We start from the raw sequence: 57,671 nt of genomic DNA on the forward strand, positions 1-57,671 counted from the left end.
AAAGGGTAAGACAACTCGAACCAACCCGCATGGAGGAAATAGTGTCTTACCTACAATTTGGATGGATTCAATGATAAAAATTGAAAATCCTCGTTTTATATCGAGTGGCGTAAGTCGCACTCGATTCGCAGACTCACGATTGAGTAACGAGGGATAGGGCGCACTGAATGGTGCGCCTTTTGTCGTTTAGAGAGAGTTGATATTTGATATGCGTTTTAGCACGCCTTCTAACTCATCCCATGGCAATAATTGGCTATCAATGACCTCTAGTCGGCTTTCAAACCCTTCAAGAGACATTTGATTCACCGAAACCACGCCATTGCTAACATTGAATGCAAAACAGCCGTTGTTCGTATTGAGAACACCTTTTACGCGTTCAGCGGTAAGGTCAGATAAAACTGAGAAAAGGTCATCAAAGTCGAACTCGACTTCAGCACCAAATATCCAGCCACAGCTAAAGTAACCCTGTCCTTTGTTTTCTTTACGGACAAAGGTTTGGTTTGGCGGCAACTGAAATTGCGGCTCTTGTTCGGCATGCTCGTGGTGATGCGACTCAACCTCATTCGACTCAGTAGGGTTTCGGCGCGGACTATCAAGTAACTCGATTGGGAAATTACCTTGCTTTACCAGCTGGCTAAAGATTTTCGGCGGGGATTGATCGGTAACCCAATCGTTAAATGCGTCAACATCACCCACATGACATTCATCCACCTTATTACCGATTACAATGTCGGAGATGGCTAATTGATCATTAAAGTTCTGATTCTCAAGATATTTTGGATTTGAAAGGTTACGTGGATCTACCAAGCCGATTGTGGCTCTTAGGTCGATGTAATCTTTAAACTGACTTGACGTCAACGTAGCAAGAACTTTATGTGCGTGGCCAAGGCCTGTAGGTTCAACGATTAGACGATCTGGGTTGGTACGTAGCAGGGCGGTGATAGCGACAGACATAGGCACACCAGCGGCGCAACACATACAACCACCAGGTACTTCTTTAATCAAAGCGCCTTGCTCGGTCATTAACGCGCCGTCGATACCAATCTCACCAAACTCATTGACTAGCACTGCCCAATTTTCACTTTCGGGCTTGTTCTTGAGTAGATTCAAAATGGCTGTTGTTTTCCCCGTGCCAAGAAAACCGGTGATGATGTTGGTTGGAATTCTCATAGAAAACTTCTCATTGTTTGTTTTGTTACACTATAACAAAAACTCAATCTTTGTGATCAAAAAAGGGCAGTGATGTGCTGCCCTGTTTAAGTCTTCTAGCGCTTGTTTCTGAGGTAGCGTTTGCGACGTTCCTCTTTCTTCTTCGCTTTTTCTTCTGCTTTGCGTGCTGCTTCAATCTCAACTTCAATCAGCTCTTGAGTGATCATTTCTGGTCGCTCTAGCGTGATTTGTCCAAGCGTCCCGCCTCTTAATTCATGAAGGAGAATCTCAGAGCACTTGTGAAGATCCACTCGACCTCCGGCGCGCAGTGCACCCCGTTTGCGACCAATCTCTTCCATTAGCTCAATATCTGACTCAGGTAAGTCTTCAATTTGATAACGCTCCTGTAATCGCTCAGGGTAGGCCTGGGCCAGATATTCGACTGTGTAAAAAGCAACTTCGTCATATTCCATGGCAGTGTCTTTCACTGCGCCAGTCGCGGCCAAACGAAAACCGCTGTGTGGGTTTTCGACTTTTGGCCACAAAATACCCGGGGTATCAGATAAAACGATGCCGTTTTGCAAGTTGATACGTTGTTGACGTCTAGTCACCGCAGGTTGGTTGCCAGTGACTGCGATGGTTCGACCTGCAAGGGCATTAATGATGGTGGACTTGCCCACATTCGGGATCCCCATAATCATGGTGCGAATGTTTTTACCAATCTCTTCGCGGTGGGGAGCAAGCTTACGAACAAGCTCCATGATTTTATTCACTTCGGCTTGCTGTGACGTAGTGATCGCGATCGCTTTTACATTGTGTTCTTTCTCAAAATGATCAATCCAAAGCTGTGTTAGCTCTGGATCGGCAAGGTCTCGCTTGTTCAGCACTTTGACAACAGGTTTATCACCTTTGAGCTCGGCGATCATCGGGTTTTCACTACTAAAAGGAATGCGAGCGTCGAGTACTTCAATAATGACGTCTATTTGAGGAATCGCTTCTGCAATCTCTTTTTGAGCCTTATGCATATGGCCCGGAAACCATTGAATGGACATGGGTGTAACCTTGGTATTCTTAATTTGGCTCAATTGTAAGGGTTATAGTGCTAGAGTAAAGCGCAACTTAACCTCCAATGCGTTTGGGTCTCTCGCTCGGAGGCGTCGATTCTGACTCAAGAAATGCCAACCATTTGTCTACGGCGAGTGGTTTCGAGAAATAGAACCCTTGTGCAAGATCGCAACCAATACCTCGTAGGGTATTCGCGTGTTCACGTGTTTCCACGCCTTCAGCCACCACAGCTAAATCTAACACTTGTGCGAGTTTCATGACCGCGCAGGTGATTTCGAGATCGACATTCGAATGGCTAATGTCCTTGATAAAACTTCGATCCAGTTTGAGGCAGTCGGCGGACAAGTTTTTTAGAACAGACAGTGATGAGTACCCAGTACCAAAGTCATCAATGGCTATTTTGAATCCCTTTTGGTGGAGTTTATTTATCGTGTCGGCACAGGTATCCACGTCTCGCATCATATCGCGCTCGGTAATTTCAAGCATAAAGTCGCTCGCTGAGCCGCCTGTCTCGTCGAGTATTGCCTGAAGCTGATCCGCAAGGTCTGACATGTAAAACATCCTGGCTGAGAAATTGATGGAAACGAGCATCTCAGGCAAAGGAACATGATGAGTTTTCCAGTTGGCAAGCAAACTTGCCACTTTGCGAAACACCCATTTATCGATCTCAATGATAAGGTCTGACTTTTCGGCGACTTCAAGAAAGCTCACCGGAGGCAAAAGGCCAAGTGATGGATGTTGCCAGCGGACTAAGGCTTCTGCACCAACGGTGGCACCGGTATCGAGATTAATCTTCGGTTGGAAGTGTACGACCAGTTCATCATTCTTAATCGCGCGATGTAAACCGATATTGGTATCGATGAGGTCATTCACCTCTAGGGTCATTTCATCGGTGTAAATGCGGAACTGGTCTCGACCGTTTCGTTTCGCGCAGTACATGGCGGTATCCGCGTTTCTAACCAGTGTTTCGCCATTGTGTCCATGTGTTGGATACTCACAGATACCAATACTTGCAGAGACAAATATGGTTCTCTCCTCGATGTGATAAGGCATACGCAACGCGAGATTAAGTTTGTGAGCAATGGTTTTCCCTTGGTTCAGGTCTGCGTTATCGATAACGATCATAAATTCATCGCCACCCATTCGTGCGACAAAGCCGTGCCCCTCAATTTCCTCTCTAAGAATATCGGCGATCTTCACCAACAAATTGTCGCCGGCAGCATGTCCCAAGGAATCATTTACGGTTTTGAACTCATCGATATCGAGGTAGAGCAAAAGGAACTTCTGCCCGTTTTGCTCAGAACCTTCAATTTGCTCAGCCAGTTTTTTGGTCGCGAGTAGGCGATTGGCTAAATGGGTGAGTGGATCATGGTGCGCGAGAAAGTCGAAGTTCTTTTTTTCTTCGTTAAGGTCGCTATAGGCTTCGGCAAGACGCGACGCCATGTTGTTATAGGCGTTTTCTATGTGGCTCCATTCATCACTGCGCCCAAGGTCAATTGGGTTATCGGCACCTTCGGTAACCAAGTGGTCAAAGCCTTTTTTCAAATCTTCGAGCGGTTTTCTGATGTGGCGATTCACAACGAGGTTAACCAGCAAAACCGAGAAAAGAAACGCCGAGATACTGATGACAATAGCATTGAAGCGAGACTCTTCCATCTCCTGTTCTAGTTGGTTGGTTAACGCAAGGGCTTGATTTTGCACTCTTGATTCGGTGCGTTCGACGGCTTGCAGCAACTCAGTTTGTGCATTAATCAAGGCTTCCATTACCACCCAACGTTGCTCAAGGTTGGCTTTGATTCGTCGCAACGCCGAATTATAGCGTTTAACTGTTTTGGAGATCGCCGCTTTTTCCTCGATGACAGTAGGGCTGTCAGAGTCAACATTTTCAAGGTGGAGCAAGAAAATATCGAGCTCTTTCTCGACTTCGATCAGGAGGACTTTCTCGGTCTCCGGTGTTATTCGACTATGAATATCACTGATCATTTTGCCAACGGTCAGGAAGGATTCTCTGAGCATATTGACCAGATCAAGTTCGTTGTTGTAGCGCTTAAAATCAACTGACCCCATGCTTTGGAGTTTGCTGCTCGCAATTGCCAATTCTAGCGAATCCAATTGCTGGGCGAGCTTCGTGTCGATCTTATCTGTTTGCTTTAAGATACGGTTAAGGGCTAGAGAACTGCCTAAAAACCGATGGAAGTTGTCGATAAAGGCATCAATGCTTAAAGAAAACTCCTGATTAGTCGATAGATCTCGAAGTCGCTGCAGCTGAAAATCAATGTTAAACGCCTCTTCAGACAAGGTTGTTTCGCTAAAGAGAAAGGTTTGTTCTAACAGTTTTACCCGAGAGGTGAGCTCGAATACGTGACGACTGATCTCAGAGTTAACAATCAACTCCGACACGTGAGTAGAGGTTTCCTTTTTGAGTGTTGACTCAACAAAGTAAAGGGAGCGAATCACTACAAAAACCGCAATGCTCACCACTAACAAAGAGAGCATGCTAGAGATGATCAGTCGTTGGGTGATGTTGATATGTTTGAACATCATTCTGGCTTCCAAATCTTCAAGTAGGCCTCTCTGTAACCATTTTCAGGGTCATAAACACCTCTTCCACGTGCGCTAATAAGGGCGGAGACGTTTTCTGGAGTAACAAGGTGGACGGGGGCTGAATAACCACTTGGCGGCAAATTGCTAAAGGCTCGATTGAGCTCGTCAATGATCTGCCACCCTTGGAGATAAAGCGGTTCGGGTACGGTTGCCAACTGAAATCTATCGCTGTCTATTCGCTTGTAAGCGGCTTTACTGCCATCACCCGCAGAGATGTTGTTAGGGACGGTAGAATGTTTTTGCTGATAAGTTTCTAAAGACGGGATGGCGTAATCAATGTAAAGGTCATTAATTGCTAAAATATGAGTGATTCGCTGACCATATTTACTCCACATTGATTCCATTGTGTCGGGCATTTGCTCAGCGATTTTGTCGAGATGAAGGGGTTTAACTTCAAGCAGTTCACAGCTTTTACAGCGCTTGATGGTCTCTGCCATCGCGTCTGATTTGAGGGTGGCGATTTTGTAGTTGGGATCGGTAAAAATAAGCGCGTTCGCTTTACCATCGGAATCAACAATCGCTAATAGAGCTGCGACTTCAGCAACATCGTGAGGGTCGGTGGTGATGTTAGTGTACAAGCCATTTTCAATACTCACACCGGCCGCTTCAGTGGCATGCCAGCCAACGATAATGATGCCTTTGCTCTGCGCCAGTAAAAGAACGTCTTTGTGCCTGCTGGCATCAATCCCTCCAAGTACAATGGCATCTGGCTCGAACCCGATCGCTTTACGGATCGCGGCTCCTTGGCGAACTTCTGACCCTAATCCATCAATAAATCTTAAATGCCAATCGAGATGAGAGTTTGCCTCAGACATGCCCTTAGCTACGCCGTAAACCCCGCCGTTACGTAGGTCAGAGGCGACGAAAATGACATTTTTATCGTAAACCGCTTTTGGCCCTTTCACTGGACCGTCCCAAATAGCGCTGTCCGAAATGGCTTTCTCTACTTGGGTTCGTGCGTACGTAAGAAACGAGTCTTCTTCGATCGAGTCAAACTCTTGAGCGAAGACAACCACAGGTAAACACATTAGCAAGCGCAATAAATAGTTAATCATCAAAATTATAATTGGCAATCTATATTATATTTGTCATGTATATTTATAATAATGTTATTACACAATCAAACAATTGGTAACATTCATGACGATAAACCGACGAAAGTGGCTAGTGAGTGGTGTTTTTTCCCTGTTAAGTGTTGCAACAATCATTCTAGTCCCGACTGCGCAGTCTGCAGATGAACAGGTAAAACAAAATTTTCAAGCCACGGTAAGTGCCGATCCCATTGAGCTTAGCTCGCCAGCAAAAGAAGCGGTAAGGATCGCGGTCATTTACCCCAGTGCTGACATTTCCGATTTTTGGGTAAAAAACTATACCGCATTAACCAAACGCCTTTTTGCTCTGAATGTTCCTTTTCATATTGATGAGTTTTCATCAAAGCAAATCGAGCACTCCCTTCAAACCGAGTACACCAAACAAGTACTCAACGCCGAGAAACCTTATGACTTTGTCATTTTTGGTCCCTCTGAACTGGCGTTGCAAGCCGACAACATCCAAGCCTTATCTAAATCTGACAGGTTTAAAACCTTTATATGGGCATTTCATACGCCCGTTGCTGAGTGGGAGCATCAGCCGGATGCTTGGTTCGATTTTTCCAGCGAAATGGGTGCGGAAGTGCTGTGTGACCATGTAATTAACCACCTTGGGACGGACGTTGAATTTGCGGCGAACCGAGGCATTCCGGGCATTACTGATACGCAACGCTCTCAAGGCTTTATCGACTGTGTTACTGAAAAAGGTGAGTGGCTCACCGCCTACGAGCATTTTGGTCAGTACCAGAAACTGGGAGGCGCTGATGGAGTAAGACTTGTCCTTGATAACTTCCCTGAAGTATCGGTGATTCATAATGCAAATACCGCAATGACAATGGGCGCGATCGACGCGCTACGCGAAGCCAACCGCTTAGATGATATCTATGTGACTGGTTGGGGTGGCACCGCGAAAGAAATCGAAAAAATTCGTACCGGAGAGTTAGATGCAACGCCGATGCGAATGAGCGATGATCTTGGCGTCGCGACAGCAGAAGCGATTAAGGCTCATCTCGAAGGGCGGGCAAACCAAGTGCCACGGATTTACTTAGGGCGGATTACAGTGGTGCATAACGAAATGGCTGAGCGAGAGTTGAACATGCTCACCCGTGAAGCATTTCGCTATTCTGGCGCTCAATAGCGTCGCTCAACTTTTGATTGTAATGTGTGCAAGGGACCGTGCCTGGCTAGCACGAGGAATCAAATTTTAGTCACTTAACACGCTTAAGTGCTTAAAGTGTGATATTCATATTTTGTCATATATTGAAAAATGTTTATATTCCCGTGCTACAAATAATTACAACTAAAGTTGAGAAAAATGAGCGCTGCCCAAGAACGTGAAACATCATTGAGAGACGATGAACAACTCGTTTCTACTACCGACACAAAAGGCGTGATTACCTACAGTAATGACGCCTTTTGCCGTATTGCTGAATATCATCGCGACGAACTCATTGGCCAAAACCATAACATTGTTCGACATGCCGATATGCCCAAAGCAGCATTCGCTGATATGTGGGCAAACCTAAAACAAGGTAAAGCGTGGCGAGGCATTGTAAAAAATCGTACCAAGTCGGGCGGATATTATTGGGTCGATGCCTATGTAACGCCAATTTATGACAACGGTACAATCAGCGGTTACCAATCCGTGCGCGTTAAACCTAAGCCAGAATGGGTTCGTATTGCCTCTGCTGCGTATCAAGGCTTACTCAACGCAGAGAAAAATGGCCGCACTTGGTCACTAAAAATTTCAGATTCGGTGAGATACGCGGTGCTACTAGGCTCATTGCTTGCACCGTTAGCCTCTAATGCGTTGGAACTAGAAGGCGCAATGCAGTGGTTAGCTGGGTTGTTGCCGGCTTCAGTACTTGCGCTGCTGTTTAGACAAGAACTCATTGACACGCCAAGAGAGCTCAAAAAGCTTCAAAACAAGTTTGATAGCGTCAGTCGTTTAGTTTATTCGGGGAATACACCTTTTTCGGTTGCAGATTTCCACTTAAAAATGATGTCTGCGCGCATCCGCACCGTGCTAGGGCGCATGACTGATTCTGTCAAACCTTTGCAATCACTCTCTGAAAACCTCAACTCAACAGCGGTTGAAGTATCACAAGCATTAGACCAGCAAACCACCAACATTCGCCAAGTTCGGATTGCGACGGAAGAAGTCGAAGTGGCGGCTAATGATGTATCCAATAGTACCTCCGAAGCGCACCAACTTATTGGAATTACGCTAGAAAACTGCACAAAAGCAAAAGCCAGCATCGAACAGACGCATCACAACTTGGAAAACCTAGGTGTTCAAGCTGAAAAAGCGACCGCAACGACCTACGAACTTAGTGAACAAGCGCAAAAAGTCAGCGACATGATGGAAGAAATTGGTGGCATCGCGGCACAAACTAATTTGCTCGCACTTAATGCGGCGATTGAAGCGGCTCGCGCAGGTGAGCAAGGTCGAGGATTTGCGGTGGTTGCTGATGAAGTTCGAGCGCTTTCTGGAAGAACCTCGAATGCAACGGTACAAATTAAAGAGAGTATTGACGTCATGCTGAGTACCATTGGCGCTTGGCAACAAGAAATCATTGCCAACCAAGAGCAGACAATGGAATGTGGGCATGCTGCGCAAACCAGTTCCAAACAGCTATTGGAGGTAGAGAGCATGATGCAGTCAATGGGGCAGCTAATGAACAGCGTTGAACAAGCCGCCCAATCGCAACGCAAACTCTCTTCAGAAGTGAGTGCACATATCCAGTCCATTGCTGCGACGGCTGAGCAAAACTTGGCAGCGACTTACTCAGTGAATGAGCATTCAAAAGCGCTCAACCTTCAAGTGCAAGAGTTCCATTTGCTCGCGAAGCGTTTCGAAGAGAAGTAAACGGTTGGCAGGCTCCCTCTAATTGGTTAATTTAGAGGGAGTTTTACCTTTAAGAGCGCAAATACGAATGCACGATCTTAACGCTTTGCATGTGTTGGTTACTCTACTTAACACACGCTCCACCCAGCGTGCGGCTAAAAAGCTTGGCCGTTCGCAATCCTACGTTTCTAAGGTGTTAGCCCAACTAAGGGAAGAGCTCGATGATCCTCTGTTTGTTCGGGACTCTTCAGGGCTTATGCCTACCGATTACGCATTATCGATTGAACCAAGAATCAAAAACGCCCTTGAGCAGCTTGATCTTGCATTGACTCCTGAAGAGTTCGATCCAAGTAAGTTGAGCAGAGTAACACTGCACATTGTTGAGCCTTACTTGGTCGAAATAGGCAAGGATTTAATTCAGGCGATACGCGCTCAAACCAACGCTGTTATTGAGCTGCGTCAGTGGAGCGAGCATAGCGAATCACAAATTCTTGATGATCAGGTCGATCTGGGTTTACATGTGCTTAATGATAAGCCGCAAAGTTTCTATCAAAAGAAAATCCACTCGGGAAGTGGCATCTTTGAGGGCAATCAAGAGGGCGAGTACGTCAAATTTATCATTTCTGGTATCAATGAGCATCATGACCACTTTAAGGCGCTCGACCCTAATCTGGAAGCGAGTATCGTGGTCGACAGTGTCCATCTAATCAACCAATTGATGGACGATTGCTTCACGCTACGTTACGAGCCTTACTACGATGACAAGAATTTATCACCACTCAATTTGGATATGGCTTTGATATGCAAAGCGTCGTTAAGATCTGCGCCAAAACAACAGTGGTTGATGGATTTGATCATCCCCATTGTTGATACTCACGTTGCCGCACGGAAAAAGACAAGAAACCAATAAGCACCCCGAAAGGTGCTTCTTGAGATTTACGCTTCCTACAATGCCGATAGGTAGGACTTGTATGCTTTTAAGCGCACGGTTGCGGCACCAATAATATCCATAAAGCCGAGCGCTTCATGCGGTTTTTTCGCCGATACCCATCCAGAGCCGGTCGCACCAATAGGCACGTTGTAGCCAGCAGGTTCTTCAAATTCAATCACAATCGTACGGCCGTGACTTCCTGCATTATTGCCGACATGTTGACGTACATGCTGTGAGCCATTAACCACTGATACTCTTGCTTCCCCCGTGCCTGCGGTTAAGCTGTGCACACGGCCGCGGAATATTTCCCCCGGATAGGCATCGACGTAGAACTCAGCAAACTGACCAACTTCGATATTACGGTAAGTTTGGTCGGCAATGCGCATCTCAACGAACTTCTTATTGGTGTTGTAGAGGTGCATGTTACCTAAGCGCGTACCTTCGACGATGTTAGCGATAGAGACTTGCCCATCAAAAGGCGCTCGAATTTCACGACGTTCGTTCTGCCAATTCGCCGTTGCCATTTGCGCTTCGACACTTAGGATTTGAGCATTCACCGCAGCGATCTTTGCCTCAGTCGATTCGATGCGTGTTCTCAAGTCGTCTCGTTGTGACTCTTGTGCGAAATCGTTGAGCTTAGTCAGACGATCGAGTTGCTTTTTGTCATTGTTGACTTGGTGCGTCAGCGCGAGAATCTCAGCTTGCGCTGCGTCTTTTTGTGCCTTTAATCCATCGAGCTGCGCTGCGGTGTCTTCAGTTCTAAGCGTGTATATCAGATCGCCTTCTTTAACCATTTGGTTGTGCTCAACAAATACTTGTTCGACCTCTTGGCCAACCAGCGGGCTGAGTACCGCATGGGGCGCTTTCACGGTGGTGCTATCAGTTAAATCAGCAGGTGACCAAAAGCGATGAGCGGTAAACAGTGAAAATGCAATTAGGCCGCCTATACCAACGATGATGACAGCGTTCTTTAGTGTCCAACGAACGACGCCAGTTTTTACAAGCAACCAGCAGATAAATACATACGGTAACATGATCTCTTTCATGACTTATTCCTCTGTTGCTTTGTTTGATTGGCGACCGTTGCGGATTATGTTCGACAGTTCGGCGGCGAGTACATCCCAACGAGCGAATGCAATGATGATGGCGAGTACCCACCATGTTTTATCAATAAACAAGCCACATAGAGAAAGTGCGAATACGATTTGAGTGTGCGCGCTCGACATTTTTGCAGCGCGATGGACCGCGACTTCATGCAATTGCCACATCAAATAAACCACGTAGACGAGAATGGCGACGGTGACAAAAAATATGAACCCCATAAACACTTCTGAATCGAGCAACGTCAGAATCGCGGGGTAGCCGTTTGAAAAGTACTCCTCTGGTAACTCTTTACCATGAATCGTGCCCAGTTTTGATAACAGTACAGAGGCACTCAAAAGAATGGCAATGGCGCCGATGAGCTTGATTGAATAAGAGAAAACGGTTTTGGCTATCCTTGTCAGTTTACTATCTATTCCATTAGAGCGTAGGGTCTTAGAAGGTGTGGATGACATAGTTTCGCCTTATTTATTGCTATGCCATGAGAATAACGGATGAGCGGTGTAATTTTGGAATAATCGAAATTCCAGAGCGCAGATTATGGTTTGTGCCAAGAAACAAAAAGCCCCACTCGCGTGGAGTGGGGCTTTACAAGCTATATGAGCTTTGAAGCGATTAAGCGAGAAGCTCTTTCGCTGTGTTCACTACGTTTTCAGTAGTGAAACCGAACATCTTGAACAGTTCGCCTGCTGGAGCAGATTCACCGAACGTTGTCATACCGATGATCTTGCCGCCGAAGCCAACGTACTTGTACCAGAAGTCAGCAATACCCGCTTCGATAGCGATACGCGCCGTTACGTCTGATGGCAGTACTGCTTCACGGTAAGCCGCATCTTGCTTGTCGAATGCATCTGTTGATGGCATTGACACAACGCGTACTTGTTTACCTTCAGCTGTTAGCTGTGCTGCTGCTTCTACCGCTAGCTCAACTTCAGAGCCTGTTGCGATAAGGATAAGCTCTGGCTTGCCTTCGCAATCTTTTAGGATGTACGCACCTTTAGCGATGTTTGCTAGTTGCTCTGCATCACGCTCTTGCTGCGCAAGGTTTTGACGAGAGAAGATTAGCGATGTTGGACCGTCTTTACGCTCGATAGCCAGTTTCCAAGCGACTGCAGATTCCACTTGGTCACATGGACGCCATGTGCTCATGTTTGGTGTTAGACGTAGCGATGCCATTTGCTCTACTGGTTGGTGAGTTGGACCATCTTCGCCTAGACCGATAGAGTCATGCGTGTACACTTGGATATTCTGAACTTTCATCAGAGCAGCCATGCGCATTGCGTTACGTGCGTATTCCATGAACATTAGGAAAGTTGCACCGTATGGTACGAAACCACCGTGTAGTGCAATACCGTTCATGATAGCTGTCATACCGAATTCACGTACACCGTAGTGGATGTAGTTACCCGCTGCATCTTCAGCAGAAACAGACTTAGAACCAGACCACATAGTTAGGTTAGAAGGTGCTAGGTCAGCAGAGCCGCCTAGGAATTCTGGTAGCATAGCACCGAATGCTTCTAGCGCGTTTTGAGACGCTTTACGTGATGCGATGTTTGCAGGATTTGCTTGAAGGTCAGCAATGATTGCGTTTGCTTTCTCTTCCCACTGCGCTGGTAGTTCACCGTTTACGCGGCGTTTGAACTCTGCTGCAAGCTCTGGATATGCTGCTTCATAAGCTGCAAGTTTCTCGTTCCACGCTGCTTCCTTAGCTGCGCCTGCTTCTTTCGCGTCCCACTGCGCGTAGACATCTTGCGGAATTTCAAAAGGACCGTGCTCCCAACCTAGCTCTTTACGTGTTGCTGCGATTTCTTCAGCGCCTAGTGGTGCACCGTGACAGTCGTGTGAACCAGACTTGTTAGGTGAACCAAAACCGATGATAGTTTTAGTACAGATTAGAGTAGGGCGAGGGTCTGCTTTAGCCGCGATGATAGCCGCGTTGATCGCTTCAGGATCGTGACCGTCTACCGCTGGGATTACATGCCAACCGTAAGCTTCAAAACGCTTAGGTGTATCGTCAGAGAACCAGCCTTCAACGTGACCATCGATAGAAATACCGTTGTCATCCCAGAACGCGATCAGCTTACCAAGACCTAGCGTACCTGCTAGAGAGCATGCTTCGTGAGAGATACCTTCCATCAGACAGCCATCACCCATAAATGCATAAGTGAAGTGGTCAACGATGTCGTGACCAGGCTTGTTGAATTGTGCCGCTAGAGTTTTCTCAGCCAGCGCCATACCGACAGCGTTAGTGATACCTTGACCTAGTGGACCTGTAGTTGTCTCGATACCTGGTGCGTAACCGTACTCTGGGTGACCAGGAGTCTTAGAGTGTAGTTGACGGAAGTTTTTCAGATCGTCGATTGATAGCTCGTAACCAGCAAGGTGTAGCAAAGAGTAAATCAGCATAGAGCCGTGGCCGTTTGAAAGCACGAAACGGTCGCGGTCAGCCCACTCTGGGTTTGAAGGGTTGTGGTTTAGGTGAGAGCGCCAAAGAACTTCAGCGATGTCAGCCATACCCATAGGTGCACCAGGGTGACCAGAGTTAGCTTGTTGAACACCGTCCATGCTTAGAGCACGAATTGCATTTGCTAGATGTTTGCGATCCATAATAAATACCGATTATTAGATTGTTTCTTAGAAAGGATGTTAAGAGGGGAACGCAAACGTTCCCCTTTTTAAATTCTGCTGATTAAAGTTTTGCTTCAATCATTGCTTCAAGTTTGCCTTGGTCAACTGCGAAGTTGCGGATACCTTCTGCAAGCTTCTCAACCGCCATTGGGTCTTGGTTGTGATCCCATAGGAACTCAGCGTGAGTCATTGGTGCTGGACGCTCTGCCGCACCTTTAGAGTCAACTAGCTTCTCTACGACTTCACCTTCAGCAGCTTCTAGCTCAGCAAGAAGTGCAGGCGCGATAGTGAGACGGTCACAACCAGCTAGCTCTAGGATTTCGCCGATGTTACGGAAGCTTGCGCCCATAACGACAGTGTTGTAGCCGTACTCTTTGTAGTAGTTGTAGATCTTAGTTACAGATAGAACACCTGGATCTTCTTGAGCTTCGAAGTCACGGCCTTCTTTCGCCTTGTACCAGTCCATGATACGACCAACGAATGGTGAGATTAGGAATACGCCAGCTTCAGCACAAGCACGAGCCTGAGCGAAAGAGAAGAGTAGAGTAAGGTTACAGTTGATGCCTTCTTTCTCTAGGATTTCTGCTGCGCGGATACCTTCCCAAGTAGAAGCCAGTTTGATCAGGATGCGATCGTTAGTGATGCCCGCATCGTTGTACATTTTCACTAGTTGACGTGCTTTCGCTACGCTGCCTTCCATATCGTAAGATAGACGAGCGTCTACTTCAGTAGAGATACGGCCTGGGATAGTTTTTAGGATTTCTTTACCGATGTTTACCGCTAGCATGTCACAAGTGTCTTGTACTTGTTGCGCTTTATCAGAGCTTTGAGCTTTAGCGTATTCGATTGAAGCATCGATTAGAGGAGCATACTCTGCGATTTGAGCTGCTTTTAGAATCAGAGAAGGGTTAGTTGTTGCATCTTCTGGTTGGTACTTTTTGATTGCGTCAATTTCACCAGTGTCTGCTACTACAGTCGTTAGTTTACGAAGTTGCTCTAATTTGTTGCTCATTCCGATCATCCTATTTCATGGGTCTCATATATAGATGGCTATATATGGAGAGTGCATTTGCAAGCGAGTTAACCAATAGTATTGAACAAAAACCACCAGTTAACTTTAAACTTTTTCGCGTCAGAACAATTGTTGTGAACATTTGCTCTGTGCTTGAGTAAATGATGGGTTCATAATTATCTTAACCACGCAGAAAGTCAATCATCTAAACAGGGTTAAAGTGACATCCATCAACTATTTTTTGCATTCGTTGATGCGCAAAATCGTGATAAACGTTTGCCCTTTATTTCCAGGGCTTGTGCGAGAAATGACGTGCCCATTTTGTGAGCTGAGAATATGTCACGTAGATGAGCAAATGTTGGCATTTTGATTGCTTATGACATATGCTACAGCACTGAGCATATGTCATGTAAAAATTGCGCTTTGGAATCGAATCTATGAGTAAATCTGCCAACGAGTTGACTGACGACAACACAGACCTACTAACGGAAATCTCCGTTGCCTACTATCAAGATGGGGCAACGCAAGAGGAAATATCGAAAAAATTCTCAGTTTCCCGAGCCAAAGTCGGCCGGATGCTTAAGCAAGCACGCGATGAAGGCATTGTCGAGATCACCGTAAAATACCACCCAGTATTTAGCGCCAAAATTGAACAACGACTTATTGAACGCTTTGGTGTGAGGCGGGCGCTGATTGCTTTAGACCAACCTGTCGAAGATCAACAGCGCCAACAAGTGGCTGGCTTGGTTTCGAAATACATGGCGAGCTCAATACAAAATGGGGCGGTAGTCACCGTTGGACAAGGAAGAAACGTGTCAGCGGTGGCGCATCATGTTGGGGTTATTCCGCAACGCGATGTTAAGTTTGTTTGTGGGATTGGGGGGATTCACCCAAGAGGCGGTATGTTCAACGCAGACCACATTTGTCGCCAATTTGCCAAAAGCTATGGAGGGTCATCAGAAACGCTTTATGCACCGGCTTACGCTGAAAATCGGGAGCAAAAAATGGCATTCATGCAAAATGCAACAGTAAAGCAGACTCTCGATCTTGCACGAAAGGCTGACGTGGCGCTTGTCGGCATTGGGGATATGAGCGAAAACAGCTACATGGTAGACCTAGGTTGGTTTACCGCTGATGAGGTCGTTCAGTCACGGATGCAACAAGGTGTTGTTGGTGATTTTGCCGGTTATGACTTTTTCGATATTCACGGACAATCTGCAAGAACAGTGATGAGCGACCGCGTAATCGGCTTGAGTATTGATGAATTTCGACCGATCTCTGAAGTGATCGCCATCGCAGCGGAAAACAGTAAACCGCTCGCCCTGCTTGGCGCACTTAGAACGGGCGTGATTGATGTCATTGCCACAAGTGTAAGCAACGCATTGACAGTGCTCAACCTTGATGAACAGATGAAGTAGAGTGTAATTCAATACATTGCTCTGCAACTTGTGAAATAGGGATGCTAAAGACATTAAATCACTCGCATCCCTATTTTGTTCAGACGCAAAAATAAATCTTCCTTGATTAATTGGTAATCAGATTAACAAGGAGAATACAATGAAAAAGACAATCGCTGCTGCCGCCTTGGCAAGTGTGATGAGCTTATCAGCTTACGCACAAGATAAAGTTGTCGCGGGCTACTTTGCTGATTGGCAATACAGTAACCCCGATAATCCTTACCAAGTCAAAGATATCCCCGCAGATAACCTTACCCATGTCATTTACGCATTTCTGAGTATGTGTGGTCCTCACACTGGCGCGAGTGAAGCGATTCAAAAACAAGTCGAAGAACACTGTAAAGGCAAAGCACCATTTACCGCGATTGTTGTCGATCAACAGGCCGCGTTAAAAGAAGACTTTGGTGCGGTGTCAGTAGAGGTTGACTACAAGGGCCACTTCGCCCAGCTCGCGCAATTAAAACAAACTCATCCAGATCTGGTAATTTTGCCTTCATTCGGTGGTTGGACAATGTCAGAACCGTTCCATGCCATGGCAAAAGATCCGAAAGCGATCGAACACTTTTCAAAAACTGCGGTCGAGCTTATTGCAAAGTATGACTTTTTTGACGGAATAGACTTGGATTGGGAATACCCTGGCGGCGGTGGTCTTACAACCTCACCGTGGAATCCGGCAACCAAGTTATCTGACGAGCAAAAAGCCAGTGAAAGAGAGGCGTTTAACCATCTTGTCAAAGCTTTGCGTGGTGAGTTAGACAAACTCGCGAGCCAAACCAAGCGCGAATATGAGCTCTCAACCGCTGTGGGCGTTGGCGCTAAAGCGCAACAAATTGATTGGAAAGCCGCGAGCCCGTATTTGACCAATATGTTTGCCATGACTTACGACTTCCTAGGTGGTTGGGGGCAGCAAACTGGCCACACGACCAATCTTCACGCCACTGAACGCAGTTGGTGGGGAATGGGCGCCGATGTTTTCATCAATCAAATGATTGAGCAGGGCATACCGAGTGAGAAACTGGTTATTGGCGCGGCTTTCTACGGTAGAGGCTGGCAAGGCACTCAAGCGTACAATGGTGAGTTGCCAAATGGAGAACTTGTTTCAGATAGCGGTGCGCAGTTCGGCACTGGAGAAAACGGCTACTTTATGTTTTGGGATCTGGTGAACAATTATGGTGCGAAGCAGGGCTACCAATACAAATACGATGAGCAAGCGCAAGCGCCGTATCTGTGGAATCCAGAAAAGAAAGTGTTTATTTCATTTGAAGACCAGCGCTCTATCAAGGCCAAAGCGAAGTGGGCGAAAGAGTCTAAACTAGGCGGTATATTTACTTGGGAGCTGTCTGGAGACCCTAGTGGTACCTTGGTCGAAGTGATGAACAAAGAAATTCAGTAGAAACACAAGCCCCAGCGAAATGCTGGGGCTTATTCTTTTATTCGATTGGCAACTCTTCTCTTTGTCCCCATTCAGTCCAAGAACCGTCATAAACGGATAATTTTTCATAACCGCACAAGTGCGCCGCCAGTAACACAATTGCAGCCGTCACGCCCGAACCACAGCTGAATATGGTGGCTTCTTTATCGTCGCTCAATGATAAAGAGAGTATTTCTCGCAACTCGTTAACTGGTTTTAGCTTGTGTCCGTCCATCAGTTCGGTAAAAGGTTGGCACACTGAATTTGGAATGTGTCCACTACGAACGCCAGCACGAGGTTCGGGCACTTCTTTGTTGAAGCGCTGCCTTGAGCGTGCGTCGACGGTAAGGGATGCAGGGTTATCGATTTGGTTAAGAACGTAAGTCGAATCGACAAAGTAATCCGGGTTAAGTGTTCCTGTGAAGTTACCGAGTTTATGCGGCTGGTCGTACTGCTGTACGGTGTCGAATCCTTGTTTCTTCCATTCTGTTAGGCCGCCATCAAGGACATAAACATGCTCATGCCCCATCGCTTTGAGCATCCACCATGCTCGAGGCGATGCGAACGTTCCGCTATTGTCATACACCACAATCACTGATTCGTTGTTTAGACCGAGCTCTTGAGCTAAGCCAATAAATCGTTCTTGAGATGGCATCATATGGGGAAGATCGCAGTCGATGTCGCAAAACTCTTTGTCATAATCAAACCTCAGCGTGTTTGGAATGAGGTTCTCGGTGTCTTTTTCGACTTCTCCGGGGATTTGAAAATTGATGCTGGCATCAAGAAGCACCAAGTTAGGATTGTCGAGTTGCTGAACAACCCATTGCGGTGTAACGAGTGGTGACATAGAGATTCCTTTTCTACTATTGCTTGCACTTTATAACGGCGTAGGAAACGACGTTGGAAAAGAGGCCCGTTTGTTGTTTCAGCGTAACAGTCGAACCTTCGGGGCAGTCGATTTTTGCGTCAGATTGGACAAGTAGGTTTTGAGCATCTTCCGTTTCCACGTTGAGGTAACGCCGATGCCCATCTAATGATTGGGTGAGAGTCTGTGAAATGACAGTTGCTTGAATGGTTTCGCTATTAAATTGGGGCTTTAGCCAGAGCGTGATCACAAGCACCAGCGAACAAAACAATAAGGCGACAAGATAGATTTTAGGGTTATTCATCAATACATTACCGCCTTATCGTTAGCAAAACTGCGTTTAGTTACATACTGAACAAGTTGGCATTTTCATCAACTTCATTTCACGCCAAGACATGGTCATCGCATCAAGCATTAGTATCTTCCCTTGTTTAGGGGTACCGTAGTTTGCGATGACCTTGATGGCTTCCATTGCTTGCACCGCGCCAACAATGCCAACAACCGGCGCCATGACTCCGGCTTCAACACAGCTTAACGCGCCATCACCAAACAACGCACTGAGACATTCATAACACGGCTGGCCCGCATCTTGATAAGTAAAGACGCTGATTTGACCTTCCATTCGAATGGCTGCGCCGGAAACAAGAGGCACTTTAGCCGCGTAGCAAAGTCGGTTGAGTTGGTTGCGTGTGTCGACATTGTCTGAGGCATCGAGCACCAAGGTGTGTTGCTCGATCATCGTTTTCAGGTCAGTGTCGCTCAGCCGCTTATCAACCGTCGCAACGTTGAGGTGCGGGTTGAGTTCCTTTAGTGCATCGGCCGCGGAGTCAACCTTTTTTCTACCAATGTCTGAGTCATGGTGAAGTACTTGGCGCTGTAAATTAGACAGCTCTACCACGTCATCATCCACTAGGGTCAATTTGCCAACGCCAGCGGTTGCAAGATATTGGCTTGACGCGCAGCCTAATCCGCCAGCGCCTAAAACCAACACAGAGCTTTGTTTGAGCGCCTCTTGCCCTTCAAAATCAAACTGCTTGAGTATGATCTGACGGTTGTATCGCAGCATCTCTTGGTCAGATAAAATCTCCAATGGATGCTCCTAGTATAAGGTTGAGTTAAACAGTTGAATGTTCACGGTTTCGCCCGCTTCGACACGAGCACGCTCGCGCTCCAATACGACAAAGCAATTGGCTAAGCTCATAGAGCGGAAGGCGCCCGAACTTTGGTTGCCTGTGGTTTCAACCACAAACTGACCATTTTCAATGCGATAGATACCGCGCTGATAATCTGTGCGGCCGGGTACTTTCTTGAACGCACTTTTGGTAATTGCAGGGATCGATTCCGGTGCTTTCCATTCAGTATGTCCGGCAAGTTTTGCAAGCATCGGTTGAACAAGAACGTACATGGTTAACACCGCCGATACAGGGTTGCCAGGTAAGCCGCAGAACCAAGCGGTAGACAGTTTGCCAAACGCGAAAGGTTTACCAGGTTTAATGGCCAGTTTCCAAAAACCGATTTGGCCAAGCTCTTCGAGAATGTCTTTGGTGTAGTCGGCTTCTCCGACACTAACACCGCCAGAGGTCACGACAACGTCAGCGAGTGACTGCGCTTGCTCAAAGGTCGCTTTTAGTTTCTCAGGGCAATCGGGAATGATACCCAAGTCGATAGGTTCACAACCAAAATTCTCGATGAGTGGCTTAATGCCGTAACGGTTGCTGTCATAGATCTGACCTTCAGCCAAAGGTTCACCAAGAGGCTTAAGTTCGTCGCCCGTTGAGAAAAACGCAACGCGAGGTTTCCTAACGACGGTCACATGGCTAATACCCAGCGTCGCGATCATCGGAATGTCACGTGAGGTTAGGCGAGAACCAGCCGGCAATACGACGTCACCTTGTCTAATATCGTCACCGGTAGGGCGAATATTGTTTTGCGGTTTCACATCGGTTTGATTGAACTGGATGCCTGAATCGGTTACTTCGGTGTTTTCTTGCATGATGACCGCGTCACAGCCATCTGGGATTTTCGCACCCGTCATTATGCGAACGCAGTGTCCGTTTGGCCAGTCACCTTCAAAGGGCTGTCCGGCGAAGGATTTACCTGCAACAGGCATAACGTTGTTGGCTTGTAAATCGGCAATACGAATTGCGTAGCCGTCCATCGCTGAATTATCGAAAGGAGGAACGAATATCGGGGAAAGAATGTCTTCTGCTAAAACGTAGCCGATAGCTTCGGCAAGCGGCAATTGTAGGGTAGTTTGGATTGGTTTGATTGGCGATAGCATTTGTTCCATCGCATCTTCAAGTGGCATCAAGCCAGGAGCGTCACAACAGCCCATATCGAAATCCTAATCTTCTATTCTTATGAGTCGAATGTCGCACACTCTATCACAGAAAGAGGCGGGCGATCATGACCTTCAATAACAAACCCTGTGCTACCGAGCATGGATTGATCAGAACTTACTCACAATTGCTTAAAGACTCTACCAAAGTAGTAGCTACCAACATGCGTCGGTAACGGTTCATGCTAACGAACCATAATATTCAACTATACTAAACCTAAATAATAAGAACTGACGTTGGCTGCTAATCGTTATCAAACCATAGAAGTATGAAAGGCAAAGGAGAGCCATATGCTCGGCAAATGGATAAAACAAATAGCGTTAACTATATTTTTTTTCAGTTCTAGTACGGCTGTCGCTGAGGATAAGGTCGTTAATGTGGGTTTTGTTGTTGGTATTCCACCTTTTGTGATTGGTGATTCGGGGATTTTAGTCGATATCGTTGGTGAAGCTTTGAAGCGTTCTGGGTATACGATTTCAAATTATAAGTTTCCAAGTAAACAATTTGACCAAGACCCACTGAACGCATTTAAAGAGCTCGATATATTTGTCGGTACGCCATTAACTTTTCGTGTTAACTACTCTTACGGCAAAGTGTATGAGTTCGATAATGTAGCAGTGTCTAAATCTAGCAATCAGCTAACTATTGATAGTGTTTCGGATCTGAAAGGTAAATACATCGTCGGTTTCAATAACGCGAGTCAGCATTTAAAAGAGCCATTTACGACTTTCTACAAGCAAGAACTTGCTAATTGGGAAGGGTACAAAGAGATCGAAAATCAACAAGCTCAGTTTGATATGTTGATGAAAGATCGTGCTCAGGTAATCTTACTCGACCGAAGCATGGCTTACTATTATGCGAGGCAAGCCGGTGTGGAAAACATGCAAGGTTTTACCTTCCATGAAATTTTTCCTCTGAAAAATACCATCTACGTTGTTGGTCGAGATCAAAAATTCATCAAGATAATCACTTCTAATCTCGAACAAATGCACAAGGATGGGTCACTCGATGCTCTAATTGACGAGTACCGATAGCACTATGAATATCGGCCAATCGATCAATAAAAAGCTAACATTACAGATAATCATGTTTAGTACGCTGGTTACGCTGTTTGTAACTGCGTTTCAGCTCTATTCAGACTTTTTGGTCGCTAGAGAAAGCATCGAGGTGAGTCAAAAGTACATATTTACTTCCTATAAAGACGCAATGGAAGAGAGTATATGGGTTCTAAACTCTGAACTTATTGAGTCCCAGATTAATGGTATTATCAGTATACCCGACATCAGTTATGTGCGAATCGAAATAGAAGGCGGTAAGCACTGGGAGCGGGGGGAACCTAAAGATGAGCATATTCTAGAGCAAACCCTAAATCTTGAGTATTCCTACATTAACCAAAAAGCGATTTATCTTGGTAGATTAATTGTTCAATCCGATTTGTGGGTTATCTACAACAGCCTTATTGATAAAGCGTTAATTATATTGTTATCAAACGGGTTCAAAACATTCATAGTAGCAGCGTTTATTATTTACCTAGTCAACACGCTGGTGACTAAGCCGTTAAATCAAATGAGTGCGTATTTCAAACAATACCGCTTTAAACATGATAACCCACCGATGGTGATTGACCGTAAAGCTGCCAACGACGACGAGATTGATTTTATGATTAATATCGTCAACCGAATGTGTAGTGAGTTGAGCCAATCTTACGGGACGGTTATTGAATCTCAGCGACAACTCGCGCAGGCATTAACGGACAAGCAACTGTTGCTTGAACAAGAGATTAAATTCAAAGAAGACCTAGAATTGATGGTTCAAGAAAGAACCAAAGAGCTAGAAGCCACCTTATTGGAATTGCAAGATACCCAAGCAACGATGATTGAAAGCGAAAAAATGGCTTCGTTAGGGAATCTAGTGGCGGGTATCGCGCATGAGATTAACACTCCTTTGGGTATCAGTATTACGTCCAGTAGTTTTGCATCGACTGAAATCAACCAGATAATGAAAGATTTTGAAGAGGGAAAACTAGAATCCTCTACATTTTCTGAATCAATGAAGAGTATCTCTCAATCCTTTGACATTCTGAATACCAATTTGCAGCGAGCGGCAATCTTGGTATCGAGTTTTAAGCAGATCGCTGTTGATCAAACTGACGAGTCATCATGTCAGTTTTTTATCAAGGAGCATGTTGATAAGTTGGTGGTATCTCTATCTCATGAATTACGAAAGTACGGAGTCAGTGTCAAGGTTAACTGCTGTGAAGGGTTACAGATAGAGAGTTATTCCGGCGCATATATCCAAGTATTTACTAACCTAATCACAAATAGCCTCAAGCACGGTTTTGAAGATTGGCAGCATGAAAAGACCATCACAATTTCAATCGTTCAACAGCAAAATGATCTTGTTATTGATTATCAAGACACAGGGCGGGGAGTGCCAGAGTCGGTTCGAGGGAAAGTGTTTGAACCATTTGTAACCACGAAGCGGGGTACAGGAGGCACTGGTTTAGGTGCAAATATTATCTACAACATCGTGTCACAAAAGCTTCAAGGCAAGATTGAGTGCCTTTATGATTTAGAGCAGGGCGCCCATTTTTTGCTGACAATTCCTTTAAACCCCCTTAGTGTCAGTCATACACCTCACGAAATTCATGGGTAAAATATGGGTGTAATTATTCAAAAATCCGAGTATCCTTGTCTGCCATCCTAAAGGGGTAAATAAGAGGAATTGGAATGTCTGGTCTTAGCGAATCCGCGAAGTTGGTAAAAGATGCGCTAGAAAGCCGAGGATTAGAGACACCGATGGTGCCTAATCAGTTCACTCGTGAAGAGAAGAAACAGAAAATTGAGCATCACATGCACGAGATTCTCTCTTTGCTTGAGCTTGACCTTACGGATGACAGTTTAGAAGAAACGCCACGCCGTATTGCCAAGATGTACGTTGATGAAATCTTCTCTGGTTTAGATTATTCCAATTTCCCGAAAATCACCGTCATTGAAAACAAAATGAACGTCAGTGAAATGGTGCGTGTAAAAGACATTACGGTCACGAGTACGTGTGAGCACCATTTAGTGACCATTGATGGGCGTGCAGCTGTCGCGTACATTCCGCGTGGCAAGATTATCGGCTTATCTAAGATTAATCGTATTGTCCGTTTCTTCGCTCAACGCCCACAAGTGCAAGAGCGAATGACTCAGCAAATTTTGGTTGCGCTGCAAACATTACTCGAGTCTGATGATGTTGCTGTTACGATCGATGCAACGCATTACTGCGTGAAGTCTCGTGGAGTGATGGATGCAACTAGCGAGACAACTACGACGGCTTTAGGTGGTATTTTTAAATCGAATCCAGCCACACGCCACGAGTTTTTACACGGCATTCGCTAAGCAAGATTCGGTAAACTGATTTCCAAAAACCGCTTCCATTATGAGGCGGTTTTTACTTTTTAAATCGCGTTATTCACACTGTAAATTACGCGTAGTAAACAAGGTAAATTTGTGACAACTTCATTTAAAACACTCAACTTAAGACCAGAACTGACTGAAACTTTGGATAGTCTAGGCTACACCGAGATGACACCCATTCAGCAACAGGCATTGCCTTTGGTTCTCGCGGGGAAAGATGTGATCGGGCAGGGTAAAACTGGCTCGGGTAAAACCGCGACATTCTCGCTGGGTTTGTTGAGCAACCTAAACGTTAGCCGCTTTAGAGTGCAAACTTTGGTTTTGTGTCCAACACGAGAGCTTGCCGACCAAGTGGCGAAAGAAATCCGAACCCTAGCGCGCGGTATTCATAACATCAAAGTACTTACCCTTTGTGGTGGTATGCCAATGGGGCCACAGATTGGCTCTTTGGAGCATGGCGCGCATATCTTAGTGGGGACGCCAGGTCGTATTCTTGATCATATGTCAAAAGGGCGTATCAGTCTCAAAGAGCTTAACACGTTGGTGTTAGATGAAGCCGATAGAATGCTGGATATGGGCTTTGAAGAAGCCATTGATACCATTATTGAAGCGGCGCCTAGTAAGCGTCAAACTCTGCTGTTTAGTGCGACATTCCCAGACAACATCGAGTCGTTGTCGGCAAAAGTGATGGTCGCGCCTGAAATGGTTAAAGTGGAATCCACGCACCAGAAAAGCACCATCGAGCAACGATTCTTCAAGCTAAATAGCACTGAGGAGCGCGATGATGCCCTCGAAGCGCTACTCCTAACGCATAAACCTGAATCTTCAGTCGTGTTCTGTAACACCAAAAAAGAGGTCCAAAACGTGACCGATGAACTGAGCCACCGAGGCTTTAGTGTGGTTGAGTTGCATGGTGATATGGAACAGCGCGAGCGCGAACAGGCATTGACCATGTTTGCCAATAAAAGTATCTCGATTCTCGTGGCAACAGATGTCGCTGCTCGAGGCTTAGATGTCGACAACTTAGATGCGGTGTTTAACTTCGAGCTCTCAAGAGATCCAGAAGTTCACGTGCACCGCATTGGTCGTACAGGTCGTGCTGGTTCGAAAGGTGTAGCATTTAGCTTCTACAGTGAAAAAGAAGAGTACCGCGTTGCTCGTATTGATGAGTACATGGATATCGCAGTTTCACCATCAGAATTGCCTGAGAAACCAATCGAGCGTCCTTTCTATCCTAAGATGCAAACGATCCAAATTCTGGGCGGGAAAAAACAGAAAGTGCGTGCGGGTGACATCCTTGGCGCTTTAACCAAACAAGCTGGCCTTGATGGTAAGAAGATTGGCAAGATCAACATTTTACCAATGGTTTCTTATGTTGCGGTGGAGCACGACATCGTAAAACCAGCGTTGAAGCAGCTACAAACTGGAAAAATGAAAGGGCGCAATTTTAAAGCGCGCATCATGAAGTAATCGAGTGACATGATAAGAAGGAGCCGTTTGGCTCCTTTTTAGTAGGTGAACTTGTAGGTGACGCCAAGACTGGCAGACCAACCGAGATCGCGTTGAACTAAGGGGGAGTCGCTATCATGGTGTTCAAGTTCTAACTTGGCTAAGCCCAACCAGTTTTCAGACAGATTATAAATACTGATAAGCCCAGCTTGATAAACCCAACTGCTGCCTGAGCTATACTCGTCTAACCCTGACAAGCGAGATTCATCGGCGGAAATCGAGTAGAGGTGGCGAGAAAGCTTTTTGTCTCGATAATCGACCTCGATGTAAGGCGTAAACGTGATGTCGTTGAAGGGCAAATCCAAAGTTCGACCTAAATGTAATTGCACCTCGTAACCATTATGTTCGCTCGTGACATCGTGTAAGTATGTCAAGCGTGCCCCAACGGTACCGACAGTAAAACCAAGCTCACCATTGCCATCTCGATTGTCGATACCTGATGGAATATCATCGAAATCATCGGAGACTTGTGCAAAGCGCCAGTTTCCACTGAGGCCAAAATAGGGCAGAACCGATACATTGATTAAACTGCCATCAATAAATCCATACTGGCCATTGTAAAAGACATTGGGTTCGGCAGAGATGCCAGCTTCGTCTTTGTCAGAAAACACAGTTTGACCATAATTGACGCTGCCGCCGATAAAGCCGAAATCGTAATATTGCTCTTGCGCGTGGGTAGTAAAGCTTAACCAAAAAGCGGTTGAGGCGAGCAGCAAGCCCGGTTTTGTGATAGTCATAGATTTCTCCTTTAATCTACAAATATCAGAACGGTCAATAACAAAATTAATTGCATCGAAGCTGAAAATTCTTCTGGGCAACGCATAAAAACAAAAAGGCCAACTCGAGAGTTGGCCAAATCATCGACGTTTGGATGGATTAACTGTCGAATAAGTAAAGGTACTCAGCGTAGCCTTCTTTCTCGAGATCTTCTTTAGCGATAAAACGCATTGCAGCAGAGTTCATGCAGTAACGCAGCCCTGTTGGAGCAGGTCCGTCTTTAAAGACATGACCTAAGTGGGAGTCCCCAAATCGGCTACGAACTTCCGTTCTTGGATAGACTAGGTGATAGTCAGTTTTAGTGACAATGTAACCTGCGTTGATCGGTTTCGTAAAGCTCGGCCAACCTGTGCCCGATTTGTATTTGTCGGTGGAGCTAAATAAGGGCTCGCCGGAGACAATATCGACATAGATGCCGTCACGCTTATTATCCCAATATTCGTTACGGAACGCTCGTTCGGTGCCTTCCTCTTGAGTGACGTAGTATTGCAGTTCAGACAGCTTGGACTTGATTTCGTCGTCCGAAGGTTTTGCGTACGGCTTAATGCTTGAAACGGCTTTTTTCTCATCGATTAATTGGCGTAACGTTTTTGGATCATCTTTACGAGATTCACCAAAGATACCATCCAAATATTGGTCACGACCGGATGCGTAGCGATAGTAGTTGTAACGGATTTTATTACGCTTGTAGTAGTCTTGATGATACTCTTCTGCTGGCCAAAACTTCTCAAACTCAATCAGTTCTGTTTTAAGCGGTTTTTTGAAGACACCGAGTTCATCTATCTCGGTCATAAAGCGCTGAGCAATTTGTTTTTGAACATCATTGTGATAGAAGATAGCTGGTCGATAATGTCGACCTCGATCCACAAACGAACCTTGATCGTCGGTCGGATCGATGTGACGAAAAAACTGGTCAAGGACTTGCTCATAGCTGACGGCTTTTGGGTCATACTTCACTTCAATGACCTCGATGTGACCCGTTTTACCCGATGAGACTTGTTTGTATGTTGGGTTTTCCAACTCACCACCAGAGTACCCGGATACAACGTCTAAAACGCCTGGGAGTTTTTCTAAATCCGACTCAGTGCACCAAAAGCAGCCTCCCGCTAGCGTAGCGACCTCGTAGCCTTTTAACGGTTGCCCCGAGCCATCCTTAGCGCTGCCCCAAAATGATGCCATAAGTGCCAGCAAGGCAACGGATGGAAGGGCAAATTTCAACTTCACTTTCATATCAACCTCATCGATTGTTTTTGTTATCGCTAGATAAGAACGAGTTATCTTGGAAAAAATTTCACTTTCTCATTTGTAGTCATATTAGCGTGCCCAGATCACTGACAAAGGGAGAGCACTGAGAAATTGTTGGCGAATGAAAAACCGTCTCAGCGTGAAACCAGTATGTAAGCATATGTATGGGATTGTCGTCGAGCGCGATGAATCACAATAAACTCCAAGTCAATGGATTATAAATAATTTTGATTGGGTTTATTTGAGGGCCGTGATGAAAACAATAACCACAACGCTACTGTTCGCCGCTATGCTAACCGCAGGGTGCAATAGTACAGACAATACGTCCAAGACAAAGATTGAACCCCATGCTGTTCACGGGGTAAACATCGAGCCAGTTCCAGCGCAGTTTTCTGATTACTCGCGAGCGGGTTACGACCGTTATGTCGGCGTCAAAGCGCCAAACGGAAAGTCTATTCATATTTTGATCATGGATCGTTTAACTGAGCACCAAATTGTAAAAGCAGTGAATGTACTTAAACACTATCTGGAGCCTGTGTCTGGGACTGAATTTGGTCGAGCTGTTCAAAAAGCCAAGATAGCCAACACGATGGCTAACAACCACGCCGTGTTAAAGCTGATGAATTATCATGATGCGCCCAAGTACAACGATGATCTTGAAGGGCAGCCCTTATTTGAGGAGGAAATTCAGGTAGAGGGGGGTAAGTGGTACGTAAACCAAGATTACAACGAACATCGAGATGCGTCATACGAGGAAATTTTGCATCTTGTTCATGATTACGGAATTGGTGTTCACAACTCACCAGAAGAAAACGAAATGGCCTTGCCTAACTTTGCAAAAAGGTTCAATACGATTCAGCAGAATTCTTTGCACAGTGCCTATAATCCACCAGCCGATATATTAAAAGAGTGGCAAGATGAAGTGAGTGTTGATCAAGAGTACTTTGCTGCTGTTATCGACAGTTACTATGGTCTTTGGGGGGCTTTCCGAGGGGAAGGTATGTGGGGGATGTATAAAGTGAAAACTCGACAAGACTTCGATACCTTAGACCCAAATGCAAAGGCTATCACTGAGCAAATATTTGCCAAAACACTCACCTACGATGCCTACATTGACGATTCCTTTACAGGCACCTTCAAAATGCGATTTGATGAAAAAGTGCCGTACACTCACCATTCTCAGTACCTAACAAAACTGACGTTGTCTGGAAGTAATGACAGCGACGTTCAACTTAATCAGTATGACAATATTATTAAAGGTAATTCTGGTGAAAACACGGTTGTCGCTCGTGGGGCGAGGGCTGACTACACCATAGAGCGTGATAGTGGCGGACAAGTGCGCTTAACAGATACGATTTCTGATCGTGATGGCGCAAACACGCTATCGAATATTGAGAAAATTCAATTCACAGATCAAACCGTGACTTTGTAGACTAAATTGCAAAAAAAAAGAGCCCTCGATTTATTGAGGGCTCTTTAGTGTATAACGAGGTTTAGCCAAGTGATGGCAAAAGACCTACAGTGATCAGCACCTGCGCAAACACGATGACGACACCGATCGCGCTCGTCGCGACAAGCCCCGCATTGCCGCCTCTAACTTGGTAAAGATGTTTAGGCGCGTCAACACGAGCTTTTCGCACCATCAAAATTGGTAGGAAAATGGCTAATACAACCAAGGCAATCGCTGCATAGCCAAGTGCCATAATGAATCCTTGTGGGTAAAACAGCGCAAATCCCATGGGTGGCAGGAAGGTGATTAACCCGGTCATCACGCGAGAGCCGCCATTTGTTTTCTTCTTCAAGGTGTCCCCTAAAAACTCAAACAAACCCAAGCTTACGCCAAGAAAAGAGGTCAGCAGCGCAAGATCCGCGAAGATCCCGATGGTTTGGCTGAGGTTAGACTGATGAACGGTTTGAGAGAGTGTTCCGATCAATGCGCTTAAGCCTTGATTCTCAAGTAACGTTTGTTGGTTTACGACTCCAAGTGTAACCACTTGCCAAAACACGTAAATGATGAGAGGAATGGCAGAGCCAATGACAATGGCTTTGCGAAGCGATGGAGTGTGTCCGTCTAAGTAGTTTACGATAGCAGGAATACTGCCGTGAAAGCCAAACGAAGTGAAAATGACAGGGATTGCAGCGATCACAATGCCTTGCTCGACAGGCATACTTAACAGGTATGACTCAGTCACATTTGGCGCCAAAAACGTCAGCACGAGTGCCATTGCCACCACTTTTACCAAGAACAAAACACGGTTTACCTTGTCAACGGTTGCTGTGCCAATCGTGACAACGCTTGCCACGATTAGGGTAAAGAGGAGTGTAGAAGTCGTTGAAGAAACCTCTAGCCCAACAAGCGCTTGAATACGCTCACCAAACTGTGAACCGCCTCCAGCGATGTAAGCAGCACATAGGGCGTAAAACAGGAACATCATAGCAAAGCTTGCTACCCACTTTCCTTTTTTGCCGAGAAACTGGTTTGCTAACGTATGTAAAGTCGCATCTTGTTCAGCATGCTGGTGGACCTCAACCATCAATAGCGCGGTATACGCCATCAACGCCCATAGACCTAGCATGATAACGAGTGATGTGGTGAAACCGATGCCTGCCGAAGCAAGAGGAAGGGCGAGCATGCCTGCGCCAATGGTGGTGCCTGCGATGATCAAAGTACTACCGAAAACCTTTGATTTAGTCATGTATAAAATTCTTTACATTGATGGTTGTGTATTTAGCTGTTATGGCTAGTGAATAGGCTAAAACTAGCCATAAATCCTTAGTTTCGTGCATTGTGTAAAAATATAAGAACACTTTCAAGTAAAATGTACAGATTAATTGCTGTTAGTGTAAGATTTAATATACAGTGGCTTGTGGTGCTTGATTGCAAACGGTTTCATGGGATTGCAGTCAAAGCGTGATAAAAAATTACTTTGCACTTTCACGAAACTGTCATATAAGAGGTTTAAAAAGGAACAATAGACCACATATACAAGGTGAGACTTGTAAGCAGGTCTATAAAGTTGTTTATCAAAGGAGGTCAGAATGAGTGACCAAACACAAAATGAAGAATGCCTAGAACTGCTAGATGCAATGGAAATTGGCTTCGAGCTTTCAGACTACGAACAGTCAATCGAAGCATTAGCAGAAGAAATCTTCAATAAATAAGCCTAGGCTCGTGCCTAGCTACCAGAATGAGCCAGTGCAATCGCGCTGGCTTTGTGCTTTTATAAGCCAAGCGATAACAATCTGGGAATCATGTGAACTATCTTGCCCATTTACACATTGCGGATTATTGTCAGTCGAGCCTGTTAGGGAACTTGCTGGGTGATTTTGTTAAAGGCGATCCGCAAGGGAAATATCAACCGTCCATTGTACAAGGTGTTCGCCTGCATCGCTTCGTAGATGGGTACACTGACAGTCACCCCCTAGTCAAACAAGCAAAAGGGTTGTTTCCCCAAGGCCCACGCCGATTCTCTGGCATTGCACTCGACATGTTTTGGGACCATTGTCTTGCCCGTGATTGGGACGCTTTTCACCACCTATCTCTTGAGCTATTTTGTACTCATGCCGAACGCCAAGTTAACGCTACGCAAACCAACTTACCTGAACGATTTGAACGAATTAACGGTTTGATGTGGGAAGGGCGTTGGTTAGAGTCTTATCAAAGCCTAGACAATATTGGCTACGCATTAGAAAGAATGTCACGTCGTTCGCCACGAATGGGACAATTAACAGAATGTACTCCCTATTTGGAACAGAATTATAAGCAGCTAAGCCAACTATTTGCCCGCCTATATCCCGATGTACTAACTGCGAGCAAGAGATTCTGATAGAATCGTCGACCTTGCATTTATAGGTAACACGCATGTCGACGCAATTTGAATCACTTGGGCTATGTCCAACCTTACTTTCCACATTATCTTCACTCGGCTTTGAGCAACCCACAGAGGTTCAAACGCAAGCTATTCCTCACGTATTGGAGGGGAAAGACGTTTTAGCCGGCGCTCAAACGGGGACGGGAAAAACGGCGGCATTTGGTTTACCGATCATCCAAAAATTAATCGAGTCTGAGGCAAAACGCGATCCACAAAGTAATGACGTTCGCGCCTTGGTTCTGGTTCCGACTCGCGAGCTTGCTCAGCAGGTATTCGACAATCTCGTTCAATACGCACAAGTAACTGAACTTAAAATTGTTACTGCTTACGGCGGTACCAGTATGAATGTTCAAACTCGTAATTTGGAACAAGGTTGTGACATTCTGATCGCCACGCCAGGACGTTTAATCGATCATATGTTTTGTAAAAATGTGAGCCTTCTTAAGTCAGAGTTTTTGGTGCTCGACGAAGCGGATCGAATGTTAGATATGGGATTCATGCCTGACATCCAACGTATTCTTAAGCGTTTTAATGCCGTTAGACAGACACTGTTCTTTTCCGCGACGTTTGATAAGCGAATAAAGAGCATCGCTTACAAACTTCAGTCTGAACCGGTTGAGGTACAAGTCTCTGCTTCAAACAGCACCGCTGAAACCGTAAAACAGATGGTGTATCCCGTTGACAAAAAACGTAAAGCGGAGCTTCTTGCGTATTTGATTGGCTCTCGAAACTGGCAGCAAGTCTTGGTTTTTACCAAAACCAAGCAAGGCAGTGATGCGCTGGTTAAAGAGCTAAAACTGGATGGCATTAAAGCGGCATCAATCAATGGTGACAAAAGCCAAGGTGCGCGTCAAAAAGCGCTCGATGATTTCAAAGCAGGTAAAATTAGAGCTCTGATCGCAACTGACGTCGCCGCACGAGGTCTTGATATACAAGAGCTAGAGCAAGTGGTTAACTTCGATATGCCGTATAAAGCAGAAGACTACGTTCATCGTATCGGCCGCACTGGGCGAGCTGGCAAAGAGGGCTTCGCGGTCTCCTTTATGAGTCGCGACGAACACTACTTACTTGAAGCGATTGAACGTCTTTTGGACACGCGTTTACCGCAAGAATGGCTACAAGGTTTTGAGCCAAGTTTAGTAGAAGAAGTCGAGCTAGAACGTTCACCGCGTAGAAAGAGCCGCTCGTCTGACAAGCGTAAAATGAAGGCAAAATTGAAAATTCACGCGAATCGAGGCAAGAAACGCTAATCATCAAGGTAATGGCTATGACCAGCAAAAGAGAGTTGGCGGACATCAAACTCACATTGCTTAATTTGAGTGATGCAGGACAACTGCTTGCGTTTGAGATCGAAAACCAAACTTGGTTCGAGCAGTTTATCCCCCCGAGAGAGCAAGACTTTTACTCGTTAGAGGGGGTTACTCAGCATATTCAAGAGTTCTTACTTGAGTTCAAGTGTCACCGTTTGCTCCCATTGCTGATAAAAGATAATAGCGGGCAGATCATCGGGCGCCTCAATTTTACCAACGTTGATTTAAAAAAAGGCACCGCTCATGTTGGTTACCGTGTTGGCCAACAATCGGTTTCCAAAGGAGTTGCGACGACCGCGCTGAGCAAGGGAATAACAGAACTGAGCAGTAAAGGGATCAAGCGGTTATTTGCTTATGCCGATGAAAACAACATGGCGTCACGAAAAGTTCTTACTACCAATGGGTTTGTCAAAGTTCGTATCGTGGAAAACTACGCGCAGTTGCATAGTAAGCCGATAAATTGTATAGAGTTTACTTGTCTAATAAATAAACGATAAGGAAGCACTCAATGGAATTTCCAGTCTCAGCAGCATGTCAGTGTGGTCAAGTCAGTTACACACTTAAACGCGCTCCAATGAAGGTCTTTGCCTGCCATTGCCAAGAATGCCAAAAGCTCTCAACGAGCCCTTATAGCGTTACGGCTGTGTGCAATACCGAAGACGTAGAATTTCGTGGCGAAATGTCACAATGGGAGCGCTTAGCCGAAAGTGGTAACAAGAATTATGCGAAATTTTGTCCTCAATGTGGTAATCGCATCTACCACTACAACCCAGATGCACCAGAAACAGTAAAACTCAAACTAAAACCTGTGGGCAGTGAAGTCTCCGAGGAGTTTGCTCCTCAAGCACATGTCTGGGTGAGTGAAAAGCAAGCCTGGCTTACCCTAGAGGAAGGGACGGTGTGCTTTGATAAGCAGCCTTAAAAAAATAACCTTAGAAAACAAAATGGGGAGCAATTGGCTCCCCATTTTAATGTTTGGTGTTATGCGTATTGGGCTAACTGCATTTCCCAGCGTTTACGTTGTGAGCTGAGCTCTTGTTTAAGTTGTTGATAGCGCAGTTTAAGTAATGAGCATTCGTACTTTTCAGTCAGGCTACTCTTTTGCGCTTCAAGAACTTGTTTCTTGATCTCATAGTAGTCACTCATTTTAGTGATCAGTTGTTCAAACTCTCGATTTAATGCCTCTTTAAGCTGTGAAGCATTGGGTAGGTTTTCGATTTTTCTTTGTGCGATTTCACGACACATCTTAGCGCGCGCTTTTTCAATTTTGAGCTTGGGCGTCACTCGTAGTTTACGAGTCAAACCTAGCCATGAACAACTCTTAATTAGCCATTTCGTTGGGTCATACTGCCACCAATAAATGCCATTTCGGTAATCGTTCTCGAAGATGTGGTGATAGTTGTGGTATCCCTCGCCAAAGGTAAAGAATGCTAACACGCCATTATCACGAGCGGTATTTTTGTCTGTGTAGGGTTGGCTGCCCCAAATATGAGCCAGTGAGTTAATAAAGAAGGTGGAATGGTGGCTAAGAACCAATCGAAGAACACCCACAATCAACAGCATGCCAAGGATATCACCATAAACAATGCCTAAAGCGAGCGGGATTCCAACGTTGGTTAAGATCGCGAGTGGAATGTAGTACTTGTGCTGCCACATCACGATTTTATCTTTCTGTAAGTCGCGGCAGTTGCTGTAATCGGAATAGGTATTTGCGTTGTACTCACGCAGCATCCAACCAATGTGTGAAAACCAAAAGCCGCGTTTAGCCGAATAGGGGTCTTTGTCGTTGTGGTCTACATGTTTGTGGTGGATTCGATGGTCTGAACTCCAGTGAAGCGCGCTATTTTGTAGAGCAAAAGCCCCGCCAAGAGCAAAAATAAATCGCAGCAGTCCGTGTGCTTCATAGGTTTTGTGTGACCAGAGACGATGGTAACCCGCGGTGATCGACAAGTTACAGAATGAAAATGCGACGATAAACCAAATCAAGTGCTCAACACCATATCCTGTCGTAAAACCATACCAAGGAACGACGACGAGAGCGACGAGAAATGATAAGAGAAAAATAGCGATATTGAGCCATATCAGTGGCGGTTTACGCTCGGTGGACATGGATAGATTTCCTTTCAGCTAACAATTGTACGCTAGAATATCAGCGTACACGTGTAAGTCAAACGAAAGAAAATCAAAAAGTGACTAGGGTCTGTTAACCTTTCGCGGTTAAATTTTGTTCGGATGGGGACGCCTAGTCAAAATCGTTTTAGGCGCGGCAAGGGTTGTGTAGCCTAGTCATTCTAAGTAAATACCCCTTAACAAAGCATAAAACGATTTTAGCCGAACCCTTCTGGCAGCGCTTGTGGTTCATTTCTACTGCGTTATCGGCTTTTCATGTAGGCTAGCTACACTTCAAAGCCTCTGTCTGCTCTTGTTTGTAAAGAAATAGAAATTTCCCACAAACTGCTGCAAAAATCAGCTCGAAAGATCAACAGACCCTAAATCATCGTTAAAAGTCGAGCGCGTTGCGACGGCTGCAACACGCTTTTGTTCCAGAGTTATTGGCTTTTTGTTAAATGTTTAATAGTATGAAGAGGTATACAATCCTTAACAGGACGTAATAAGGACTACAAATGGAATTAAAAGTAGCTGAATATAGCGATTACGAACGTATCGCTACGCTGCACGCACAAAGCTGGAAGCAGTTTTACCAAGGTATTCTTGGTAAAGAGTATCTAGAAAATGAAGTATTAGAAGAACGTTTAGCCGTTTGGCAAACTCGCCTTATCAACCCTCCCTTTAATCAACATGTGATTTTAATTGAAGAGGGGGGACTGCTGTGCGGATTCATTTGCGCTTTTGGCAATCATGATTTTGAAAAAGGCACCATTATTGATGCTTTGCATATTGACGATGCCTATCGAGGGAAAGGGCTAGGTTCTATCCTGATTGAAGAAATGGCGAAGTGGATTCATCAATATTTTCCGGATAATGGCGTTTACTTGGAAGTGATGAAAGATAACCTCCAGGCTATAGAGTTTTATGACTATATTGGCGGAAAAAATGCGCAAGAAAGACTCTGGAACGCCCCTTGCGGTAATCAAGTGACTGAACTTGTCTATTGCTGGAAATCACCCGAGATTATGCTGGAAAACATCATGGCTCACGCCAAATCCAGTTTAGTAACAAATTGAAACACTTAACTTCCTTCCTCTGATATTCTTCGGACACAACATAGTAGCCCGTTAGGTAATTTGGCCAAGCCTCTTTAAATCTTACCTAACGGTCTATTCATGAAAAAAACACTGCTATTGTCTGCACTAACCAGTGCAATTTTACTATCAGGATGTGGTGAACAAAACCAAGGGAACAATCAAGCGCCAGCACCACTTGTTGTTGCGGAACAAGTGAAAACTATTGAGCATCAAGCGAGCAAATCCTACATTGGCCGCGTAGAAGCGGTTGAAGACACCAACATTACTGCTCAGGTCACTGGCTATTTGAAACAACGTCATTTTGACGAAGGCCAAATGGTCGAGCAGGGCCAATTGCTCTATTCGATTGAACCTTCCTCTTTCCAAGCTCAGGTCGCGACTGCAAAAGCGACGCTTGCACAAGCCAATGCGGCACTTAAAAAAGCAGAACTGGACTTTCAGCGCGGTAAAAACTTACTCCCTAAAGGCAGTATTTCGCAATCAGAATTCGATAACCTTAACGCCACCTTATTAGGTGCAACAGCCCAGGTTGAAGCGGCCAAAGCGCAGCTTCATCTTGCAGAGGTGAATCTGTCATACACTGAAATTCGTGCTCCATTTTCTGGTCGAATTGCACAAAGTAAAGTTAGCACGGGCGATCTGTTGTCACCACAGTCGGGCATCTTAACCACCTTAGTTAGTCTTGACCCGATCCATACAAGTTTTAGCATAAGCGAACGAGAGCGTTTACAAATGGGGATGGACAAGGTGACCACTCGTACTGCCAACGAAGCCGACTCCGTTGAAGTTAAAGTGGTGTTGGAAAATGGGGAATACTTCCCACATGCAGGCCAACTTGACTACTTAGGCAATCGAATCGACTTAGATACAGGCACTATATCAATGCGTGCAGTGGTGTCTAATCCAGAGCTGCGATTATTGCCCGGTCAACATGTTCGTGTTGAACTCAAAGAAAAGCAGGCGAGAGATGCGTTGGTGATTCCGCGCCGCGCAGTGCAAACCGATCTCGAAGGTAACTTTGTAATGGTGGTAACAGAGGGGAACGTTGCGGAGCGCCGCAATGTTGAACTTGGCCATCAAGTTGAAGGAGGAATCATTATCCGTAGTGGAATTGCCGACACGGATAAGGTGATAACCCAAGGCCTTCAACGAGTGCGCAACGGTGTTCCTGTGCGAACAGACGCAGAATAAAGGAGCTTAAATGTTAAGTCGATTCTTTATCCAGCGTCCAAAGTTTGCGCTGGTTATCTCCATCATACTAACCTTAGCTGGTGCCATCGCATTGGCGATCCTTCCTGTAGCTGAATACCCCAAGATAAGCCCTCCGTCAGTAAGCGTCACGGCGTACTACACGGGTGCCAGTGCAGAGGTGGTTGAGCAAGCTATCGCAGATCCAATAGAAACATCGGTCAATGGTGTTGAGGACATGATTTACATGTCTTCGAAAAGTGCCAACGATGGCTCTTATAACCTCAACGTCACGTTTGATGTTGGGACCGATCCTGATATGGCGCAAGTCAACGTTCAAAACCGCGTTTCTCAGATTGAGTCGAAGCTTCCTCAAGAAGTGAGGATGGTCGGTGTAACGGTTAAGAAGCGATCTCCTGACCTGTTAATGGTGCTTAACTTCTATTCACCAGACGGAAAATACGACGATCAATTCTTGATTAACTACATTAACTTGAATGTAAAAGATCAGCTTGCTCGAGTGAAGGGCATCAGTGAAGTAAGCGTCATCGGTGGCGGCGAATACGCCATGCGTGTTTGGCTAGATCCTGAGAAGATGGCGAACCTAAAGCTGACTACGTCAGACATACACGCAGCGCTCGCTGAGCAGAACGTGCAAGTTGCCGCAGGTCGTGTTGGTGCGGCGCCTTACAATGATGTTCAAGAAGTCCAGTTTAACTTGGTGACGAAAGGGCGTCTTGAAAGCGTTGGCGAGTTCGAAAACGTCGTCTTGCGAGCAAATAGCGACGGCTCAACGGTATACCTCAAAGATGTGGCCCGTGTAGAGCTAGGTAAAAAGTTTTACGACGGCAGCGGCAAGTATCGTGGTCAAGATGCGTCAATTGTAACGTTATCGCTTCAATCTGATGCTAACGCACTGGAAAGTGGCCAAGCTGTTGTGGAAATGCTTGATAAACTGAGTGTTAACTTTCCTGAAGGGATGGAATACGAAGCAAGTTATGACACAACGCTATTCGTTGCTGAATCTATCAAAGGCGTTGTTAAAACACTTATTGAAGCGATTTTGCTGGTTATTGCGGTGACCTACTTGTTCTTAGGCAGTGCTCGAGCAACCTTGATTCCAGTTGTTGCAATCCCTGTGTCATTAATTGGTACGTTTGCTGTGATGCAAGCGACTGGTTTTACCATCAACACGGTGACCTTGTTTGGTTTGATTTTGGCGATCGGTATCGTGGTGGATGATGCAATCCTCGTGATTGAGAATGTCGATACTACCATGGCAAAAGACCCAAGTATCAGTCCACGTAAAGCGACGTTGATTGCAATGAAAGAGGTGACGGGGCCGATCATTACTTCGACCTTGGTGCTGCTTGCGGTGTTCTTGCCAGTGGCGATGTTGCCGGGTATTACAGGGATTATGTACCGTCAGTTCGCTTTGACGATCTGTATTTCTGTGGTCATTTCATCAATTAACGCGCTAACCTTGTCTCCGGCTTTGTGCTCATTGGTGCTGAAACAAGGGGGTGGAAACACCTCGCGTTGGTTCGCTGTATTCAATCAAGGGTTAGAAAAAATCACTCACCGTTACGGTCAGGTAGCGGGTTTCTTGGTCAAAAAAGCCATTTTGCTTGGGGCGTTTTTCCTTGTCGCAATTGCGGCGGTGACCTTCTTCGCGAAAACGACATCAACGGCGTTTGTCCCTCAAGAAGACAAAGGAATCCTGCTGGTTAATGTCCAACTCCCAGATGCGGCGTCCTTGTCGAGAACGCAAGAAGTGACCGAGCAGTTAGTCGATATGGTTGAACAAGAGCCAGGTGTCGATGGTGTCACTGTAGCAAATGGCTTTGCCTTTATGACAGGTGCTGCTGCGTCAAACGGTGCGTCACTGTTTATCAAACTGGAAGATTGGGATACGCGCAATGCGTTGGAAGGCGATCACTCTTCAACTGCGATAGCACAACGCATCAATGGCCGTGCCGCGATGGAATTGCCACAAGCGGTTGTATTTGCGATGGGACCTCCTGCGGTACCTGGTATGGGGGCAGCCTCTGGTTTCGAGTTTGTTCTTGAAGATACCCTAGGTCGCAGTCGAACCGACCTTGCAATGGTCATGGGGCAGGTGATTGAAGCGGCAAATAAGCAACCGGAAATCGCCTATACATTTAGTACCTTCCGCGCCAATGTTCCCCATTACTATGTCGACATTGACCGAGAGAAAGCGCAGCAATTGGGCGTGCCACTTTCAAGCATCTTCCAAACGCTACAGGGTAACTTAGGTTCGCTCTATGTGAATGATTTTACGATGTTTGGTAAGAACTTCCGCGTCACGATGCAAGCCGACAGTGAACATCGTAGCAGCATGGATGATTTAGAGCGCTTCCACGTTCGAACATCACAAGGCGTGATGGTGCCACTTAGTACCTTGGTAAGTTATGAGCAAATCTTCGAGCCAGATGTCGCTTGGCGTTACAACATGTACCGCAGTGCCATTATCCAAGGTCAACCAGCACCGGGTTATTCAAGTGGTGATGCCATTGCTGCAATGGAGCGAGTGGCAGCAGAAGTTCTCCCTCATGGCTATCAATATGAGTGGACTGGATTGGCCTATCAAGAAGTGCTTGCTGGAAACCAAGCGATCTTTGCGTTCGCACTTGCACTGATATTTATCTATCTGTTCATGGTTGCTCAATATGAGAGTTGGAGTATTCCATTGGCGATAATCTTGGTGGTGCCTATCGCCACGCTAGGTTCGTTCTTAGCACTTAATTTGACGGGAACGCCGCTCAACTTATATGCGCAAATTGGCTTAGTGTTGTTGATTGCGCTCGCCGCAAAGAATGCCATTCTGATTGTGGAATTCGCCAAAGTTGAGCGAGAAGAGAAAGATGTGCCAATTGATGAAGCTGCGGTACACGGTGGTAAGCTGCGTTTCCGAGCGGTGAATATGACATCCTGGTCATTCATCTTAGGTATTTTCCCGCTGATTTTTGCCTCAGGGGCTGGGCACGTGAGTCAAAACTCGTTGGGTATCTCATTGATTGGTGGTCTACTCTGCGTGTTGTTGGCGGGTACCTTCTTGATCCCTGGTTTCTACGCTGTCGTTCAGCGCCAGCGAGAGAAGATACACGGTGGCAATACCAAAATGGTTCCATTGGACGATGAGTAACAACTAAAACGAAAAGCCCGCAATTAAGCGGGCTTTTTTACACGTTAAGAATCAGCTATGACGTTTTAAACTCCGCGACTGCGTGATCCATTTCAGTGGCTTGCGCCGATACGCGATCGACTTCAGTCAGACATTGCTGAGCAGAGCGCATGTTGCCATCAGAGATGACATTAAGTTCAGTGATGGACTCACTGACTTGATTCATCACAATACCTTGCTCCTCAATGGCAGAAGCTATGCGCTCTGAATTCGCTTGGATGTTAGTCATATCATCGATAATCTGAGTCAGACTGAGGTCCAGAGAGTCTGATGCTTTGAGCGTCGCTTGCCCTTGTTCATTACACTGGTCAATATCCGTCACCACTTGAGACATCTGAGATTGAATGTCCGTCACCACTTTAGTGATTTCTTCCGTAGATTGGTGTGTACGGCTTGCCAATGCGCGAACTTCGTCCGCAACGACGGCGAAGCCACGACCTTGTTCACCCGCACGTGCGGCCTCGATAGCGGCGTTAAGTGCCAATAAGTTAGTTTGCTCCGCGATTTCTTGGATAATGTTCACGGCATCACCAATCTTATCCACGTGATTGTTCAATGAGCCTATAGATTGCTGACTATTACCCAAAATTGACGATAATTGATCGATATTCCTAACCGTTGTTTTCACCACTTTACGGCCGTTTTCAGCATTAACTGCCGCCTGTTGCACGCCCTCTACCGCGATTGCAGTACTCTCTGAGATTTCATTGATCGTGGACACCATTTCTTGAACAGACGTTGCCATCGTGGTGGTGTGGTCTGCTTGAACGTTAAACTGTTCGATAACATTTTGCAGTTCGTCATGCATATTAGAAGTGCTTTGTGACAGCTCAGCAGACTTGCTCTGAGTCCCCGCGATTAGCTGTTCAAGTTTATCTAACAAGCGGTTGAAGTAGTTGGATATCGCAACCAACTCATTGTTACCACCTAAATTGGCTCTCAAAGAGACATTGTTTGAGCGCGCAATTTCTTGAATGATGGAGAGCAAGCTCGCAACCTGCGTATTGATAGAACGTGAGATTTGCCAAATGATTAATAGGATCAGAATGATAACAAAGCCAGTTACTATCATCTTAAAGTTAGCCAAACGTTCCTGAGTCTCTTGCGCTTGTGATGTCAGTGCCTGAGAGAAGGATTTAAACTGTTCTTCAACTGTGTGTGAGAGCGCACGAGTATCGCCAAGTAAGCCAACATTGTATTTAAGACCTATCGTCGTCTTTTGCGCTATCAAGGCTTTGGCGGCAGCCAATAGTGCAGTAGCATCACTCGGGATAAGAGATGTATCTAATGAACCTGCTTGAACATTGTTGTTAAATTCGAAAAGGTTCACCAGTTGGTCACTGTTTAATTTAGGTCGAACACTTTCAAGCTCAGCATTGTATCGACCCAGCAATTTATCTTCTGGGTTCAATCCGTGCTGATTGTAGGCATTAACCAATGAGGTAAAACCGTTTTGATAATCAATGATGTCTGTTCGGAGTTGAGCACTAGAGGGGAGGTCATGCTCGGTAAGAATTTTGGCTAGCTGCGACTGCGTATCCAAAAACTTGTCCATGTTGTCATTAAATCTATCTAGGTACTTAACATCTTTACGGAGCAAAAAGTCTTTTTCATTGCGCCGTAAATTTAGCAGGCGTATTTCCAACTTAGCGACTAATAAGTTCGCTTGGTTGAGTTGTTCAGTCGTTTGGGCAAAGTGAGAAGTGGACAAAAGAACGGAAACCACTCCTAAAACGGCTACTGCACCCAATGAATATAGTTTATTCTTGATATTCATGAGATTACCTAAATAAGTCAAAGTTATAACATTATGAGTATTTAAGCTGATGTTAGTCTGTAATTACAATTATATCAATTTAACTTATTGCAAAAGTGTTAACCTATTTATCGCTATAGGTTAGCTCAAGGATTGAATACAAGATGCTGAATCTAATACAAAAGTATGAAGGATTAATTTTCGACATGGACGGAACGTTAATCGATACCATGCCCGCCCACCTAGAAGCGTGGCAACAAACATCAGATTACTTTAATTTCCCATTTACTAAAGCGTGGTTACATAGTTTAGGCGGAATGCCGAGTTATAAAATTGCGATAGAAATCAATAAAGAGCATCATCTTTCTCTCGACCCAACTGAAGTCTCGAAATTTAAAATGCGCTGTTTTTCAGAAATCGAAAATAAAGGAGAGGTGATCGCTTGTACCAAGGTAGTACTAGAACACTTTCATGGAAAGAAAAAACTTGCGGTCGGTACGGGAAGCCAACGCAAAAGTGCACTTGCACTGCTGAAACAAACCGAGTTACTGCCTAAGCTCGATGCTGTCGTTACCGCTACCGATGTTGCAAATCACAAACCAAACCCTGATACATTTCTCGAGGCAGCGAGACAACTGGGTGTTAGCGCAAACTCATGTATCGTTTTTGAGGATACTGAACTTGGCAAGCGCGCTGCACATTCAGGAGGGATGGACTGCATTATGGTCGAAGGTGATCAACTGGTTTTCTATCCGTGTCCCAGTTCAAAGTAAGTGCGATCAAAAAAGCCGCATAACGCGGCTTTAATATGATTAACGATCCCAGTACGCTTCTTCTAAGCTATCTTCACGCTCAGGCAATGCGCGCCCTAATCGAGGAGAGTGCTGCGTGAGAACTTCGTAGCTAACACGGTTTGCGTACTTACAAATCTGTGAAAGAGAAGAGTAGGTTAAGTACGGCTGATCGTGTTTAGATGAATTAGGGACATTCATCAAGTGATGGCTGTTTGCCGCCATATCATGCAGAAGTGCAGAAAGCGCTGCGTCACCCGCACCATTTGTGTTTTTAATTTCAAGTGGGCCACCCAAATAAGGACCGATATGAGAATAAACTTTCAATGGTGTTTGGCAGTCGGTTTTGCGCATTGCTCGGCTAAACTCATACTTGTTAAATTCAGGTATGTTACCCGGTAATAAAGGGAGCTCTGTGTCGCGCTTAACGCTGTCTTCCGTGTAACCCGCCATATAAAGGCCTGAAGGACCTGCTGTGCAGAGCACCAAGTCAACCCAATCTAACGCTTTGTCAGCGGCCAATAGTGGATCGGACTCACCAGTCAGAGCTTCACCTTCCTCTTCGTTCATCGCAACGATGGAAATGTTCTCTTTGATGTACTCTTGCCACCATTTAGCGTTACCTTCAATGACCCATTTTGTACCCAGTGTTAGAACCACAGGCACATTCTTGCTTTTAGCGATTTCAATTGCGCGCGCTACGGCTTTTGGCATTGGGTCTTCAGGCTTACCGCGCATAAGGTAAGACGAGACAACAAGCGCAGATGCTTTGTCAAACACATCATCAGGAATGCTTTCAGGGCGTAGGTTGTTCATTTCGCCTTCGTTGATGGCAAACGTACGCTCACCGTCATCTGAAATCAGCGTGTAACAACGGCCAATCGAACCTTCTACCATTTGTAGGTGGTTTAAGTTCATGCGAGAAGAAGTACGGCACAAGTAACGATAAGCAAACGAACCGACTTCGATATTGCGTGACATAACGCCTAACAACACTGATTTGCTATCTGCTAGTACAGAGTAGTTGTGTAGGGTGTTACCTATGGTGTCACCAGGGTATTGATGAGTGATTAAGCCACGCTCAACCAGTTCGTCATAGAGTGCATCAGCTTTACTCTCTTCCAAAACGAGAGAGTGCCCTTTACTCAAGTCATATTTCGCTAGGAACTCATCGTTTACACGAGCTTCGATATCAACGATGGTTTGACCCACACCAACAATAATCGGGCGATAAAGCTTAGGGGTTTGCTTCATCTGATTTATTAATGGATCACGAGCGTGTGTAGGAAAGTAGTGCTTTGATTTGCGCTGTCCAGGAAATTTCATTTTGAGGTATGAGTTGGAAATTTTGCCGCATCATATCACAAAGGTTAAGGATTGCTTTCACTTTTATTACATAGAAGAGTGCCAAACTTTAGAGTTTGGCACTTGATTGTTCTATTTATCAGCAGTGAATGTACCGAACGCTTTTGTTCCCCAAAGTGGAACCGTAGACAAGCTATGTTTGAAGCTACCAGAGGTTTCTTTTGTAGAATAAGACAGGTACATAATTGTCTGGTTTTCGACGTCTAAAATTCGGCGAATCTTCATGCTTTTGAAGAAGATACTTTTTGATTTTTTGAAGACAACTTCCCCTGAATCCGATTTGTCGATCTGAGCGATCATCTCTGGCGTAATTTCACCAGTTTGACGGCAGGAGATAGAGCTGTCACTTGGGTCAGCTAGGCTGAAATCCGCTTCAATCGACGCAACGTGACAGGTCACACCCGTTACAATGGGATCTTGCATGTGATTGAGTTTGATATCTTTCATTGTAAAAAGGCCAAGACTAACATCACCAACTTCACCGCTATCACAAGCTGAAAGGGAAAGAGCAAGAATTGAAGCCACTGTAATCTTTTTTATCATAACGAAGTTCATCCTAAACAAAGGGTTGATTTCTGAGTGACGACTCTATCATGTGCCGTCTATGCTCTTAGCATATCAGCTTTCGATGTGATACCGAATAGCCAAGAAAACACTTGTTTACACGTGTGCTTACCGATAAGCTGACGCAAAATATCGACACAAGTTATTCAAATGAAAGTATCCGGCATAGAAATCGCTAAAACGAAAAATAATTGGTTGTCAGAACAGATAGATGTCCAATATCCAACCAAAGAGAGTTTAGCAGGTCGTTCGTTATACTTGTCTACAGCCGCTCAATCGTCAGTCGTCCCATTAGATACCGCAGTGAGTGCTGATATTGGTTTGACTAGCGATGACCTATTTCTTGTCGATTTTCATCGCCTAACAGTCATGTTTGCGTTGTTGCAATCTAAACGTTGGGAGCAGCAAAGCGAACAAGAACTGATTGTCGAGTTTCTTACTCAAATCATCTACTCTGATCCCTGTACTTTGTACCTCGCTTTTAAAGAAGGGGAGCCAGTTGGAGCGGCAATCCTAACCCAAGTGGATAATCAGTTACTGGTGTCGGACGTCGTGTTAACACAAAATCAAACTTTGGCTAATAAGCACGCGTTTTCTTTATTGTTGGTCAACAAGTTGAATGTTAACTCAAGTGAATATAGTGACGTCTATCTAGAAATCTAATGATTACTAAATGCGACGTGCATTCAATATGTTAGTCTGTGGCATCTCCATCGTTATAAGAATCTTTCATCTTGCTGTTGCGTCGGTTTGTCTATTTACTCATTGCGGTCTGCACTCCTTCCGCTTTTGCTCACGTTGAGCATTGGCAACCTAAACATGTACTCATCATCCACTCTTATGAGCCCTCATACCAATGGACAACTCAGTTCCAACAAGGTATTGAGCGGATTACCAATCAGTATCCAGAACCCGTTAAACTCTCAATAGAGTACTTAGACACCAAGCGCATTACTTCTCAAACTTATCTTGATGCATTTAAGCAGTACTTTGCGATTAAATACGATAACTACCATTTTGATGCGGTTCTTCTTACCGACGACAATGCTCAGAGACTCGTTAGTCGCTGGTCCCCCAATCCATTTGCTGGCCTTCCTATCATTGCCGGTGGCGTCAACGATTTCTCTGCATCTCTCGATCATGTTACCGACAAGGCTAAGATTCTCTATGAACGCGATGACATTCAAGGAACGTTAAACTTCCTCGACTCGTTAAATCAAAACTGGGAAAACCTTTATTTGTTGACTGACTCGAGTCACACGGCGAGCTTGATCAAAACCGCGTTTGAGCAGGAACTCGAGACCAGTCGTCTAGCTGATATTCCGTTTACGATTGTGGAGGGGAAAAGCCTTGAAAACACGGCGCAATGGCTGACGACATTGGGTAAAACAGATGCGGTGATACTTTCACACTACAATACAGAGGTCGACAAAGGTCACTACTACAGTTACGAACAAATCGCGCATACCCTCGCGGAAAAAAGTGCTGCACCTATTTTTGTTTTCTGGGAGTTCTACATCAATCACGGTGTGGTTGGGGGCGTGGTCAACCGACCAGAGGATATCGGTGAGCAAATGGCTGTAGAGTTGGCTCGCTCTCTTTCGATTGATATGTCTGGCCTTGATATCGCACATTCCGGATCTCGGCCTGTGGTCGAATATCAAGCATTCATAAAACATAACCTTGATCAAGAACTCCTACCAGATGACGTGATACTACTAAACCCGCCAAAAAGCTATGTTAGAGATAACATCGAAACGATTGGGTATTCATTAGTCTCGTTCTTCTGTTTACTCGCGGTCATCATTAACCAATCTCGAACGATCAATCAAAAGAGAGAGCTCAATTTAAAGAGTCGTAAGATCGTTGAGTTGCAAAAGAAAACCATGCAAGTGCAGAAAGAAATGATACATGTTCTCGGAGAGGCAATAGAAACGCGCTCTGGGGAGACAGGAAACCACGTAAAGCGAGTTGCAAAGCTATCCGCACACTTGGGGAAACTTGCTGGGTTGACTCATCGCGAAATTGAAATGCTTGAAGTTGTCAGTCCGATGCATGACGTCGGCAAGATCTCTATCCCGGAGGCGATTCTCGATAAACCGGGCAAGTTGACTGCTGACGAATGGGAAGTAATGAAAACGCATACTCATGCCGGTTACAACTTACTTAGCAGCTCCAAAGGGGAGATGTTTAAGATGGCGGCAATCATTGCGTATCAGCATCATGAAAAGTGGGATGGTACTGGTTATCCGAATGGCCTATCTGACCAACAAATTCATATTTTTGCACGAATCACAGCCATTGCCGATGTCTTCGATGCCCTCCTGAGTGTGCGCTGTTACAAACGCGCTTGGACAAACGAAGAAGTCAAAGCACACTTTATTCATCAGGCGGGTAAAGAGTTTGACCCAGAGTTAACGTCTCTTTTAATCGAGCACTATTCAGAATTTACTGCGATACGACATTGCTATCCAGACGCCGTAAAAGAGCAATTATCTATCGCGGTGTAACTTTGTTCAATTAACCCCAAACAGTGACTCACCATTGAATTTTTATATTCAATGGTGCGCTTATTCAGATTCTGTTAAGCCAATCATGCGAACTTACCTCTTCTCGCTTATTATTTCTCATGGCGAATTAAGAAGGTAATAATAATGACAAAACCTCAAATTAAATGTGTAATTTTCGATTGTGACGGCACGCTTGTCGACAGTGAGCGTTTGTGCTGTGAAGCGTTGTGCCAAGCGTTCAACCATTTTGGCGCAAAGTTATCGATGGAGGATGCCATCCGTCACTTTGAAGGGGGAAAGCTGGCCGACATTTTATCAATGACGAAGCAACGTCTCGGTGTAAAAGTGTCTATTGATAAGCTCGAGCCCGTCTATAGAGATTACTTAGATGGACTATTTGATGCGCAGTTAGAGCCAATGGAAGGTGTGTTTGATGTGCTCGACTACTTCGATACGAGAGGGATAGAGTATTGTGTTGCCTCGAATGGACCAAGAGTCAAAATCGAACGAGCACTTGAGCTGACGGGGTTGTTGCCTCAATTCAAGGGTAAAATATTCTCAGCGTTTGATACTAACAGTTGGAAACCCGAGCCCGATTTGGTGATGTACAGCGCGATGAATATGGGCTTTCGACTTGAAGAGTGTATGTATGTTGACGATACACCAAAAGGCCTAGAAGCAGGGGTTAGAGCGGGCGTTAAAACGGTCCATTTAATTGGTATCAATGAACGCGCTCATGAACTGAACATTGAAAAAATTCGCCATTTAAAAGAGTTAGAACAGTGTGTTTAAAATTAAAGGCCACGTAAATTGTGGCCTTTAAACAAAAATTAGTGATAAGCGTGATGGGTGGCGACTCGATTTAACCGTTGATGGATCAACAGCTGCACATGAGGTTGATGAACTACTATTTTATCGACGTCTTCGAAAAAAGAGCCACATTCAGCACAGAGAAATTTGTTCGTATTAGATAGTAAATATTCATCACTGCCGCAAAGTGGGCAGCAAAGCGTCTCTTCATTATTAGGTTTGGTCATTGTGAGTTACTCCTGCAGCAAAAGAGCAAACTAAGGTTGCTAGTTATTCTTTCTATTATGGTTATCTAAACTACTAGTCTTAAAACTTACTAGCTATTCTATTTTAGTCTAACGTACAGTTTGGTATTTCTGACGGGTAGTGGTTTGTCCAAATAATGGGAAGCAATTCACTATTAAACGGTAAAATCCTATAAATCGAATCAATAGGAATTTCATTATTAAGCTTCAACATGCTGTGCTACTAACTTGACCAACAATTCAACACCCTCTTTCCAGTTCCGATATAAACTAAGGTTGGCAACACTAATACGAAAGTAGTGCTGGTATTGCCCCGAAGTGCCAAATACTGAGCCAGGCAAAATACTCACTTTATTGGCTTTGCATTCTCGATATAAAGCAAAGCAATCAGTTTGCTCAGGAAGCTGAATCCATAAAAGAAATGAACCAGAAACAGGAACGACTCGATAACGGCCTTTCAGTTTTGGATATTGACTCGCGCTTTGATGGAACTCATTCAAAAACTGCTTAACATTGCTCTGATAAAGGCGAGTCATCCTTGTAAGGTGCGCCTTGTACTTTCCCGAACTTAGAAACGTTCCGACGGCGGACTGCATCAAATTTAAGCTCCCCATGTTGTCGCAAAGCAGGAGTTTTTCGATCGTTTGTCGATACTGACCAGCGAGCATCCAACCAATTCTCAGTCGCGAATCTAGGTTTTTGGACAATGAATTCACGTAGATGACACGTTGCTCTGTGTCTAGTGAGCGAATGCTGGGCAACTGAGGTTGGTAGCTCAAACAGCCAAACACGTCATCTTCAATGATTGGAATCGTAGAAGGGGTCGTAAGTATGTCGCGCCGGGCATTGAGAGGCATCAAGGAGCCGGTGGGATTAGCAAAATTGGGTGTCACAATAATGGCTCGAATGTCCCAACGGGCAATGGCCTCTTTTAATGCGTTAATTTTAATACCATCACGTGGGCAACTCGGAATCTCAACCGCTTGCAAGCCCAGAGACTCAAGGAGCAATAAAGTGCCGAAGTAGCAAGGGGATTCAACGGCGATGATATCTCCGGGTTGGGTCGTTGCTCGTAACGCTAAACTGATCGCTTGTTGTGCACCATGGGTGACTAGCAACTCGTTGATTGGCGCGGGTGTACCTAGTTCTTGAGTTAACTTCGCCAGTTGTTTTACGAGCAATGGTTCACCGGGAGGCAACTGATAATGACTGACAATGTTTGCTTGTTGACGACTCTGTCTGCCAATTTCAGCATATAGTGACCGAATGGCGGGTGCCTCAATACAAGGGTGAGCTGAGCCTGTCGGCAAGAGCTCCTTGTAATCAGGATACGATAGAATTTCTTTGCATACACCCAACAAATCTACCTCAGACGGCGCGACCGTTTCTATCTTCTCTTCTATTGATGCAAGCACTCGGTAGCCCGACTTAGAGACAGCCTCAAGGACGCCAATCGCTTCAAGCTCTTGATAGGCACGTATCACAGTGTTTTTGCTCACAGACAGTCGTTCACTAAGCCGCCTGATCGAAGGGAGCTTGTCTCCACTTTGGAATACGCCTGATTCGATGGCATTTCGCAGATAGTCAATAACACTCTGATATTTGCTTTGCTTCGCTCCGTATAAATCTGTACCCATAAAACTCAACCAAACTGTCACTATTAAAAGAATGTGTACCCATTACATTAGCAACTTCAGTCAATAAAAAACAATGTTAGTGTGAGTTTATGTTTATCAGGATGGTTCCCTTTGTATTCGTTGTGTTGTGGGCTTCAGGATTTGTCGGCGCTCGGTTAGGGCTGCAATATGCAGAACCGGCGACGTTACTTACGATAAGGATGCTCGCCAATGTCGCGCTATTTGCCTTGATTGTTATTTTTCTCCGCCGCCGCGTGCCAACAGGGGCAGGTTTTTGGCATGCTTTCGTTGTTGGCGTGCTGATCCACGGTTTCTACCTAGGAGGGAGTTATGTGGCTATAGGGCTCGGAATGCCTTCAGGTTTGTGTTCTTTGCTCGTTGGTACACAACCTATCGTGACGGCTGTATTGTTAGTTAGCTTTGCCAATCAACACTTTTCAAAAGCTCAGTGGTTTGGATTGGCGCTCGGGTTTCTTGGAATTTCACTGGTCTTACTCGGCAAAATGGAGTGGCAATCTGACACAGATAAAGTTCTAGCGGTTGGGGTGAGTGTATTTGCTTTAATTGGCATTACATTGGGTACGTTATATCAGAAACGGTACTGTCACGACCTTGATATGGTGGGGAGTGCGCTGGTTCAGTACTTTGCCGCGTTGCTTCTATTTTTGCCTTATGCCCTGATGTTCGAGACCATGACGGTTCAATGGGAAGTTGAATTTGTGCTGACACTCGGATGGCTAGTTATAGTCTTGTCTTGTGCCGCAGTGTTGCTGCTCTTATATATGGTAAAACATGGCGCGGCGTCGAGTGTTGCATCTGTTTTCTACCTAGTGCCACCAGTGACCGCAATTCAAGCTTGGTTGATGTTTGGTGAGTCGTTGGATGCGATGGGAATACTTGGATTTATACTAGCAGCGTTTGCGGTCTATTTGGTTACTCAGCGTGGTCATAAACCGAGCGAGCAGCCAGTTCTAAGAGAGTGCGGCACCAAATAGCGAATGAAAAACGCCTGCTGTGAGCAGGCGTTTGGTATTAAGTGCGTTTTGCTAGGTAGGCTTCGTAATCTGGCACTTCGATATCGACTTCTTTTTCCATCAGCTCAGAGGAAAACAAGAACTTCGCCGAAGCTCTGTTTGTCGCAACGGGGATGTTCCACACGCTGGCGATACGAAGTAGGGCTTTTACATCTGGATCGTGAGGTACGGCGTTTAGTGGATCCCAGAAGAAAATCAGCACGTCGATTTTCCCTTCGGAGATTAGCGCACCGAGTTGTTGGTCGCCGCCCATGGGACCGCTAATCATCGATTTAATAGCCAAGCCCGTTTCTTTGCTTAACATAGAGCCAGTCGTGCCGGTCGCGTACAAAAAGTGGCGTTGTAACTTTTCTTTGTTTTCGTTAACCCAGCGCAATAGTTCCGACTTGCAGTTGTCATGGGCAACCAGAGCGACATGTTTGTGTGCAGGGATGGTACGAATTGTCTTTTTCATTCAGACTTCCTAATTGTTCTCGTTATAGACATAAAATGTAGGGCGATATTCTGAAGGTGACAGCGATTGTGCAATCACCTGGCGATTAAGTTTGTTTGGTGTTAATGCTTCAATGATTGGCGCTTCGTTGTGTTTGTATGGTTCGCCATTGAGATAAGCAATAGCCTGACGGACGGAAAGGCGTCCTTGTTCGACCATTTTATCAGTTGGAGCGAATTCGACGCGTGATCGCAGCAAACCACGGTAAACACCATGACTTAAATAAGTCGAGACCAAACCAATTTGATCCGATTTGTTTACGCTACGTAGTTCACTGATGGCGGCCTCGATCGCTACCGCACTGCCAACAATATAGTCCAGGTCGTCGTGCTCGATCGCTTGTTGTACTAGGTTACGCTGTAACTCTTTGTCGTTATCTGCCCATAGCGTATCCACGATCTGCAAATCGCTGTCCTTAATCGCTGAGTAAAAACCTCTGATGACTGGCTTGGTACCACCGCTAGATTTAGGGCCGGGAAGCAAAACGATGTTTGTTTCTCCTGAGCCCTTCGGGTGCTTTTGACTGAGGTATTCGCCAGTGTAAAACCCCATCCAATACCAATCAACACCGACCTCACCTTTTAGCACAGTACGATTAAAATCGTCGAGTACTAACTGGTTTACGGTAGCAAAAACCGGAATTGAGCCAGTGTATTGGCGCAAAGAGTCATAGTATAGGTCCGGCGCAACCGTTCCTAGAATAATGGCATCCGCATCCCAGCGTACGCACAGTTGCAAATGTTCTTTTTGCTTCTCCAAGTTCAAATATCCGCCCGCCTCAAGGACACGCAAATCGACATTGTTGATTCTTGATTCATCGACCATCCCGTAATTAACGGACAGCCAATAAGAATCTTTAAGGTGAGGGTAGATTGCGCAGATTTTTAGCTGATCTTCCGCTTGAGCGCCAACGCTAAATAAACCGCTGATCAACAGGCCGGTTGGAAAAAGGAGCTTAGTCACGGAGGAGATCAAAGACATAGTGCATTTCATTGGAAAATGGAGGTTAAACACTGCAGAATATAGCGCATTCTATCAGACTTAAAAAGTGAAGTATCTCGATGTTATTAGCAAAGGCCAGTATCGGACGTAAGCTGCTGTTTGCGTTTTTGGCTATGGCATTGCTGGTTCTGATATCAGCGTTGATCGGTGTGTTTGGCTTTAGCTCAGTCGCGAAAACAGAACGTAACGTCGTCAATACTGCCATTCCTTCAATGCTTGAAGCTCGGCAAGTTTCGGAGTTGAGCTCACGCATTATCTCTTCAGTGCAAGGGCTAGCCAATGCAAAGACAGAGCAGCAAAGGCAAGCATCGGGAAAAGAGTTGTTTTCGCAACTGGAAACGCTATTAAGCCACATCAAACAGCTCGGGTCTGACTCTTTTGATTCCAAATTACTCACCAAACTCGAAAGCGACGTTCAACATGTTATCGATACACTTGCCCAACTCGGCATTGTGGTGGAAAAGCGTCTGTTTATTGCAGACGATCTGCTCGTCCGAACGGAAGAGCTTCGTCAACTTGCATCAGAGCTCGAACAACTGACTCGCACTCAAGTCGCGAATACGTCAACCATCGCAGTTGCCAACGTTACTCACATCTATGACCTATTGGAGCAGCAACAAATCGATACTGCGTATCAAGCGTTAGATACGCTAGTTGAAGTCGATTTGGATTTGGCAGAACGCCTGCATGAGCTTCATCTGTTGGCGTTTAAGATGCTGAATCATATTGAAGAAGTTCGCACAATTTCTGATTTAGCGCGTATTCACACGATCCGAGAAGAATTTACCAATAACTTACAGATCATGAAACGACGTGTCAGGGCGGTAGAAGATCCGACTCGTTCTATTCAAATGTCGGATCTACTGAGCAAATTAGAGCAGCGTGAAGTTGTGTTTGATGTACTTCAGCAGCGCAACAGCAACGAAAAAGCCGCTCAACAGCTCATGCAAGATACTTTAAACCAGTTTTCTGAGCTTAACGCAACGGTAAGCCGTTTAGTTGATGAATCCAACGTTGCGACCACAAGAGCCGTCGATGAATTAAAAACCACTCTCGACTACGCACAATTTACACTGACCATTATTACTGTGTTGGGCATGCTGATTGTGGTGCTGATCGTCTGGCGAGTGGTGTATGTTCAAGTAGTCAAACGTTTAGCGGAATACTCATCAGCGCTTTCTTCTATCGCACAAGGACAACTCAAAGTTGACGTTACGGTGAAGGGAAATGACGAGCTCGCTCATATGGGGCAAGCGATCATCACCGCTAGAAACACCGCTCAAGCGCTGAAAGTCGTTGCCGAGAGTGAAGTAAAAGCCAAGCGCGAGTTAGAAGAGCACAAAGAGCACCTCGAAGAGCTGGTCACAGAGCGTACCCATCAGTTACAAAAAGCCAATGCTCGACTCAATGAAGAGGTGCTCAATCACGCTCAAGCACGACTTCAGGCAGAACAAGCAAGCAGAGCGAAATCGGCATTTCTTGCGACCATGAGTCACGAAATTCGTACCCCGATGAATGGGGTACTCGGCACGGCACGGTTACTTAAAGACGAAGGGCTAAACAGCCAGCAAAGCCGTTATGTCGACGTCATCAACCGTAGCGGTTCCACTTTGTTAGCCATTTTGAACGATGTTCTCGACTACTCGAAAATCGAAGCGGGACATTTAGAAATTCGAACCAAGGACTTTAACCTCAAAGCGATGGTGGAAGACGTTGAACAACTGCTCAGTGGGCGAGCGGCAGAAAAACAACTCGAATTGAGCGCTTTGATTGAATCTGACGTCACGACGTTTTGGAAAGGGGATGTGACTCGTATCAGTCAGGTGCTTAATAATTTGGTCGGCAACTCCATTAAATTCACAGATTCGGGTCACGTCGATATATACGTCGCCAATGATCCAGAGCGTGCGGGGCACGTTTTATTTGAAGTTTCAGATTCAGGGATTGGTATTTCCCCTGAAGAGCAAAAAAACTTGTTTGATGCGTTTACGCAAGCTTCGGGTGGTTTGTCATCTAAAGGCGGAACAGGGCTCGGTTTGGCCATCAGCAAAAAGATAGTCGAAGCGATGGGCGGAGAGTTGCAAGTCGAGTCTGATTTGGGGAAAGGCAGCCGTTTTTGGTTTAGTATCCCTTTGGAAGTGGGCAACGAAGTCGAAGCCATTGATGCAACAACTCATTGCGACCTTATCGCTAAAGTACTGCTTGTTGAAGATAACCCTGTGAACTGCCTAGTGGCGGAAGGCTTTTTGGCAAGCCTTGGCCACGAAGTTGAAACAGCAATTGATGGGAAATCAGCGAAACAGTGTTTCGAGCAGCAACAGTACGACATTGTCTTGCTCGATATTAATTTACCTGATTGCAACGGTGTCGAGTTGATGAATGAGTTGCGAGTACTTGACGATACATCGACGCCAATGGTTGCGGTGTCAGCACACGTATTCAATGAGGAAGTAGAAAGCTATCTTGCTGCGGGGTTTGATGGTTATTTGCCAAAACCTCTCGATAAAGATGAGTTGTGTGCACTGATCCAGAATTGTCTTGAGGGTAAGTCGTTAATTCTTCCCCAAGACAAAAAAGACAAGGAGAAAAACGTGACAAGCACAACCATCATTGAACGTAAGGTGTTTGAGTCAGATTTAGCGGTGTTGGGTGAAACTAAGATGGCAGAGATTGTCGACCTTTTTGCCGTTGGTAGCGACGAGATTTTGCAAGCTATTCGCACAGCAGCTGACCTTGACGATGAGTATCAGGTAAAACAATTGGCTCACAAGCTGAAGGGATCTGCGGGCAGTTTAGGACTCATTGCATTGTTTGAGCTTTGCCAATCTATAGAGAAAGACAATCAACCACTAACTTGCTATCTTGAACATCGCGTCCGCTTGGAAGAGCTCACACAGCAGTCGAGACAGGCACTAGAATCGCTAATTAACTAAGGAAACCTCATGCTACTCATTGAATCCTCTAATCTCATAATGCGCTCAATTCAGGAGTCTGATTGGAGTTTGTTTGAGCGCCTACACCAAGATGAAGAGGTGATTAAGTACGCATTTGATAAGCCGTCAAAAGAGGAAATCCGCGCGCGTTTTAACAGCCGACTCCCATTATGGCGTTGGGGTAGCCAGCATTGGCTTTGTTTGGTGATTAAAGACAAAGTATCGGGTAATACTGTCGGAGTAACTGGGCTATGTCACTCTGAGACCAAAACTGAATGCGTTGAAGTTGGATACCTGCTTCTGCCTGAGTTTCATGGGAAAGGTATGGGGACGGAATCTTTATTTGCTTTAGTGAAATACGCGAAACAGCATTTCCCGATAGAAACCTTCAATGCGATCGTGACAGATGGCAATATTGCGTCTTGCAAAGTACTTGAGAAAGTCGGTTTTCAACTTAAAGAACGAGAGCCAAATGCCTATACCATCGGCGGCATTGAATACGATGACCTAATTTATCGCTATGAGGTGTAGAGATTATCGATAGCTTTCAGCCAGAGCTGACAGCGTGAGTAATATCTGAGCCGTATAGTAGGTCACCATGATTACGTGACGAGAAAACGCCGAGCTGCTGCGAAATCTATCAACCGCCAGCACCACATCAGAGATAATAAACACTAACGCGCCCATCGCGGCGTATCCTGCAAACGGGTTACGTACATCAATCCACACTTCAATGGCGCCCCAAGCCATCAAAAGAATGGCAACCGAGTAGACAGCGACCGGCGCTCGCATCTTATCAAGGGTTGGTAATAACAGCAGGTAGATAATTAAACCAAGGCTAAACAGTATCGCTGGCACCCAATGTGTTAAATGCTCATCTGCTTGGCTAAAAAACGCGTAACCATACACAAGGTGCGCGACAAAAAAGCTCACTAAGCCGGGCAAAAACTTGTCTTTGGGGTGCATTAGGAACAAGTCGCCAATTGCGCTAACGAGCAGACCTAAGGCAATAAGAAATGAGTAATCTGAGTAGGAATCACTACTTTGATAGGCTAGCGCTGACATTAAAACAACGGGCATTGCCTTCGAAACGTAAAACAGCCAACGATTTTTGTGCTCAATACTCCAAATGTGTATCACACATAAACTGACAATCACAAACCACATAAGACCAACTCAAAAAGAAAAGCAGCATATTGATGCTGCTTTTAGGGTAAGTGGAGTGACCGCTCTAAGCAATAGCTTGCTCTAAGATTTGTCGACTTTCTTCTAGGCCAATCTGCTGGTGCTCGCCAAGTTTGGTCATGCCATGTTCAGATAATTGAGTAACAACAGCGTCAACAGCTTGAGCTTTGGTGGACTCATAATCACTAAACTGCGTATCCACGTTCATTGATGCGTAGAATTGCTCAATCGCGTCAATGGTTTTCTCGGCAAGATCTTCGCTGTGCTGCAAACCAAAGACATTGATTCCCATTTGCTCTAGTTTGGCGCGTTTTGTTTCGATTTGGTGCCTTAGTAGCGAAGGTTGAACAATCGCCAATGAACGCGCATGGTCAACGCCCCACAGCGCTGTCATTTCGTGGCCGATCATGTGTGTTGCCCAATCTTGAGGTACACCAGAACCAATCAGACCGTTTAACGCTTGGTTCGCTGACCACATTAGATTGGCACGCCATTGGTCATTGTCACGCTGATCAAATGAATCACCCAGTGACTTGAGCGTTTTCAATAATGTTTCTGCGTAGCCATCTTGAACCATCGCATCATGTTGACTTGTCAGGTATTGCTCACAAACGTGGACCCACGCGTCGACAATGCCGTTTAAGAGCTGTTTTTCTGGCAGCGTTTTCATCACATCCGGATCCAACACCGCAAACTTTGGCTGTACAAACGGTGACAGGAAGGCAAGTTTCGTGTGTGTTTCCGCTTTGGTGATGACAGCGCCCATATTTGACTCAGAACCTGTCGCTGGCAACGTCAGGATAGCGCCCAAGGAAACTGCACTCGATACTTGATATTGGCCAGTTAAGATATCCCAGCCGTCACCATCATAGTGAGACGCTGCCGCAACGTATTTAGAACCATCAATCACGGAGCCACCACCGACTGCGAGAATGAAATCAATACGCTTTTCTTTTACGATTGCGACCGCTTTATCTAGCGTTTCTTTCGTCGGGTTCGGTTCAACGCCCGAGAACTCATACCATTCGTAGTCAGCAAGTGTTTTCGTCACTTGGTCGTAAACGCCATTACGTTTGATTGAACCACCGCCATAAATCACTAAAACTTTGGCGTCATTTGGAAGAGGTTGGGTAAT

At 45.4% G+C, this 57,671-nt stretch carries 49 protein-coding genes (1 of these 49 only partly in view); 25 read left to right on the forward strand and 24 right to left on the reverse strand.

Annotation, left to right across the window (positions count from 1 at the left end):
* Positions 1-186: 186 nt before the first annotated feature.
* From RJ47_RS00555 to RJ47_RS00570, 4 genes are all read right to left on the reverse strand, one after another.
* A complete protein-coding gene (locus RJ47_RS00555; protein ID WP_039480413.1) occupies positions 187-1,170 on the reverse strand; it encodes a CobW family GTP-binding protein in 984 nt (327 codons plus the stop codon).
* Between the two features lie 95 nt (positions 1,171-1,265).
* Entirely contained in the window at positions 1,266-2,201 is a 936-nt protein-coding gene (ylqF, locus tag RJ47_RS00560; RefSeq protein WP_005471371.1) for a ribosome biogenesis GTPase YlqF, read from the reverse strand.
* Between the two features lie 67 nt (positions 2,202-2,268).
* On the reverse strand, positions 2,269-4,758 hold the full coding sequence (locus RJ47_RS00565; protein WP_039480415.1) for an EAL domain-containing protein: 2,490 nt from the start codon (positions 4,756-4,758) through the stop codon (positions 2,269-2,271).
* On the reverse strand, positions 4,755-5,873 hold the full coding sequence (locus tag RJ47_RS00570) for a substrate-binding domain-containing protein (protein WP_038217313.1): 1,119 nt from the start codon (positions 5,871-5,873) through the stop codon (positions 4,755-4,757). The genes RJ47_RS00565 and RJ47_RS00570 overlap by 4 nt, the downstream gene beginning before the upstream one ends.
* A gap of 85 nt (positions 5,874-5,958) precedes the next feature.
* On the opposite strand from RJ47_RS00570, the gene RJ47_RS00575 reads away from it, so the two are divergent.
* The 3 genes from RJ47_RS00575 to RJ47_RS00585 all read left to right on the forward strand — a co-directional run bounded on the left by RJ47_RS00575 (position 5,959) and on the right by RJ47_RS00585 (position 9,664).
* Positions 5,959-7,044 carry a substrate-binding domain-containing protein gene (locus tag RJ47_RS00575; protein ID WP_052237887.1) on the forward strand — a complete coding sequence of 362 codons (1,086 nt, stop codon included), beginning with the start codon at positions 5,959-5,961 and terminating at the stop codon, positions 7,042-7,044.
* A 177-nt stretch (positions 7,045-7,221) separates the two neighbouring features.
* On the forward strand, positions 7,222-8,775 hold the full coding sequence (locus RJ47_RS00580) for a methyl-accepting chemotaxis protein (RefSeq protein WP_039480418.1): 1,554 nt from the start codon (positions 7,222-7,224) through the stop codon (positions 8,773-8,775).
* A gap of 67 nt (positions 8,776-8,842) precedes the next feature.
* Positions 8,843-9,664 (forward strand): LysR family transcriptional regulator, encoded by an 822-nt coding sequence (locus RJ47_RS00585; RefSeq protein WP_039480422.1) that lies wholly within the window; start codon positions 8,843-8,845, stop codon positions 9,662-9,664.
* Between the two features lie 35 nt (positions 9,665-9,699).
* Here RJ47_RS00585 and RJ47_RS00590 read toward each other — a convergent pair whose 3' ends face one another.
* From RJ47_RS00590 to tal, 4 genes are all read right to left on the reverse strand, one after another.
* A complete protein-coding gene (locus RJ47_RS00590; protein WP_005471236.1) occupies positions 9,700-10,731 on the reverse strand; it encodes an HlyD family secretion protein in 1,032 nt (343 codons plus the stop codon).
* Positions 10,732-10,734: 3 nt separating this feature from the next.
* Positions 10,735-11,241: a hypothetical protein gene (locus RJ47_RS00595; protein WP_005471228.1), complete on the reverse strand. Its 507-nt coding sequence runs from the start codon at positions 11,239-11,241 to the stop codon at positions 10,735-10,737.
* Positions 11,242-11,401: 160 nt separating this feature from the next.
* On the reverse strand, positions 11,402-13,393 hold the full coding sequence (tkt, locus tag RJ47_RS00600) for a transketolase (RefSeq protein ID WP_039480426.1): 1,992 nt from the start codon (positions 13,391-13,393) through the stop codon (positions 11,402-11,404).
* 82 nt (positions 13,394-13,475) lie between these two features.
* On the reverse strand, positions 13,476-14,426 hold the full coding sequence (gene tal / locus RJ47_RS00605) for a transaldolase (RefSeq protein ID WP_038137037.1): 951 nt from the start codon (positions 14,424-14,426) through the stop codon (positions 13,476-13,478).
* A 437-nt stretch (positions 14,427-14,863) separates the two neighbouring features.
* Here tal and RJ47_RS00610 point away from each other — a divergent pair, with 437 nt between their 5' ends.
* On the forward strand, positions 14,864-15,844 hold the full coding sequence (locus tag RJ47_RS00610; protein ID WP_038187140.1) for a sugar-binding transcriptional regulator: 981 nt from the start codon (positions 14,864-14,866) through the stop codon (positions 15,842-15,844).
* Between the two features lie 139 nt (positions 15,845-15,983).
* The gene (locus tag RJ47_RS00615) at positions 15,984-17,276 is read left to right on the forward strand and encodes a glycoside hydrolase family 18 protein (protein ID WP_039480429.1); all 1,293 of its coding nucleotides are present in this window, start codon (positions 15,984-15,986) and stop codon (positions 17,274-17,276) included.
* A gap of 37 nt (positions 17,277-17,313) precedes the next feature.
* Here the strand turns inward: RJ47_RS00615 and RJ47_RS00620 are convergent, their stop codons facing one another.
* From RJ47_RS00620 to moeA, 4 genes are read right to left on the reverse strand one after another with little or no spacing between them, the layout of a single operon-like run.
* On the reverse strand, positions 17,314-18,141 hold the full coding sequence (locus tag RJ47_RS00620; protein ID WP_039480431.1) for a sulfurtransferase: 828 nt from the start codon (positions 18,139-18,141) through the stop codon (positions 17,314-17,316).
* 16 nt (positions 18,142-18,157) lie between these two features.
* Positions 18,158-18,463, reverse strand: a complete 306-nt coding sequence (locus RJ47_RS00625; protein WP_039480434.1) for a hypothetical protein — start codon at positions 18,461-18,463, stop codon at positions 18,158-18,160.
* A gap of 36 nt (positions 18,464-18,499) precedes the next feature.
* Entirely contained in the window at positions 18,500-19,249 is a 750-nt protein-coding gene (gene moeB, locus RJ47_RS00630) for a molybdopterin-synthase adenylyltransferase MoeB (RefSeq protein WP_039480437.1), read from the reverse strand.
* A gap of 9 nt (positions 19,250-19,258) precedes the next feature.
* Positions 19,259-20,494 carry a molybdopterin molybdotransferase MoeA gene (gene moeA, locus RJ47_RS00635; protein WP_039480439.1) on the reverse strand — a complete coding sequence of 412 codons (1,236 nt, stop codon included), beginning with the start codon at positions 20,492-20,494 and terminating at the stop codon, positions 19,259-19,261.
* Positions 20,495-20,875: 381 nt separating this feature from the next.
* On the opposite strand from moeA, the gene RJ47_RS00640 reads away from it, so the two are divergent.
* From RJ47_RS00640 to dbpA, 4 genes are all read left to right on the forward strand, one after another.
* The gene (locus tag RJ47_RS00640) at positions 20,876-21,532 is read left to right on the forward strand and encodes a substrate-binding periplasmic protein (RefSeq protein WP_197058116.1); all 657 of its coding nucleotides are present in this window, start codon (positions 20,876-20,878) and stop codon (positions 21,530-21,532) included.
* A gap of 52 nt (positions 21,533-21,584) precedes the next feature.
* The gene (locus tag RJ47_RS00645; RefSeq protein ID WP_197058117.1) at positions 21,585-23,153 is read left to right on the forward strand and encodes an ATP-binding protein; all 1,569 of its coding nucleotides are present in this window, start codon (positions 21,585-21,587) and stop codon (positions 23,151-23,153) included.
* Between the two features lie 74 nt (positions 23,154-23,227).
* Positions 23,228-23,881, forward strand: coding sequence for a GTP cyclohydrolase I FolE (folE, locus tag RJ47_RS00650; protein ID WP_038137013.1), 654 nt, complete (start codon positions 23,228-23,230; stop codon positions 23,879-23,881).
* 111 nt (positions 23,882-23,992) lie between these two features.
* Positions 23,993-25,369, forward strand: a complete 1,377-nt coding sequence (dbpA, locus tag RJ47_RS00655; protein ID WP_038137010.1) for an ATP-dependent RNA helicase DbpA — start codon at positions 23,993-23,995, stop codon at positions 25,367-25,369.
* Between the two features lie 38 nt (positions 25,370-25,407).
* Here the strand turns inward: dbpA and RJ47_RS00660 are convergent, their stop codons facing one another.
* The gene (locus tag RJ47_RS00660) at positions 25,408-26,145 is read right to left on the reverse strand and encodes a MipA/OmpV family protein (RefSeq protein WP_039480446.1); all 738 of its coding nucleotides are present in this window, start codon (positions 26,143-26,145) and stop codon (positions 25,408-25,410) included.
* A 139-nt stretch (positions 26,146-26,284) separates the two neighbouring features.
* Positions 26,285-27,415 carry a peptide-methionine (R)-S-oxide reductase MsrB gene (gene msrB, locus RJ47_RS00665; protein ID WP_039480448.1) on the reverse strand — a complete coding sequence of 377 codons (1,131 nt, stop codon included), beginning with the start codon at positions 27,413-27,415 and terminating at the stop codon, positions 26,285-26,287.
* Positions 27,416-27,683: 268 nt separating this feature from the next.
* On the opposite strand from msrB, the gene RJ47_RS00670 reads away from it, so the two are divergent.
* The gene (locus tag RJ47_RS00670; protein WP_039480451.1) at positions 27,684-28,862 is read left to right on the forward strand and encodes a hypothetical protein; all 1,179 of its coding nucleotides are present in this window, start codon (positions 27,684-27,686) and stop codon (positions 28,860-28,862) included.
* 61 nt (positions 28,863-28,923) lie between these two features.
* Here the strand turns inward: RJ47_RS00670 and RJ47_RS00675 are convergent, their stop codons facing one another.
* A complete protein-coding gene (locus tag RJ47_RS00675) occupies positions 28,924-30,126 on the reverse strand; it encodes an aromatic amino acid transport family protein (RefSeq protein ID WP_039480453.1) in 1,203 nt (400 codons plus the stop codon).
* Positions 30,127-30,469: 343 nt separating this feature from the next.
* On the opposite strand from RJ47_RS00675, the gene RJ47_RS21580 reads away from it, so the two are divergent.
* The 5 genes from RJ47_RS21580 (at position 30,470) to RJ47_RS00695 (ending at position 33,534) form a co-directional block, all read left to right on the forward strand.
* A complete protein-coding gene (locus RJ47_RS21580) occupies positions 30,470-30,592 on the forward strand; it encodes a hypothetical protein (protein ID WP_005471320.1) in 123 nt (40 codons plus the stop codon).
* 92 nt (positions 30,593-30,684) lie between these two features.
* Positions 30,685-31,257, forward strand: a complete 573-nt coding sequence (locus RJ47_RS00680; protein WP_039480456.1) for an ACP phosphodiesterase — start codon at positions 30,685-30,687, stop codon at positions 31,255-31,257.
* Positions 31,258-31,292: 35 nt separating this feature from the next.
* Positions 31,293-32,552, forward strand: a complete 1,260-nt coding sequence (locus tag RJ47_RS00685; protein WP_039480459.1) for a DEAD/DEAH box helicase — start codon at positions 31,293-31,295, stop codon at positions 32,550-32,552.
* A 17-nt stretch (positions 32,553-32,569) separates the two neighbouring features.
* On the forward strand, positions 32,570-33,109 hold the full coding sequence (locus RJ47_RS00690; protein ID WP_039480462.1) for a GNAT family N-acetyltransferase: 540 nt from the start codon (positions 32,570-32,572) through the stop codon (positions 33,107-33,109).
* An 11-nt stretch (positions 33,110-33,120) separates the two neighbouring features.
* Positions 33,121-33,534 carry a GFA family protein gene (locus RJ47_RS00695; RefSeq protein WP_038217266.1) on the forward strand — a complete coding sequence of 138 codons (414 nt, stop codon included), beginning with the start codon at positions 33,121-33,123 and terminating at the stop codon, positions 33,532-33,534.
* 59 nt (positions 33,535-33,593) lie between these two features.
* Here the strand turns inward: RJ47_RS00695 and RJ47_RS00700 are convergent, their stop codons facing one another.
* The gene (locus tag RJ47_RS00700; protein WP_039480465.1) at positions 33,594-34,721 is read right to left on the reverse strand and encodes a fatty acid desaturase; all 1,128 of its coding nucleotides are present in this window, start codon (positions 34,719-34,721) and stop codon (positions 33,594-33,596) included.
* 515 nt (positions 34,722-35,236) lie between these two features.
* Here RJ47_RS00700 and RJ47_RS00705 point away from each other — a divergent pair.
* The 3 genes from RJ47_RS00705 (at position 35,237) to RJ47_RS00715 (ending at position 40,172) form a co-directional block, all read left to right on the forward strand.
* On the forward strand, positions 35,237-35,797 hold the full coding sequence (locus tag RJ47_RS00705) for a GNAT family N-acetyltransferase (protein ID WP_005471216.1): 561 nt from the start codon (positions 35,237-35,239) through the stop codon (positions 35,795-35,797).
* Between the two features lie 99 nt (positions 35,798-35,896).
* Positions 35,897-37,009 (forward strand): efflux RND transporter periplasmic adaptor subunit, encoded by a 1,113-nt coding sequence (locus RJ47_RS00710; protein ID WP_039480468.1) that lies wholly within the window; start codon positions 35,897-35,899, stop codon positions 37,007-37,009.
* 10 nt (positions 37,010-37,019) lie between these two features.
* Complete coding sequence (locus RJ47_RS00715; RefSeq protein ID WP_039480471.1) at positions 37,020-40,172, forward strand: efflux RND transporter permease subunit; 3,153 nt, start codon at positions 37,020-37,022, stop codon at positions 40,170-40,172.
* Positions 40,173-40,227: 55 nt separating this feature from the next.
* Here RJ47_RS00715 and RJ47_RS00720 read toward each other — a convergent pair whose 3' ends face one another.
* The gene (locus RJ47_RS00720) at positions 40,228-41,988 is read right to left on the reverse strand and encodes a methyl-accepting chemotaxis protein (protein WP_039480474.1); all 1,761 of its coding nucleotides are present in this window, start codon (positions 41,986-41,988) and stop codon (positions 40,228-40,230) included.
* Positions 41,989-42,131: 143 nt separating this feature from the next.
* Between RJ47_RS00720 and RJ47_RS00725 the strand changes: the two genes are divergently transcribed.
* Positions 42,132-42,740: a beta-phosphoglucomutase family hydrolase gene (locus RJ47_RS00725; RefSeq protein WP_039480475.1), complete on the forward strand. Its 609-nt coding sequence runs from the start codon at positions 42,132-42,134 to the stop codon at positions 42,738-42,740.
* A 39-nt stretch (positions 42,741-42,779) separates the two neighbouring features.
* Here the strand turns inward: RJ47_RS00725 and RJ47_RS00730 are convergent, their stop codons facing one another.
* Positions 42,780-44,084, reverse strand: coding sequence for an inosine/guanosine kinase (locus RJ47_RS00730; protein WP_039480478.1), 1,305 nt, complete (start codon positions 44,082-44,084; stop codon positions 42,780-42,782).
* 111 nt (positions 44,085-44,195) lie between these two features.
* Positions 44,196-44,666 carry a CreA family protein gene (locus RJ47_RS00735; protein WP_005471353.1) on the reverse strand — a complete coding sequence of 157 codons (471 nt, stop codon included), beginning with the start codon at positions 44,664-44,666 and terminating at the stop codon, positions 44,196-44,198.
* A 171-nt stretch (positions 44,667-44,837) separates the two neighbouring features.
* Between RJ47_RS00735 and RJ47_RS00740 the strand changes: the two genes are divergently transcribed.
* The 3 genes from RJ47_RS00740 (at position 44,838) to RJ47_RS00750 (ending at position 47,989) form a co-directional block, all read left to right on the forward strand.
* The gene (locus RJ47_RS00740; protein WP_005471220.1) at positions 44,838-45,350 is read left to right on the forward strand and encodes a hypothetical protein; all 513 of its coding nucleotides are present in this window, start codon (positions 44,838-44,840) and stop codon (positions 45,348-45,350) included.
* 71 nt (positions 45,351-45,421) lie between these two features.
* Positions 45,422-47,197: an HD domain-containing phosphohydrolase gene (locus RJ47_RS00745; protein WP_231565921.1), complete on the forward strand. Its 1,776-nt coding sequence runs from the start codon at positions 45,422-45,424 to the stop codon at positions 47,195-47,197.
* Positions 47,198-47,341: 144 nt separating this feature from the next.
* Entirely contained in the window at positions 47,342-47,989 is a 648-nt protein-coding gene (locus tag RJ47_RS00750; RefSeq protein WP_039480482.1) for an HAD-IA family hydrolase, read from the forward strand.
* 463 nt (positions 47,990-48,452) lie between these two features.
* Here the strand turns inward: RJ47_RS00750 and RJ47_RS00760 are convergent, their stop codons facing one another.
* Positions 48,453-49,889, reverse strand: coding sequence for a PLP-dependent aminotransferase family protein (locus RJ47_RS00760; protein WP_039480485.1), 1,437 nt, complete (start codon positions 49,887-49,889; stop codon positions 48,453-48,455).
* A gap of 89 nt (positions 49,890-49,978) precedes the next feature.
* On the opposite strand from RJ47_RS00760, the gene RJ47_RS00765 reads away from it, so the two are divergent.
* Positions 49,979-50,884, forward strand: a complete 906-nt coding sequence (locus RJ47_RS00765) for a DMT family transporter (RefSeq protein WP_039480488.1) — start codon at positions 49,979-49,981, stop codon at positions 50,882-50,884.
* 37 nt (positions 50,885-50,921) lie between these two features.
* On the opposite strand, the gene RJ47_RS00770 is transcribed toward RJ47_RS00765, so the two are convergent.
* Positions 50,922-51,377 (reverse strand): methylglyoxal synthase, encoded by a 456-nt coding sequence (locus RJ47_RS00770; protein WP_039480491.1) that lies wholly within the window; start codon positions 51,375-51,377, stop codon positions 50,922-50,924.
* 9 nt (positions 51,378-51,386) lie between these two features.
* Positions 51,387-52,397: a TMAO reductase system periplasmic protein TorT gene (gene torT, locus RJ47_RS00775; protein ID WP_039480494.1), complete on the reverse strand. Its 1,011-nt coding sequence runs from the start codon at positions 52,395-52,397 to the stop codon at positions 51,387-51,389.
* 80 nt (positions 52,398-52,477) lie between these two features.
* Between torT and torS the strand changes: the two genes are divergently transcribed.
* Both torS and RJ47_RS00785 read left to right on the forward strand, forming a co-directional pair.
* A complete protein-coding gene (gene torS, locus RJ47_RS00780) occupies positions 52,478-55,351 on the forward strand; it encodes a TMAO reductase system sensor histidine kinase/response regulator TorS (RefSeq protein WP_039480497.1) in 2,874 nt (957 codons plus the stop codon).
* A 9-nt stretch (positions 55,352-55,360) separates the two neighbouring features.
* Positions 55,361-55,882 carry a GNAT family N-acetyltransferase gene (locus tag RJ47_RS00785; RefSeq protein ID WP_039480500.1) on the forward strand — a complete coding sequence of 174 codons (522 nt, stop codon included), beginning with the start codon at positions 55,361-55,363 and terminating at the stop codon, positions 55,880-55,882.
* Between the two features lie 3 nt (positions 55,883-55,885).
* Here RJ47_RS00785 and RJ47_RS00790 read toward each other — a convergent pair whose 3' ends face one another.
* Positions 55,886-56,518 carry a lysoplasmalogenase gene (locus RJ47_RS00790; RefSeq protein ID WP_039480503.1) on the reverse strand — a complete coding sequence of 211 codons (633 nt, stop codon included), beginning with the start codon at positions 56,516-56,518 and terminating at the stop codon, positions 55,886-55,888.
* A 64-nt stretch (positions 56,519-56,582) separates the two neighbouring features.
* Positions 56,583-57,671, reverse strand: the 3' portion of a protein-coding gene (locus tag RJ47_RS00795) for an iron-containing alcohol dehydrogenase (RefSeq protein ID WP_039480506.1). It continues 60 nt past the right edge of the window; only the last 1,089 of its 1,149 coding nucleotides appear in the window; its start codon lies beyond the right edge, outside the window — the gene reads right to left on this strand; its stop codon occupies positions 56,583-56,585.

The organism is Vibrio sinaloensis (assembly GCF_000808535.1).
In the GTDB taxonomy this organism is placed as follows: Bacteria; Pseudomonadota; Gammaproteobacteria; order Enterobacterales; family Vibrionaceae; genus Vibrio; species Vibrio sinaloensis_D.

Excerpts from the sequence above, each read along its gene's own strand:
- RJ47_RS00555 (WP_039480413.1), bottom strand. The coding sequence starts at position 1,170 with ATGAGAATTCCAACCAACATCATCACCGGTTTTCTTGGCACGGGGAAA.
- ylqF (WP_005471371.1), bottom strand. The coding sequence starts at position 2,201 with ATGTCCATTCAATGGTTTCCGGGCCATATGCATAAGGCTCAAAAAGAG.
- RJ47_RS00565 (WP_039480415.1), bottom strand. The coding sequence starts at position 4,758 with ATGATGTTCAAACATATCAACATCACCCAACGACTGATCATCTCTAGC.
- RJ47_RS00570 (WP_038217313.1), bottom strand. The coding sequence starts at position 5,873 with ATGATTAACTATTTATTGCGCTTGCTAATGTGTTTACCTGTGGTTGTC.
- RJ47_RS00575 (WP_052237887.1), top strand. The coding sequence starts at position 5,959 with ATGACGATAAACCGACGAAAGTGGCTAGTGAGTGGTGTTTTTTCCCTG.
- RJ47_RS00580 (WP_039480418.1), top strand. The coding sequence starts at position 7,222 with ATGAGCGCTGCCCAAGAACGTGAAACATCATTGAGAGACGATGAACAA.
- RJ47_RS00585 (WP_039480422.1), top strand. The coding sequence starts at position 8,843 with ATGCACGATCTTAACGCTTTGCATGTGTTGGTTACTCTACTTAACACA.
- RJ47_RS00590 (WP_005471236.1), bottom strand. The coding sequence starts at position 10,731 with ATGAAAGAGATCATGTTACCGTATGTATTTATCTGCTGGTTGCTTGTA.
- RJ47_RS00595 (WP_005471228.1), bottom strand. The coding sequence starts at position 11,241 with ATGTCATCCACACCTTCTAAGACCCTACGCTCTAATGGAATAGATAGT.
- tkt (WP_039480426.1), bottom strand. The coding sequence starts at position 13,393 with ATGGATCGCAAACATCTAGCAAATGCAATTCGTGCTCTAAGCATGGAC.
- tal (WP_038137037.1), bottom strand. The coding sequence starts at position 14,426 with ATGAGCAACAAATTAGAGCAACTTCGTAAACTAACGACTGTAGTAGCA.
- RJ47_RS00610 (WP_038187140.1), top strand. The coding sequence starts at position 14,864 with ATGAGTAAATCTGCCAACGAGTTGACTGACGACAACACAGACCTACTA.
- RJ47_RS00615 (WP_039480429.1), top strand. The coding sequence starts at position 15,984 with ATGAAAAAGACAATCGCTGCTGCCGCCTTGGCAAGTGTGATGAGCTTA.
- RJ47_RS00620 (WP_039480431.1), bottom strand. The coding sequence starts at position 18,141 with ATGTCACCACTCGTTACACCGCAATGGGTTGTTCAGCAACTCGACAAT.
- RJ47_RS00625 (WP_039480434.1), bottom strand. The coding sequence starts at position 18,463 with ATGAATAACCCTAAAATCTATCTTGTCGCCTTATTGTTTTGTTCGCTG.
- moeA (WP_039480439.1), bottom strand. The coding sequence starts at position 20,494 with ATGGGCTGTTGTGACGCTCCTGGCTTGATGCCACTTGAAGATGCGATG.
- RJ47_RS00645 (WP_197058117.1), top strand. The coding sequence starts at position 21,585 with ATGTTTAGTACGCTGGTTACGCTGTTTGTAACTGCGTTTCAGCTCTAT.
- folE (WP_038137013.1), top strand. The coding sequence starts at position 23,228 with ATGTCTGGTCTTAGCGAATCCGCGAAGTTGGTAAAAGATGCGCTAGAA.
- RJ47_RS00660 (WP_039480446.1), bottom strand. The coding sequence starts at position 26,145 with ATGACTATCACAAAACCGGGCTTGCTGCTCGCCTCAACCGCTTTTTGG.
- msrB (WP_039480448.1), bottom strand. The coding sequence starts at position 27,415 with ATGAAAGTGAAGTTGAAATTTGCCCTTCCATCCGTTGCCTTGCTGGCA.
- RJ47_RS00670 (WP_039480451.1), top strand. The coding sequence starts at position 27,684 with ATGAAAACAATAACCACAACGCTACTGTTCGCCGCTATGCTAACCGCA.
- RJ47_RS00675 (WP_039480453.1), bottom strand. The coding sequence starts at position 30,126 with ATGACTAAATCAAAGGTTTTCGGTAGTACTTTGATCATCGCAGGCACC.
- RJ47_RS21580 (WP_005471320.1), top strand. The coding sequence starts at position 30,470 with ATGAGTGACCAAACACAAAATGAAGAATGCCTAGAACTGCTAGATGCA.
- RJ47_RS00685 (WP_039480459.1), top strand. The coding sequence starts at position 31,293 with ATGTCGACGCAATTTGAATCACTTGGGCTATGTCCAACCTTACTTTCC.
- RJ47_RS00690 (WP_039480462.1), top strand. The coding sequence starts at position 32,570 with ATGACCAGCAAAAGAGAGTTGGCGGACATCAAACTCACATTGCTTAAT.
- RJ47_RS00695 (WP_038217266.1), top strand. The coding sequence starts at position 33,121 with ATGGAATTTCCAGTCTCAGCAGCATGTCAGTGTGGTCAAGTCAGTTAC.
- RJ47_RS00700 (WP_039480465.1), bottom strand. The coding sequence starts at position 34,721 with ATGTCCACCGAGCGTAAACCGCCACTGATATGGCTCAATATCGCTATT.
- RJ47_RS00705 (WP_005471216.1), top strand. The coding sequence starts at position 35,237 with ATGGAATTAAAAGTAGCTGAATATAGCGATTACGAACGTATCGCTACG.
- RJ47_RS00710 (WP_039480468.1), top strand. The coding sequence starts at position 35,897 with ATGAAAAAAACACTGCTATTGTCTGCACTAACCAGTGCAATTTTACTA.
- RJ47_RS00715 (WP_039480471.1), top strand. The coding sequence starts at position 37,020 with ATGTTAAGTCGATTCTTTATCCAGCGTCCAAAGTTTGCGCTGGTTATC.
- RJ47_RS00720 (WP_039480474.1), bottom strand. The coding sequence starts at position 41,988 with ATGAATATCAAGAATAAACTATATTCATTGGGTGCAGTAGCCGTTTTA.
- RJ47_RS00725 (WP_039480475.1), top strand. The coding sequence starts at position 42,132 with ATGCTGAATCTAATACAAAAGTATGAAGGATTAATTTTCGACATGGAC.
- RJ47_RS00730 (WP_039480478.1), bottom strand. The coding sequence starts at position 44,084 with ATGAAATTTCCTGGACAGCGCAAATCAAAGCACTACTTTCCTACACAC.
- RJ47_RS00735 (WP_005471353.1), bottom strand. The coding sequence starts at position 44,666 with ATGATAAAAAAGATTACAGTGGCTTCAATTCTTGCTCTTTCCCTTTCA.
- RJ47_RS00740 (WP_005471220.1), top strand. The coding sequence starts at position 44,838 with ATGAAAGTATCCGGCATAGAAATCGCTAAAACGAAAAATAATTGGTTG.
- RJ47_RS00750 (WP_039480482.1), top strand. The coding sequence starts at position 47,342 with ATGACAAAACCTCAAATTAAATGTGTAATTTTCGATTGTGACGGCACG.
- RJ47_RS00760 (WP_039480485.1), bottom strand. The coding sequence starts at position 49,889 with ATGGGTACAGATTTATACGGAGCGAAGCAAAGCAAATATCAGAGTGTT.
- RJ47_RS00765 (WP_039480488.1), top strand. The coding sequence starts at position 49,979 with ATGTTTATCAGGATGGTTCCCTTTGTATTCGTTGTGTTGTGGGCTTCA.
- RJ47_RS00770 (WP_039480491.1), bottom strand. The coding sequence starts at position 51,377 with ATGAAAAAGACAATTCGTACCATCCCTGCACACAAACATGTCGCTCTG.
- torT (WP_039480494.1), bottom strand. The coding sequence starts at position 52,397 with ATGTCTTTGATCTCCTCCGTGACTAAGCTCCTTTTTCCAACCGGCCTG.
- torS (WP_039480497.1), top strand. The coding sequence starts at position 52,478 with ATGTTATTAGCAAAGGCCAGTATCGGACGTAAGCTGCTGTTTGCGTTT.
- RJ47_RS00785 (WP_039480500.1), top strand. The coding sequence starts at position 55,361 with ATGCTACTCATTGAATCCTCTAATCTCATAATGCGCTCAATTCAGGAG.
- RJ47_RS00790 (WP_039480503.1), bottom strand. The coding sequence starts at position 56,518 with ATGTGGTTTGTGATTGTCAGTTTATGTGTGATACACATTTGGAGTATT.